We start from the raw sequence: 54668 nt of genomic DNA, 5'->3' as shown, positions 1-54668 counted from the left end.
GACCTGGTGCTGCACATCAACCGCGAACTGATCCACCACCTGTCGGAGGTCTGCCTGCTGCGCGACCTCTACCTGCACACGAAGACCGCCGGCTGAGGGTCACGCGGGCGGGTTGGCGAGGTTGGCGGCCACGGCGTCGAGGACCCACTCCAAACCGGTCGTGAAGGTCGTCTCGGCGTCCACGTCCGTGCCGTCGTGCACGACCCTGGCCAGCGCCGGAAAGCGGCCCGTGGCCAGCATCCTCATCACATGCGGGCCGGAGGCGCGCTGCCACTCGCGCTCGGACAGCCCCGTGGCCCGCTCGGCGCGCAGAAGCGTGATCTCGCGTCTGATCGTGCCGGTGAAGTAGGCGCTGACGGTCTCCACGGCGCGCATGACGGTGTCAAGGTCGGCGACGCCGTCGAAGGCGGCGAGCGTGGTCTCGGTCACGGCGAGGGCGTTCGGGCCCAGGACCGGACGGCCGCCGAGCAGGTCGGCCGGCCATTCGTGACGGCGGGCGGCCTGCCTGGTGCGGTGGGCGAGGACGGACAGCGCCTCCCGCCAGTCGCCGGACCGCTCCTCGGGGAGGATCTCGCCGTTGACCTCGTCCACCATGAGGTCGAACAGCTCCTCCTTGGTGGAGATGTATCCGTACAGCCGCATCGGACGGGCGTCCAGCTCGGCGGCGACCTCGCGCAGCGACAACGGCCTCCAGCCCGCCCTCGTCGGCCAGGGCGATGGCGGTGGCGACGATCCGCTCCCGGCCGAGCGGCGCGGCGAGGAACAGATGCGGGCAAGGGCCGGCCGGTGGGCGAAGATCACGATTGCCGGTCTGGAACGCCTCGTGAGCCCGGATCCCGCCGAAGTCCTCGCCCTCTTCGAGGAGGTTCAGCCATCCTGACCGCCGACCGGGCCGCCGTCTAGTAGCGGCCGAGGGTGCCACGGTGCCGGGCGAGGTTTTCGAGCCGGTTGAACAGCACCACCCCGGCCCCCGTGATGAGCAGCGGCTGGACCAGCAGCCAGCCGAGACCCCAGCCGGTGGGCAGTGCGGCCAGGGAATGCCCGCCGAGCAGGATGTCGCGCATCGCCTCGATGCCGGGGGCGATGGGGACCAGCAGGCGGCTGAGGAAGGAGATCGGGTCGGGCATGGCGGCGAGGGGCACCAGGGTGCCCCCGGCGATGGCGTAGAGGGCCACGGACAACTGGGTGATGATCTCGATGCGTTTGAACACCAGGGTCAGCCCGCACAGGACGAGGGCCAGGCCGCAGGTACCCAGGACGATGGCGGCCAGCGGCACGATCACCTGGGCGTCGAAAGGCATCTGCCCGCCCCCGAGGATGATGGCGACGGCACCGGTGGCCAGGACGGCCAGCGCGGTGGGCACGGCCGCGATCACGGCGGCGACCTGCCGGCCGAGGACGCTCGCGGCCGAGGGGAGCGGCGTCAGATAGGTCTGCTCCAGCACGCCGGACTGGATGTCGCCCAGATGGCTCCAGAACACCCGGTTGACCTGCTCATGGATGAAGGTCAGCGCCACCATGCCGAGCAACACCGGCAACAGCAGCTCCGGTCGCAGTTGCCCACGTCCCATGAACAGCACGATGAGCAGGTAGAACAGCGGAAAAGTGATCATCTCCAGCAGCGCCTCGCGCCATCCGGCGAGCACGTTGACCAGGCCCTTGTGGACTTCGGCGGCCAATCCGCGGGCGAAGGTCATGGCGACTCCAGAGCTCGGCGGTGGTTGCGGACGAAAAGCAGGCCGGCGACGGCGGTGAGCGCGAGGGTGTGGGCCAGTAGCCACGGCAGCGCGCCGCCGGCCCAGACCTCGGCCAGGGCCCGGTCCTCGAACAGCGTCTGGGCGAGTGCCTCGATGCCCAGCGTGGTGGGCAGCACCCTGGCCGCCGCGGCCAGCCAGTCCGGGTACAGCTCCAGCGGCAGGAACGAGCCGTTGAGCAGCAGCACCAGCGAGGTGAACAGCGATTGCAGGGCGCCGATCATCGGGGAGACCAGGGCGAGGGCGGCCAGGAGGAAGGTGAAGGCCAGCGCGTTGAGTCCCAGGAGTACGGCGGGCAGCAGTGCCGTCCAGCGCAAGGGGATCGCGATGCCGGCCACCACCATCGGAACGAGGGCGGCGACGACGGCCACGACCAGCCCGAAGATCGACGCGGTGATCAGCCGGCCGAGCATCGGCAGCCACGGCGGCGCCGTGCTCATCTGGGACTGGGCGAAGGTGCCGGCGCGCTTCTCCTCGATGAGGTCGGCCACCATCACCAGGCCCGCGTACTGCAGGAACCAGTAGCCGCCGATGGCGACCAGGGTTCGCGGCAGCAGGTCCTGGCGCAGTTCGCCCTGGCCCAGCACGAACTGCAGGCCGAGGTACATCATCGTGCTGATCAGCAGCGTGATCACGTGCCCGGCCGGGTGAGCGAGCTGAACGCGCAGGCCCTTGCCGATCTCCGCGCGCAGGACCTCACGCATGAGACGGCCCGCTCACCAACGCGAGGAACACGTCCTCCAGATCGGGCCGCACCTGCGTCAGCGACTCCAGGACGACCCCCTGCGCGCGCAGCCGCTCGACCACCTCGTACACCTCGTGCGGATCGCTCACCCGCACGTTGATCGTGGTGACGCCCTCCCGGGTGACGGCGTCGAAGCCGGACGGCGCCGCTCCCTCGACGCGGATCTCGTAGCGGTCGCGGTCGCGGAACCGCGCCAGCAGTTCCCGCGTGGGCAGGTCGGCCACCAGCCGCCCCTCGCGCATGACGGCCACCCGGTCGCACAGTTCCTCGGCGACGTCCAGTTGGTGGGTGGTGAGCAGGACGGTGGTGCCGAGCTCGCGGGCCTGCTCGGCGATCCAGTGCTTGACGGTGCGGGTGGCCTCGACGTCCAGGCCGAGGGTCGGTTCGTCCAGCAGCACGATCGGCGGGTCGGCGATCAGCGCGACGGCGATCGCGACCTTCTGCTGCATGCCCCGGGAGAAGCCGCCCACCTTGTCGTGGCGGCGCTCCCACAGGTCCAGATCGGTCAGCAGGTCCCGGGCGCGCTCGGCGACCCTGGCCTTTCGCATGCCCTTGAGGCGGCCGAAGTACATCAGGTTCTGCCAGGCGGACAGGGTCCAGTAGACGTTGCGCGAGCCTTCCAGCACGGCGCCGAACCGCGCCATCGCGGCCGAACGCTGCCGGGCCACGTCGAAGCCGCCCAGCCGGACCTGCCCGGAGGTGGGGGTCAGCAGGCCGGCCAGCATCTTGATGGTGGTGGTCTTGCCTGCGCCGTTTGGGCCCAGAAAGCCGAAGACCGAGCCTGCGGGGACGCGCAGGGACACCTCGTCCACCGCCGGGGCCTGCGCCGAGCCGTACACCTTGGTCAGCTCGTCGATTTCGATCACGTCGTCTCCTCGTTTCGGGGGTGCTCGCCGAGGGAGCCCCGGCCCCCGGGTCGGGGGCCGGGGCCGGGGGCGGGCGGTCAGAGCTCGGCCAGGACCTCGATGTCCTCCGCCATGACGTCGTGGGCGACCGCGAACGCCGCGACGGCCGCGGGGTCGCCGGCGGCGGCCTGGCGGGCCGCCCGCAGGTCGGCGGCCGAATCCCAGCGCCAGACGCCGACCCACGTCTCCTTGTTCAGCCGGCCGAGGCGCGCCTCGGTGAGACCGGACCGAGTCGCCCTGATCGCGGCGACCAGGTCGGCGTGCCGGGCCTGAACCAGCTCGGCGTCCGCGGGATCGGCCTGGAAGCGGGTGACGCTGATGACCGTCATGATTGGACCTTCTCTCTAGAGTTCACTTCTAGTAATGGAATCTAGAGATAGACTCTAGCCATGAGCGATGTCAAGCGGACGAACAAGCGGACCCAGAAGGCGATGGAGACGCGCCGGCGCATCCTCGCAGCGGCACTGGAGCTGTTCGTGCGGGACGGATACGGCGCGACGAACCTGCAGGACGTCGCCGGGAAGGCCGGGGTCGCGGTGCAGACGATCTACTTCGTCTTCGGCAACAAGCGCGCCCTGCTCAAGGAACTGGTCGACGTCACGATCGCGGGCGACGACGAGCCGGTGGCCACGATGGACCGGCCGTGGTACGCGGCGGCGCTGGCCGCCGGCACCGCCCCCGAAATGCTGCGCGCCTACGTCACCGGCACGACCTCGGTCCTGGAGCGCGTCGCCCCGATCGGCAAGGTCGTGGACGCGGCGGTCGCCGGCGACCCCGAGGTGGCCGCGCTGTGGCCGGACGAGGTCGATCCCCGATACGTCGTCCAGCAGGACGCGGCCAAGGCTCTTGTCGGCAAGCCCGGCTCACGACCCGAGGTGTCGGCGGAGGAGGCCGCCGACCTGCTGTACGGCCTGCTCAGCCCCGAGCTGTACCTGCTGTTCGTGCACACGCGCGGCTGGCCGCGCGACCGCTGGGAGCGATGGGTTCTTCGGACCCTGCACGCTCAACTCTGCTCGCCGCGCAGTCGCACGCGATAACCCGGTGACGTCGATGATCATCCCCGTGATACTGGTCGCCCATGGATGAGGTCGAATTGGTCGTCGCCCATTCCGAGCGCGCGACCCTGCGCGTCGGCGACGTGTTCCTGAAGGTGGACGCCGATCAGGCGCGCTTCGACGCCGAGGTCGAGGCGATGGCCCTGGCGCCGGTCCCGACCCGAAGATCCTGTGGCACCGGCCGCCGGTGCTCGCGATCGCCGCGGTCCCGGGGACGGCGCTCGGCCGCCTCGGCGAGCCGTCGCCCGCGTCCCCGGCGGCGTGGGCCGCTGCGGGCGCCGCCATCCGGAGGTTGCGCGACGCGCCGTTGCCGCCCGGGCCCGGCCAGGCGGGCCGCGGCCTCGACGAGTTGGCGGCGAATCTCGATGGCGAGTGCGAGTGGCTCGTGACGAACGGCGTCCTGCCCGCCGATCTGGTCACCCGCAACCGCCAGGTCGCCGAGGCCGCGCTCCGGCCGTGGACACCGGTCTTCACGCACGGCGACCTGCGGGTCGATCACGTGTTCGTCGACGGCGACGAGATCACGGGCGTCATCGACTGGTCCGAGGCAGGCCAAGGCGATGCCCTGTACGACCTCGCCACATTGACGCTCGGGCACGAGGAGCACCTCGGCGACGTCGTCGCCGGCCGGACGAAGCCGCCGCCCAGAAGGTGTTCGCGGACCTCGGCGTCGCCGCTCCGCCGTACGTCATTCGCCGCGGATCGCGCACCGATTAGGTTTCCGCGCAGCGGCCGTCTGTACGCGTGAGATCGACTCACGGAAGGCCGGCAAGATGCGGAAACTGATTTTCGGCATGAACATGACCCTGGACGGCTACATCGCCGCGCCCGGCGACGACATCGGCTGGAGTGGCGGGGAGGGACCGGACTCGTCGTCGAGCGCGGAGCTGTTCCAGTGGTGGTACGAGCAGATGGGGGCGAGCGAACTGTCGCTGTACGGGCGCAAGCTGTGGGAGGCGATGAGCTCCCACTGGCCGACCGGCGACCAGCGGCCCGGTGCTACCCCGGCGGAGATCGAGTTCGCGCGGCTGTGGCGGGACATGCCGAAGGTGGTGTTCTCATCGACGATCGACAAGGTCGACTGGAACACCCGCCTGGTCACCGGCGACGCGGTCGCCGAGATCGCCCGGCTCAGGGCCGAGGACGGCGGCCCGATGGACATCGGCGGCGCGACGCTCGCCGGGGCGGCCATGCAGGCCGGGCTGATCGACGAGTACGTGCTGGTCACCCTGCCGGTCCTGGTGGGCGGCGGCACGCCGTTCTTCGCCGCGCTGGACAACTGGGTGAACCTGAGCCTGGTCGAGACGCGGACATTTCCCGGCGGCGTGGTGATGACCCGATACAAGACGAGGCGATGAGGGAACCCTTTCCCGGTCCTTTCTCGCCTTCGGAGTGACGCCTGCCCGCGCGCTGGACTCCTCGATGATGGGGATTTGTCCGATCACAGCGTCGCGGGCAGGCTCAGCCATGGCTTGTCGGCGGCGTCGAATCCGGTGAGCTCGGCGATCTTCCCGTCGACGATGCGCAGGACCGCGATGGTGAACAATCGGTATTCCGGGTCGTCGGGGGTGCGGAGGTACAGCACGGCGGCAGGCATGAGGTTGACCGTCGTGGCGACGCAGCGCCAGTCGTCGTGGCCGCGCTGGAAGAGCCCGCCGGAGACCCAGCCGTCCACCGCGTCCTTGGCCGTGACGACCAAGGTGCCCGCTTCGGGCAGCATCGTAAAGCGCAGGTCGTCGCGCAGCAGGGCCGTCAGCCCGTCGAGGTCGTTGCGCTCATGGGCGTCCATGTACGACCTCACCACGCCGCGCTCGTCATCCGACAGCTCGTGCGTGGCAGGGCTCCGCCAGTCGAGGCGGCGGCCGGGCAGTTGCTCGCGCATCGTCACGCGCGCTCGCTGCAGTGCGCTGGTCACCGACGCGACGGTCAGCTCAAGGGCGTCGGCGGCCTTCGACGCCGGCCAGCCGAGGACGTCGCGCAGGATGAACACCGCCCGCTGCCGCGGCGGCAGGTGCTGGACGGCGACGATGAACGCCAGCTCGATCGTCTCCCGCGCCACCACCGATTCCTGCGGGTCCTCCGGGAGCATCCCATCCGGGTAGGGCTGCAGGTAGAGCACTTCCGAGCCCGCGCCCGGCAGCTCGGCGGGCACGGGTGTGCGGTCGTTTCGCTTCTCCAGGAAGTCGAGGCAGGCGTTCGTCGCGATCCGGTACAGCCAGGTCCGCGGCGCGGCGTGGCCCTTGAACGACGCCCGCTTGTTCCACGCTCGCAGGAACGTCTCCTGCGTCATGTCCTGGGCGTCGTCGTAGTTCGCGAGCATCCGGTAGCAGTGCACCTGCAGCTCACGCCGGTGGCGCTCCGTGATGAGCGCGAACCGTGCCGCGTCATTCGAGCGGGCCGCCGCGATGAACGCGGCCTCGTCGTCGCCTAGCGGTCTGGCGTCGGTCATGGTCGTCAATCCTTTCGCAGGTGGCGAGGGGTTACCAGAACTGACGACGCGGCGGAGGATTTCTGAGCGGTGAGGCCGCCGGGCGGTCGCCCTGCGGATCCTCGGCCCCCGCCTCGGCGACCTCGGTCCGCAATCAAGATCACTGGCGATCCGGGCGAGGGCGTCCATGTCCTGATCCGCCATATCGCCGACCTACTTGAAGGCCCCGGAGTCCTAGCTCAGACACCAGCCGCAAGGTAGCGGTCAGGGCTTTGTGACCGCGGTCTTCTTGGCCTGGCGGGGGACGGTCTTGGTCTTGTCGAGGTGCCCGTACACCGTTGACCGGGACACGCCGAACAGGTCGGCGATCTGCTGGACGGTCTTCTCGCGCGCGTCGTACAGCTCCTGGGCGAGTCCGGCCTGGTCGGGGGTGAGCTTGGGCCGGCGTCCGCCGACCCGGCCGCGGGCTCGAGCGGAGGCGAGTCCGTCGTTGGTGTTCGCCACGATCAGCTCGCGCTGGAGCTCGGCGAGCACCGACAGCATGCCGAACATGGCGCGGCCCTCCATGGTGGCGGTGTCGATGCCCTGCTCGATGACGTGCAGCCCGATCCCGCGCTCGCGCAGCTCGGCGCCGAGGGTCACCAGGTGCAGCACAGAGCGAGAAAGCCGGTCGAGCCGGGTGACCTTCAGCGTGTCGCCCTCGCGCAGCAGCTTTATGACGAGGTCGAGCTTCGGACGGGACGCCTTCGCGCCGCTAGCCTTGTCGACGTGGATGTTGTCGCGGTCGACGCCAACCCGCAACAGGGCGTCGATCTGATGAGCGGGGTTCTGGTCGGCGGTCGAGACCCGCGCATAGCCGATGAGCATGTGTCGGAATCTATCGGCCGGACCGTTCACCGACGTTGATTCCCGACGCAAGTTGCCGACACTGCCCACCTGCGGGTTCACGATCACGGACGCGAGTGTCGGCAAACGGTCGTTTGCCGACACTCGCGGAGCACGGAAACGCTTCCCCACCCATGCATCCTCTCAGTGAGGGCGGACAGGCACTGCGGGGTGGCCGCGTGTTCAGCGGTTAACCGGCTGGTTAGCAAGGGCTTCGGCGACGGTGAGGCTGTCTTCATAGACGGCGTAGCGGGTGATCAGCCCGTCCTCGACGGTGAGGTGAAGCGCACACAGGGCCGTGTATTGCCTTCCGGTGGCCTTCACCGTCTGCTGGATGTCGCCGAGCACCACCGCCTCCGTTTCGTCGATGAGGACGCGGGACACTCCTCCGGCCGACTTTTCGGGGACATGGAAAGCGGTTATTTCCCGGAAGTGGTCGGCGACGTCGGCGCGGGTGGAGCGAGGGCGGATCCACGGCACCGCTGGATGACCGTCCTCCGGCCAGTCCAACTGCCAGTCGACGCGCTCGGCGAACAGCTCGGCGATCCGGTCGGGCTCGCCCTCGCCCAGTCGGCGAAGGAACTCCTCTGTCGTGGCACGAGTGCTCGACTTCGTCTCGTTCGGCGTATTCATGGCGAACTGGTACTCGTGCCGGATGAGCCTGTTCTCACCGAGGGTGAGAAAGATGCGGCCGGTCCAGGCGATGTTCCCTCCGGCTGCGGGGATCATGTGGGTGGTGAAGGTGACCGTGTCATGGTGACCGGTCGCGTCGCCCGCGGACCGGAAGACGAATCCTGCGTCCCGCACCAAATTGTTATGAGCTTCGGCGATCCGGGCCTCAAGGGCGTCATGACCGTGGTATCGCGTGGATTCGATGACCTGTATGCCGTCCGCGTCCCACAGTCCGGCGATGGCACGTCGGCGCGCAACCGGGTCAGACTCGTTCCATACCGCGACGTATCGGTTGACGAACTGGTCGATATCAATGTCGATGTCCATGGGCGGGACGCTATTCCGACTCCACTGACATCTCATGTCAGTGGACTGGGACAGAATTGACCGCATGCGTGCGAGCCGGCTGGTGTCCATCCTGTTGCTCCTGCAGACCCGGGAACGGATGACGGCACAAGAACTGGCCGACGCGCTGGAGGTGTCTGCTCGCACCGTCTACCGCGACATGGAGTCCCTCAGCGCGGCGGGTGTACCGCTGTATGGCGAACCCGGCCACGACGGCGGGTACCGACTGCTCGGCGGTTTCCGCACCCGGCTGACGGGGCTGACCGCCGATGAGGCCGACTCGCTGTTCCTGACGGGGCTGCCCACAGCTGCCGCCGACCTTGGCATGGGTGCCCTCGTGACCGCTGTGCAGCTCAAACTCATGGCCTCCCTGCCCGCCGAACTGCGCGACCGCGCCAGCCGCATCGCTGAGCGGTTCCACCTCGACGCCCCGGCGTGGTACCGCGATGGCGACCGCACTCCCCACCTGGGCGTGGTCGCGGACGCGGTGTGGAATGACCGCGCCGTGCGGATGCGCTACCTGCGCTGGGCCGAACCTCACGAGATCACCCGGACCGTGAAACCGTACGGGCTGGTGCTCAAGGCCGGGCACTGGTACCTCGTGGCCGGCGCCGGCGAACAACTCCGCACTTACCGCATCGCGCGGATCATGGATCTCCGTGTCCTCGACGAACGCTTCGATCGGCCCAACGGCTTTGACCTTGCCGACTACTGGCACCACTACCTGAAATCCTTCGACGCGCGCCGCCACCAGGGCGAGGCGACTCTCCGCCTGTCCCCGAGGATCTTCGACCAGCTGCCTCAGCTGTGGGACTCTGCCATGTCCGACGCCGCCCATCGGACCGCCACGCCGCCAGATCCCGATGGCTGGACTCGGGTGACGATCCCGATCGAGTCCGTTGAACAAGCCCTTCCCGAATTCCTCAAACTTGGCGCCGACGCCGAGATCCTCACTCCGGCTGAACTCCGCGAACACATCGCCCAAACACTCGACGCCCTAACCCGCATCTACCGACGACCGGTCTGACAATCGCTGAGCCCCTGACAGACCGTGGCACGGTTCGCTACATAGGCCGGGCACGCGCCACCTTCGCCAGCGGCGTCAGGATCGTTCTCGGCGCCAATGGCTGTTCCGGGGTTCCTCGACCCCGAGCACGTACGCTTCAGGCGCCGGGTAGGGGCGCCTCGCCTCTGCCGGGGCACCCGGCATGTTCTGGTCTCATGAGCCAGTGCTCACTGCGAATTTCGCGTCTCATCCGCTGCGTCATGGAGCCGAGCCCGCCGGGCGGGCAGCGTCGTCCGCCGCACGGCGCGGGACAGGCACCGTGGCGGACGACAAATCGAGCCTCTTGTCCATGTCGAGGCGGAACGTGCCGTACGGGTTGATGTTCGACCAGAACAGCGCGGTCAGTCCGCGCCGGTCCTCATCCGTCAGCTTCTTCGCCCAGGCCGGTTCGGCGAGGACCTGCTGAAGCAGCAGGGTGTTGAGGTAGACGAGCGAGGACTGGAGCAGGTGCAGGGCGAGCATCGAGGTCTCGGCGTGTTCCTTGTCCGGGCCGGTCAGTGCGCCGTCCTTGCCGTAGTGGATGACGGTGTTCGCGCTGTTCCAGTTCTCCACGACCTGGAGCCCACCGTGGATCTCACGCCGCAGGTCGGGACTGGCCAGGTAATCGCACGCGAAGATCGTACGTACGGCTCGGCCGAGTTCTTCGAGCGCCTGGTAGGTGGGGTGCTTCGGTCCGCCGCGGGTGAAGCGCCGCAGCACCTGCTCGGCCTCCGTAGTGCCCAGGCGCAGGGCGGTGGCGTACTTGACCATCTGGTCGTACTGCTGCTCGATCAGGTCCCAGCGGATCGGCCGGGTCAGCGAGGTGCCGAGGGCCGGCCAACCGGGCGGGTCGTCGTTCGGCCGGTACAGGCGGATGCTGCCGATGTTCTTCAGCCGGGGCAGTAGCCGGAAGTTCAGCAGCTCGGTGAAGGCGAACCCGACCACCGAGGCACCGTGCGTGTCGACGTAGTTGGACTCGATCTCGGCATCGGTGCAGTGCCGCAGCAGTCCCTCGATCATCGCCGCGACCTCGGACCACGAACAGCTCTTGAGCTGGGAGTAAATGCAGACGTTCTTGCGCTCGACGTGCCAGTAGATCATCACGCCGTTGCCGCCGTAGCGGGCGTGGTACTCGGTCATGAAGTTGGACGACCAGGAGCCGAACTTCTTCGAGTCCGAGGCGCACGCCGTGCCCTGTCCCCACCATGCGGCGTCGCGGGCGGCGAAGGTGGCGTTCACCAGTCGGGTGACCGCGGCCCGGAGGTTGTCGACGGTGATGAAGTGGCGGCGCACGTGCCGCAGCGCGGCCTCAGTCTCGCTGTGCTCGCCGGACGCCACGATCGCGCGGATGCCCATGTTCGTGCCGAGCGCGAACAGGGCAAGCAGGAGCCGGCGCTGGAGGGTGGCGCGGTCGATGCGCTCGTACGCGGCGACCGAGGCGAATTCGTCGGTGAAGCCGGTGTCGAAGTCGGCGTTCTTCAGCACGTCCAGGAGGTCGAGCACGCCCCAGCGGCGTACGACCTCCTCCTTGAGCGCCTGGAGGCCGGTGGGCTCGTCCAGCTTCTCCAGCTTCGGCACAGTGATCCACGGCTCGCCGTGCCGCGTGGTCACCTTCACCCCGCCCGCCGAGCCGTCCGCCAGTGCGGCCGCGAGCCGGTCCAGGCCGGCGGTCATCCGCCGCTTCAGGTCGGCGATGAACGCCTCGGGGTCCATGGGCCGGCGGATCGCTGCGTAGTGCACGGTGCGGGTGGCCTCGAAGTCGCCGGGCAGGTCGTCCTCGGGGTTGCGCCAGCGAAGGCCGCCCTCGATGTAGATTTCCCGGCGCCGGATCGCGTCCCGCAGCGCCACCAGGACGCACAGCTCGTACGGGATGCGCTCGACCTTGCCCTTGTCGTCCACGACGGCCTCGCGCCAGTCCCTGCGCACGACCCCGTCCATCGGCACCTCGTTCGGCGGCGTCGTAGAAGCGAGTCTTGCCGTCGACCCCGGCGTACTTCTCCAGCAGCGCGAGCGCGTCCATCACCGGCCGGTAGGCGGTGTTGTCGCACTTGAACCCCAGCGTTCTCAACAGCGGCGGCAGCATCTGCCGGTAGTACGAGCTGTACGACGACCGCAGGGTGGTGCGGACCTTGGCCTTGAACACCCTCTCGTTCGCCTTCGCCTCGGCCACCAGGTCGCGCAGCGTCTTCTCCCCGACGACCGGGTACAGAGCTGTGCGCACCACCTCGTCGGGCTTGCCGATCGCCGCGTCGGCCAGCTTGAAGAGGATGCCTTCCTTCCCGCGGACCTTCTTCAGCTCCGCAGCGAGCTGCTTCTCCACCCGCCGCTCAGCACGGGCATTGATCTTCTGCACCAGGGCGATCAGCAGGTCCACCAGCGCGTCGGTGATCTCCGCCTGCCGGGAGGAGCACAACGCCGCAAGCAGCGTGATCCGCGCTTCCTCGGCGGTGTCACGGAAGTCCGACGGGTACATCTTGATCGCCCGCGACCGCCATGCGGCCAGCAGCTTCTCCGAGCAGTCCGCGAATAACCCGTCGGGCAAGCCGAGTTTGCGCACGTCGTTCAGTTTGGTGATCTCGGTCAGCAGCGAGTCCAGACCGACCGCGCCCGGGTCGCGCTTGAGCAAGGCCAGCAGGGCGGCACCGCCCTCGTTGTCCTCCGCCACCAGCGTCAGCAGCCGGGTCGTGCCCGCGTCGCCCAGGCGCTCGATGGTCCGCGTGCAGAACACCTTCTCCCACCGGTTGCGGGACGCAACCAGCACTTTCTCGATCCGGGTCCGGCCCGGCGGCCGAGCCGTGTGGCCCCAGTCTTGTTCGCCACCAGATCCCAGTCGCCGTCCACCAGCGTCCAGCACGCCACCACGTCTTCCGGCAACCACTCCTGACGCACACCCACCCCTTCCTCGCCGAACCGCCCGATTCACTCGACCAACCCAACGAAGCGCCCGGCGTCAGGAAACGGGCCGTCTGACGACGCGAAAGCTACCCGCTGGTCACCTTGCGGCTGGTGTCCGAGCTGGGACTACAGGGCCTTGAAGGACGCCCACTCCCCGTCGCGTTGGCCGCAGCGCGAGCCCTCACAGGCATCGACGCTCTGTCAGAAGGCCATCTCGCGATCATGCGGGACGCCCTGGCCGACGACCGCCGCCACAGCTACTGTGGCGGCGTCGCCGCGATCAGCGAGGACCTGGAACTGCGTGCCCTTCTCGCGGAGCGGCTTTCACACACCTGAACCGCCACCGATCAGACGACGGGCCTATCCCCCTGGAGCGGCCGGGGGTGGGGCGGCGCGGAGCTCGGCGGCGACAGCGCGCTCGCGCAGGGCGTCGGCCTCGGCGCGCAGCCGGTCCAGTTCGGCCCGCAGGTCCGTCACCCGTGCCTTGTCCAGGGCCGACTGCATGGTCAGCCGCTCGGTCTCCGCCACGGCCGCGTCGCGCGCGCGTGCCGCCTCCGCCACGGCCGCGTCGCGCGCGCGTGCCGCCTCCGCGACCGCCGTCTCACGGGTTCGTTCCGCCTCGGCGGCGCGCTCCTGGGCGTGCGCGGTGCGCTCGTCGGCCTGCGCGGCCCGCGCCCGCCACTCCGCCTCCTCCGCCATCGCCTCCGCCCGCGCCCGCTCCGCGGTCTCGGCGCGTGAGACGGACCTGTCCCGTTCCGCCTCGGCCGCCTGCGCGCGGGTACGGTCGGCGAGCGCGGCTCGTTCCGCCTCCGCAGTGGCCTTCCGGGCGTCGGCCTCCCCCGCGCGGGCGGTGTCGCGTTCTTCGACGGCCAGCCGTACCCTCTCGGTCGCGTCCTCCTCGGCCTGTACGGCACGCGCCTGGAACTCGGCGCTCTCGGCCCTCGCCGCCTCGACCCGCTCGGCCATCTCCCGCGCGATCTCGTCACGGGCGCGCTCCGCCGTCTCGGCCCGCTCGGTCATCTCCTTGCGGATCGCGTCCCGCTCGCCCTCGGCCTGCTCGGCGCGGCGGGCGGCGTCCTGCGCGGCCCGTTTGGCGCGGCGCTCGGTCACCGCAGCCTCGCTGAGCGCGGCGAGGGCCTGCTCACGGGCGGTCTCCGCGTCGGCGATGGCGGCATCGCGATCGGCCTGCGCCTGCAGCTCGCTCTCGTGCATGGCAGCCCGCTCCCGCCGGGCGTGCTCGGTGGCCTCGCGGGCCAGCCGTACCTGCTCGAACGCCTGCTCCCGCTCGGTGCGGGCGATGGCCACCCTGGTGTGGGCCTCAGCCTGGATGGCACTGATCCGCGCCTCCACACCGGCCGGGCTGAGCTCCTGCGCGAGCACATCGGCCAACGGGCTGATCGCCATGGCCAGCCCCTTCTCCATGCGCTCGTACAGCTCCTCCACCCTGGCCAGCGTGCCTTCCAGCCCGGGAGTCGCCCGCCGCATCTCCCGCTCCCGCTTGGCCGCGGCCTGACAATCGCCCTGCGGGCAGTACTCCCGCGGCCTCCCGCGCCCGCCTCTCTGCTCGATCGCGGTCCCACAGTGCTTACACGGCCTCGCCCCACCGATCTCCGTCGTCACGTCTGGCAGCCTAGCATTTCCATTTTCCAGAAATTCAAATTCGGAAAATCGTGTCTGTTGCGTGCCTCCTCATCCGAGATAACTCACGAGAATGTCAATTCCCACAAGTTGATCAAGAAACGCGCGCTCCCGCGCACACCGGTGTGCGTGCCCTCAGCGCCGCTGTTGCAGTACGCCGATCAGGCTGGTGAGGCTGTCCCCGCCGTGGCCTGCGGCGACGCCCCGGCGGAAGAGCTCCAGGACGGCGGCCGGGAGCGAGCCGTCCACACCGGAGGCCCGCGTGGTCTTCAGGACGTGTTCCACGCTCGCCACGCCCATGGAGATCCGGTCCACGTCCCCCTCATGGTTGCCCGCGGTGATGCGCGGCGCGTAGAACTCAAGGAAGTAGCGGAGGTCCAGGGTCTGCACCGCGCGCGGCAGGAAGTCGGCGGCCGAGATGCCGTTGGCCTCCGCGACCGCCTGGCCGTGCACGTAGCCCGCCATCGCGGTCCAGAACATGTCGATCCCGATCTGGTAGTAGAGCGCGGCCAGCCCCTGGTCCTCGCCGAGATGGTCGATCCCGGTCAGCACTTCGAGGGTGGTCCGATGCGCCCCGATCGCGTCCTTCGGCCCGCTGTAGTAGGTCATCGCGCCCGGCGTGCCGATGCCCGGCGGCGGCACCAGCACGCCGCCGGTGATCTGCACGGCCCCGCGCTCGGCGAGCCACGCGGCCGCCCGGCGGGCCCGGTCCGGGGTGTCGGAGGTGAGGTTGGCCAGGGTACGGCCGGCCAGTGCGGCCTCGGGTACCTGCGCCAGGATGGCGTCCATCGCGTCGTAGTCGGTCAGGCTCAGCACCGCCAGCTCGTTGGCGGCGAGCGCGGCACCTGCCGACTCCGCCAGTTTCGCGCCCCGCGCCACCAGGCCGTCGGCCCTGGCGGTGGTGCGGTTCCACACGGTCACCTCGTAGCCGTTGTCGAGGTAGGCGGCGGCCATGGCCTGTCCCATCGGACCCAGCCCGATCACGGTCACGGTCTTCATTCGGATACTCCCCATCACTAGGACGAACGTTCTATCTGGCCATGACCGTAGCACGCCGCTAGAACGAACGCTCTATCCAGTACGATGGGAACCATGCGACCCCAGCACGAGCTCGGCACCCGGGAACGGATCGTCCGGACCACCTCTCGCCTGATGCAGCAGCAGGGATACGAGGCGACCGGCCTCAAGCAGATCTCCCAGGAGGCCAAGGCCACCCTGGGGTCGGTCTACCACTTCTTCCCTGGCGGCAAGCGCGAACTGGCGATCGAGGCGATCCGGCACGGCGACCGGGAGTTCGCCGAGTTCCTGCGGGCCGCGTTCGACCGGGACGACGACCCCGCCGCCGCGATGGTCGCCTGCACCCGCGACCTGGCGAGCGGGCTGCGCGAGTCCGGGTGGCTGGACGGCTGCCCGGTCACCACCACGGCGCTGGAGAGCGCGGGCCGGGAGCCGGCGATCCAGCAGGCCGCGGAGGAGGCCTACGAGAACTGGCGCACGCTGGTCCGCGAGAAGCTCGAACGCTCCGGCTTCGCCGCCGACGTGGCGCACGACCTCGCGCACACCGTGATCAACCTGCTGGAAGGCGCGGAACTGTCGGCACAGGTGGCGCGGAGCGAGGCGCCGCTGGAGATCGCCGGGCGGCACCTCGCCCGGCTCATCGACTCCTACCGCTGAGCCGGGCCGTCCCCACCCGGCACCTTGAACACCTCGGTGAGAGCCGCGATGCTGTGCTCGCCGTGACCGGCCGCCGCCGCCCGCCGTACGAGATCGTGCACCGGGGTGAGCCAGGACGTGTCGACGTTCGCCTCCTCGGCCAGGTCCGCGTCGTGGCCTTCGGCGGCCATGAAGAGGTTCACGGACGAGGCGGCGTCGGTGTAGTCGCCGCTGTCGATCTCCTTGGCGTAGACCGGCAGCAGCGATTTGATCATGTCGAGCCACTTGCCGGCGAAGCGCACCATCGTGCTCGCCTTCAGCCCGCGCGCCTGGATCGCGGCGGCGCCCTGGAAGAAGCCGGCGAGCGCGGGCAGCAACATGGCGCCCACCGCCATCTCGTAGAGCGCGGCGAGGTCGCTCTCCTCGCCGAGATGGACGGTGTCGCCGCCGAGCACCCGCAGGGCCGCCTCGTGTTCTTCGAAGACGGCCCGGTCGCCGCTGTAGTAAAGCAGCGTTTCCGGCGCGCCCACGGCCGCGGGCACGTTCTTGACCGCCCCGGCCAGGAAACGGGCGCCCAGTTCCGCGGCCCAGGCCGCCGTTTCCCTGGCGCCGGCCGGGGACCCGCTGTTGAGGGTGACCAGCGCCCGGCCGCGCAGCGCCGCCGCGGCCGGGCGCAACGCCGATCTGGTGTCGTCGAAGGTGGTCAGGCAGGTGATGACGAGCGGACTCGCCGCCACCGCGACCGCGACGTCCTCGGTGTGCCGTGCGCCCAGGCCGACGAGAGGGGCGGCCTTGGCCGCGGTCCTGTTCCAGACGGTGGTCGGGTGCCCCGCCCTGACGTAGGCCTCGGCCAGGGCGGCGCCCATCGAGCCCAGGCCGACGACGGTCACCGGTGTCGCGTTCGTGCCGGTCATGTGAATACTCCCGAAGCCAGAGAAGAGTCGGTTCTTGGCGCGCCGAGATTCAGGCTGGCAGGAGCACACGCATTCCCTCAAGTACCTACTATTTTGCCGGGTACCCACAAAAGTGTAAGTATGGGCCGGTGAGGATGAAGAAGCGCACGTTCACCTGTGGGCTCGATGCCGCCGTAGCCGTCGTGGGCGGCAAGTGGAAGGGGCTGATCCTCTTCTCGCTACAGGACGGCCCGCTGCGGTTCGGCGAGCTGCGGCGTGCGGCCCCCGGCATCAGCGAGCGGGTGCTGATCCTGCAGCTCCGCGAGATGGAGACCACCGGGTTGCTGCACCGCGAGGTCTTTCACCAGGTCCCGCCCAAGGTGGAGTACTCCCTCACCGCGTTCGGCCGCTCGCTCAACACGGCGATGGCGGCGCTCGGCGAGTGGGGTGAGGACCACCTTGAGCGCATCGAGAGCATCCCGTGGGACAGGCTCAAGTGAGGGTGCGGCAGGCTCGGACGACCGTGGGTCCCCGCCTCGGCGACCCGGCCGTCCGTCCTCATAGGCTCCTGGCCGGGAGGTCTTCAGGGCTCTGACGGGAGGTTGCCGCGTGGTCGCTCCGGTGTTCACGGACGAGGCGCTGGAGGGGCTGCGGCGCTTCCCCGAGATCGGTCGCGCGTGGCCGCGGCCAGTGGTGGGGCTGGGCGACACGCACGCCGGGTGCGGCGGGCGGGCCGGAGAAACCCACTGGGAGCAATCATGGCAGGGCGCCCCGGTCCGACACGGCATGGCACGCCGCACTGTAGGAGGCCGTGATCGTGGCCGACGATGAGAGCCACACGCCCGGCCTCGGGGCGTCCGGTTCACAAGCTCAGGCCCGACTCCAGGTGTGCCAGCGCCTTGTCGATCTCAGCGGGGCCGTCTAGGCGGGAATTGCGTGCCCACTGCATCCAGACCATGGCCACCACGCCGAAGGCGGCGCCGACTGCGTTCCGGATCCTCGGGTCGTCCCCAGCGCATCCAGCCCGGTCCGCCACGATGGCGCAGACCTCGCTGATCAGGTCCGGGCTTCTGCGCAGGTTGGCCACCAGCAGCTCGGGCACGGTAGCCGCGAACACTTCCCGCGCGTGCCCCGCGGCGATCTCTTCGGCGGACAGGGCGGCGAATGCCGCGCGGAACGCGCCACGTAGCACGGTGATGGGAGCGCCTGGAGGCTGGGAGGCCAGTGCCTCGATGAGAGGTGGGAAGCGGTCGAGTGTGACCAGTTCTTCCTTCGTCGGGAAGTAGCGGAAGAAGGTGGCCGGGGAGATCTCGGCCGCTTCGGCTATCTGCTCGACGGTGGTGACGTTGTAGCCACGCTCGCGGAAGAGCCTGAACGCCTCACGCAGGATCGTTTCCCTGGTCTTGGCCTTCTTGCGTTCGCGCAGTCCGATCTCAGCCACGTGGGAATTCTACTGCACACACATATGAGGGTATGCTCTCATAAAATGGCAAGCTCTCACATTCGTTGGATCGGGGACTTCGGAGGTGCCCGTCATGGGCCATGACATCAACGGCCTGCACCACGTCGGCCACATCGTGCAAGACATGGACCAGGCGATGGAGCTGTACCGGCGGCTCGGCTTCGCCGTGGCCGCTCCCGCCTATCCCGTCATGCCGGCCACACCGGGAGCCCCTGCGGAGCCATTCGGAGTGGCCAACGCCCACGTGTACTTCCCCCGCGGCTTCGTCGAACTGGTGACCGTCATCGCTGACACCGGTCGCATCCCCGGCAACGCACGCCCGATCCCGTTGCAGGTACCCGACGACCGACTGCCGGGACTGAGGGCCGCGATCCGCGCCACCGCAGCCAACATCACCTCCTTTCTTCAGCGCTTCCAAGGCGTGCACATCTTGATCGCCGACACGCCCGACATCGACTGCGTGGCCGCGCGACTGACGGCCGAAGACGTTGGCCACGGCGGCGTCCTTGACATCCAGCGGCCCGTCGAGACGGCCACGGGGCCCAGCATGGAGCCTGCCCGCTACCTGGAGATCTCCGACCTCCATCTGCCACCAGGACGCGTGCCGGAAGGCAGGATCGGGTTCGCTGAGAACAGGCCGGCCAACGCACCACAGGGCCGGCGGCACACCGACCATCCCAACGGCGCGACCGGGCTGGTCGACTGCGTGCTGTGCGTGGCCGACACGGCGTTGCCCGAGTTTGGGCGCCGCTACGAAAGCTATTTCGGCCGGGCGCGACATGGCCGGGTAACGCGGTTCGACCGGGCGAACGTCACCGTCGTGGCCGCATCGGCGCTCGCCGACCTGCTGCCCGGTGAGCGCCCGGTGATCCTGCCCGCGTTCGTCGCCTACGCGATAGCCGTACGCGACCTTTCCGTCACTGAAAAGCTCCTGCGCGACAACGACGTTCCGGTCATCCGAACCGGCCCCGAGGAGATGTTCGTGCCCACCGGCTCCGCACTGGGTGTCGCGATCATCTTCCGCCAGGAGGGCTGAGGGGCGCCGACCTACCCTCTGGGCCCTCACGGGGTCGCCGTCATATCTCGACGAGATTTCTCGATAGGCGCTGAGTCACAGGTCGGCGGGGTGCCGGGGTTGTAGCGGGATGAGTCGGTCTCGATTTGTGCATACCGGCAAGTAGTAGCTGACTGCTCTCCTATCGTGACGATCCGTGCAGCATGAGTATCTGTCTGACGAGCAGGTGGGCCGGTATGGCCGATTCGTGGCGGACCCGACGCCTGAAGAGCTGGAGAGGTTCTTCTTCCTGGATGAGGCCGCGCTGGCGCAAGCGCAACGTCGGCGTGGTCTGCACAATCGGCTCGGCTGGTCGCTTCAGTGGGGGACTGTGCGCATGCTCGGCACGTTCCTGACCGACTCCGGCCCGGTCGACGTGCCGGAGGTGGCGATCCGGTATGTCGCCGAGCAGTTGGGGATCGGGGAGTGGAGCGCGGTCAAGCAGTACGGCGACCGGTGGCAGACCCCCTACGATCACGCCGCGCAGATCCGTAAGCTGCTGAAGTACCGGGGGTTCGGCGAGGCCGAGCTGGCGGGGTTCGTGGCCTCGCGAGTGGCCAAGACGCGTGACTCCAAGCGGGAGTTGTTCGACCGTGCGGTGTTGTACTGATCGAGAACCGGGTGTTGCTGCCGGGCATCACGACGGTGTCGCGGCTGGTGGCCGAGGTACGTCGTGCGGGGTTGAGTTTGATCAACCGGACGTTGGTGGAGGCGGCGCCGCAGCATATGCGCGGGGAACTGGTGGCCACGCTGGTCGTGCCCGAGGGCGAGAAGGTGTCAGTGCTGGAGTGGATGCGCACTGCGGTGACCAAACTGTCGGGCACGGGCATGTGCGAGGCCTTCGACCGGTCGGCGTATGTGCTGGGGCTGGGCACCGGGGCGGTGGACTGCAGCGCGGTGACGCCGGTGAAAAATGGCCGAGCTGGCCAGGTTCGGAACCACCGCGAAGGCTTTTCGGATCAGGCAGCTTGAGGATGACCGGCGCGAGGCCACACTGCTGGCCACGGTGCGGAAGTTGGAAGGCGTCGCGGTCGATGACGCGCTGCTGCTGTTCGACCTGCTGATGTCGACGAAGCTGCTGTCGCAGGCTGGACGGGCCGGGGACAAGGCGAAGCTGCGCAACCTGCCCCGGTTGCGGGTGGCAGCGGCTCGGCTGGCGGCCGCGTGGGCGATCGTGCGAGACACCCCGCCGGTCCATGTGGCCGAAGATGGCGCGCGCACCGACACCACGGCCAGCGAGGTGGTGGACGCGGTGGTGCAGGTGGTCAGCCGTGAGCAGTTGGAGGCGGCGCTGGCCACGGTCGCGGAGCTGTTGCCGTTGCCGACGGAAGAAGATGACGGTGATCTGGAGTGGCGGGCGGAGCTGGTGGCCCGCTACGGCACGGTCAAGCCGTTCATCGAGCAACTGGCCTCCGTCATCCCGTGGGGGGCGACGGCGGCCGGCTCTCAGGTTGTCGCCGCGGTGAAGGCGCTGGTGCGGGTGACGGCGGCGCGCAAACCGGGCCGCGAGCACATCAAGGGGTTCGAGGAGCTGGTGGCCGGGTCGGGGCGGCGCCTGGTGTTCGACAATCCCAAGTTGGAGGCACCGCTGATCGACCGTCCAGCGTATGTGTTCTACATCCTGGAGGCCCTGCATTTGGCGCTGCGCCGCCGCGATGTGTATGCGGTGGGGGCGGACAAGTGGGGCAATCCGCGAGCCCGGCTGATCGAGGAGCGGCTGTGGGTACGCGAGCGCGCCTCGGTGCTGACCGCGCTGGGCTTGGAGGGCGACCCGCGTGCTCATCTGCGCGAGCTGGCCGAGCTGGTCGATGACGCCTACACCCAGGTCGCCGCCGGGCTGGCGGCGAATGCGTCGGTCCGGATCAAGGGCGGCAAGCTGCAGCTGTCGCGGCTGGAGGCCGCCCCGCTGCCCGCGGGGTTCAAAGCCGTGCACGACGCGGTGGCCGCGATGCAGCCGCGCGTGGACTACCCCGAGTTGCTGCTGGAGACGCACGCCAAGACCGGGATGTTCGACTGCATGGGCCACATCACCGGAACACACCTGCGTCGCGACGACCTCGACATCTCCTTGGCCGCGCTGACGGTGGCACGCTCGTGCAACGTGGGCCTGGTGCCGGTGGTCAAGGCGGGCGAAACTGCGCTCACCGAGCACCGGCTGCTGGGCGTGGAAAAGGGCTACTTCCACGGTGAGGGCATCGCCGGCGCCTCGGCCCGCCTGGTCGAGCGGCAGGCTGGGATCGACATCGCCGCAGACTGGGGCGGCGGGCTGGTGGCCTCGGTGGACGGCATGCGGTTCGGGGTGCCGGTCCAGTCCCTGCATTCGCGGCCCTCGCCGCTGTACTGGGGCATCGGCAAGCGCTCACGCGGTTCGACCTGGTTGAACACCGTTTCGGACAAGGTGATGGGGCTCGGCGGTCTGCTGGTTCCCGGCACGCTACGCGACTCGCTGTTCATCCTGGACGCCGTCCATCGCCTGGACGCCGTCGAGCACCCCGAGGTGATCACCACCGATCAGGGCAGCTACAGCGACGTCGTCTACGGCCTGTTTGCGATCTGCGGCTACCAGTTCGCGCCGCGGCATGCCGACATCACCGACACTCAGCTGTGGTGGGTCGATGTTGCCATGCTGGAGGGCGACCTGACCCGCGGCCACAAGTCCGGCAACGCCTGGGGCGACTTCAACACCCTGGGCCTGCGCCGGGTGTCGTTGCCGACCATCGTGCAGCACTGGGACGACATGGTGCGGGTGGCCGGGTCGCTGGCCACCAATCAGGTCCGCGCCTACGACCTGATCCGCATGATGATGGCCGACGGCCGCCTGACTGGTCTGGGCAGCGCCTTCGCCCACTACGGCCGGATCTTCAAATCGCTGCACCTGCTCCAGATCATCCACGTCGAGGAGTACCGCAGGATGATCGGGGCCCAGCTCAACATCGGCGAATCCCGCCATCAGCTGGCCCGCCGCGTCTCCTTCGGCAACCTCGGCCGCCTGACCAGGGGATACGAACGGGGCATGGAGGATCAGTCGGGTGCGCTGGGCCTCGGTCTGAACGCCATCACCTGGTGGAATTCGCTCTATATCGACGCAGCGGTCAAGCAGTTGAAGGCCGGGGCGATGGGGATCGAGGGTGGCCAGGTCAGCCCCGAGATCCGGGCCCGGCTGAGTCCGCTGGTCTTCGAGCACATCAACTTCCACGGCTCCTACCCCTTTCACCGTCCTGACCTGGGCGCGCGGCTGCGAGAGCTGCTCGATCCCAGTGCTCCGGACGAAGAGGAGTAGTTGTCGAGGGCGGTGCCGGTCGGCCAGGAGACATGGCGGGAGAAGCAGACGGTGTGCGAGGGCCAGGGCGAGAGCGTCGGCCCCGACCGTCCAAGGCGCGCCGTTCCACGGTGGCCGGATCTCGGCCGCCTGACACGCGGCCGCGGAATCAACGGTCAGCGCTGGAAGCGGTAGCGGATCTGGCTGTATGCCTCGCCCTTGCCGAAAGCGAATCCGACCTCCGGATCGATGCGGTACAGCAGGACGTTGCCGGAGCGGATGGTGTCACCGAGGCCATGCCAGGTGCCGTCCGGGCTCGTCAGGAGATCGCCGTACTTGCACTCGTAGGCGTCGGCGGTGGTGCTGCGTTCAGCCGGGTCGCACACCAACTCGGCACGTCCCTCGATGGTGATGTCGATACCGTCGAGGACGTTCGTGCCGGTCGTCATGACGCAGTGGTCGTTGGCGTGGAGGTTACGCGTCTTGCGCTCTTGGTCGCCGGTGGCGAAGTACAGGGCGCCGCCGGTCCAGACGGCCAGCAACGGTGTCACGTGGGGTCGGCCGTCGGGGCGGACGGTGGACAGCCAGAACAGTCGCGCCTGCTCCAGTTCACGCAGTGCGATCGGCCAGGGGATCACGTCGGCGCCGGAGTCGCTGAAGGGGCCGATCTCGGCGACCGGGTCACAGTCGGACATGGAAGCTCCTCAATGGGTCAGGCGGGAATGCGGTCGGTCACGATCTGGTCACCGGGAGGCGCCGCGGTCTCTTTGGTGACCGGCGCCGATCGCTTGCCGAGCATGGCCAGAGCGATGACCAGGCCCAGTGCCGCGACGAGGCCGACCACGCCGAACGCGGCCTGATGTCCGGGAACCAGCGTCTGCGGCGCGGCGATCCCAGGCGTGGGTGCATGCGCGGCGACAACGCTGCCGGCGATGGCTACGCCGAGGGCGGTGCCAACCGCGAAGCAGGTATCGGCGAGTCCGGCGGCCAGACCGGAGTGCCGTTCGGCGACACCGGTGAACGCCGCGATCTGGGCACAGACGGTGGCGGTGCCCATGCCCACTCCGAAGACCAACAGGGCAAAAGTCAGCAGTTCCGGTGAGCTGTGCTCGGACACCACCCGGGTGAGCAGCAGGCAGGCTCCACCGAGCAGGGCAGTGCCGCAGGTCGCGACCGGACGCACGCCGATCCTGGTCACAACCCGCTGGCAGACCAGAGCGCCGACGACGGCCGCCACGGTCATCACCCCGGCCGTGATGCCGAACCGCACGGGCGACCAGCCGAGCACCGACTGCGCGTGGGTGGTGAGGATGATGAGCATGCCGTCGACCGCCGTGCCCGTGACGAGAAGCAGGAGGCCGCCGCCGACCAGGGAACGCGACCGCAGGACCCCGAACGGCACCAGCGGCGCCTTGGACCGCCGTTCGATCTTGACAAACAAGCCGGTCAGCGCCATCGCACCCGCCAGCGGCCCGAGGACCTGGTGGCTGGACCATCCGCCGTCAGGGACGCCGGTGATGGCGTAGACGAACAGCACGAGAGCCGAAGTGACCGTCAGCGCCCCGGCTAGGTCGAAGGAGCGGACACGCACCTCGTTCCGGCTCTCGATCAGCATCACCGGCGCGAGGATCAGCACTACCACCCCGACCGGGACGTTGATCCAGAAGACCCACTGCCAGCCGAGCGTATCGGTGATCAGGCCGCCCAGCAGCAGCCCGGCGGTGGCACCGAACCCTCCGATCCCACCCCAGATTCCCAGTGCCCTGTTCCGCTCGCTGCCTTCGGCGAAGGCGTTCATCACCATGGACAAGGCTGCGGGGGCGATGATGGCGGCCGACACACCCTGCAAAGCGCGGGCTGCGACCAGGGCTTCGACCGTCGGGGCGAACCCGCATCCCAACGAGGCCAACACGCGCAGCGACATTCCGGCCAGGAAGACCCTGCGGCGGCCGAGCAGATCGGCGGCGCGGCCGCACAACAGCAGCAGGCCCGCAAAGGCCAGCGCGTAGGCCGTGACCGCCCACTGGACGGTGGTGCCGTGCGCCCGAAACTCCCGCTCGATGGCCGGCAGGGCGGTGAGCAAGCTGGTCCCGTCCAGGATGGTCATGAAGAACGCCGTGCCCAGCAACACCAGCACCCGCCACCTCAGGGCGGCCGCCCGTGGGCTCACTCGTGCCCTCCCGCACCCAGCTCGACGCCCAACGCGTCGAGCCAGGCGCCGGTGCCGTGCTTCCGCCAGGAGGGCTCCTCCCGGCCATCGAGGAAGGCGCCCTGCTCGGTGAGGACCAGCTGCGTGCCCCCATCGGCCGGGCAGAACGCAACGGTCGTCAGCGACGCCGTCGCGAGGTCGTCTCCCACGTGCAACGTAGAGGTGTAGACGATGCGCTCGTCCTGGACGATGTCGTGGTACGACGACTCATACGTCATCGACAGGCCGCTGTCCGGGTGGCTGCGGTTGACCTCCCGGCCCCCGACCCGGAAGTCCAGTTCATGGTCCGCATCGGGGGTGGAGAACCAGCGGGCCTTCGCCTTCGGGTCGGCCCATGCCGCGAACACCCGGGCCGCTGTGGCCGGGTAGAGGCGTTCGAGGGTGAATGTGGCGTGCGTGACAGAACGGTCGATCATCACAAGCTCCTTTGCTCCGGTGCGCCGGGATCATCGAGCAGGTAGTCGCCGAGCCGGTCCAGGCGCCGTTCCCAGGACGTGCGCTGCTCGGCAAGCCAGTCCTCGGCCATCCGCAGTACGTCCGGCTCGATGCGGCACGTGCGGACGCGGCCGATCTTCTCGGATGTGACCAGCCCGCACGCTTCCAGCACCTGGATGTGCTGCATGACCGCCGGTAGCGACATGTCCAGTGGCCTGGCCAGTTCGCTCACCGGCACCGGTCCGCGGATCAGGCGCTGCACCATCGCCCGGCGTGTTCCGTCCGCCAGTGCTTGGAACACCCGGTCCAGCGATCCGCCATAGTTAGGCATGTCCTTAACTATGGGTCGGCACGCGTTGATAGTCAAGTACTTCCTTAACCAATGACCCCGATCGTGGTGGTCCGATCTACTGGCGGGCTCGCGCATTCGCCCCTGTTCTCGTACAGCCACGGCGAACGGACATGCAGCACTGTGTGATGCTCGGAGCCGGCGAACCGGCGCCGACCGGACCCGCCCCCGTCCCCGTCGCCGCGATCGACGACCCGGCACTGCCGCAGGTGCTCGCAGAACTGGCGGCGGCGCGGGCGGATGAGATGGTCGCCGATACCGTCAACCGGGAGCTGTCCATCGCGCGCAAGGCGATCGGCTGGTGGCAGCGCCAGGGCTGGATCGACGCCTGACACAGTTCGCCGACACTTCCGAGAATGACGCGTTCCCGGAAGTACACTCCACGCGTGCCTTCCGAGAATCCGGCTCCGGCCGGATCACGACCCCTGACAACGACTTCCGAGAACACGGAGTCTGTGTCGGCCGAGCCCCTGCCGAAACGGCGGGGTGCCCGCCCTACCCCGCTGCCGGACACATCCGCCGAGATCCTCGACGGCTACGCCACCGCCCTGCAGGATGTGCCGCTGGCGGCCGACACTCGCCGCACCTACATCTCCCGAGTGCGCATGTATCTGGCGTGGCTGGCCGAGCGGCCCGACGGCGGCGTCGGCGACCCGCTTGCCCACGCCCGCGCCCGCGACTGGGCTGTACGTGACTACCGCCTCTACCTGCTGCGCGAAGCCGACCCTAAACGCTCGGTACGCTACGTCAACAACGCCCTGGCCGCCCTGGATGACTTCCAGGGGTCTCGGTAGCAATGAAGAAATTTCCAACGAAGTAGCGCCTGACCTGCGGTAATGGAGCGCTGCGCGGCTGAGGTATCGGTTCAATTACGAAGGCGAGGCACGCGAAAAGCCGACTCCTCCGACTGGCAGGATGGCCTGCCAGGACCAGGCGACCGGCCGGGACCAGGCGGCCGAGCAGCGCGATGGCGCCGCCGCCGAACGGGACCGCGAGACGCGTCGGGGCCAGGAGGCTGCCGACGAGGCCGACCGGGCCTTTCACGATGTGCTGTGGGAAGCCGAACAACGTGATCACGCCGTCGACCAGCGCGAGGACGCCGGCGAGCTGGGCGACGGCCACGAGAGCGCCGCAATGCGGCAGCAATGGCGCGATGCCCGCGAGCACGGCCGCGAGGATCGCACGGTATTGCGTGAGTATTGGGAGGGGGCAGTGCGCCGGCAGCGGACGGCAGCCCAAGCCGATGAGCAGGCCGCTCGGCAGGATCGGCGGCAGGCGCGCGAGGATCGTCAGAACGCCGCGGCGGATCGGGCCGCGGCCGGTGATGATCGGGATGCGGCCATGGCTGATCGGGAACAGGCCGAGATCGAGCGTCAGATGGTGAGCCCGCCCCCGCCGGAGACGGCCTGGCCGGATCAGTTTCTGGAGGGTGTGCGGGACACCCGAAAGCGCGCGCGGGCCACCGCCGACCGGGCCAGCCAGACGCGCGAGCAGGCGGTGGAAACCCAGCGCCGGGCCAGGCGGCTGCGGGCCCGGCGCTCATCAGCCGAACCGATCCCGGGAGCTGGAGAGGAGCGGGCCGGTGAGTGATCGACCGGCTGGTGGAGGGGCTGGACGCAGGCCGCGCCCCCGGCCCCCGTCCGGGTCTGGCCGGTAGCCGATCGGCACGCGCGGCCGGGGCCGTAGCTGCGGCGGATGTTGCGGGTGGTCAAGCGCTGTCGCAGGCCGGACCGGCAGGGGCAGCGCACCCGTGAGGGGCCTTGTTGGTCAGCGCCTGGTCGGCCTCGGTGCTGAGCAACCGCGCAGCGGCGCCCATCTCAACGAGCTGAGCCGGCGGCATCGCCTCCAGGCACGCGGCGAGCCGCGGCCGGTCACCATGGCAGGCCACGCTCATCGCGTGGCGAAGGGTGCGGGTGCGCGAGGCCGTGCCGACTGCTTTCAAGACGCCGGCCAGGGCCGGGTCCATGCCACGGTCAGGACCTGGCTGCTGCGGAGGTCGGGCGTTCGGCATCATTCACCTTGCCGTCCTTTAGTGCGCGTAGGGACGTTCGGCTCCGCAATGGCCCGCCTACGGCCGGGAGCCGGGCCGGCGGCTATCAGTGGGGCGTGCGCCGCCGGGATGGTGCGTGGTGGAGCGCGGCGTGTGTTTGCCTGCCACCATGCGACGGTGTCGCAGGCCGTCGGCGGGCTGCCAGTGCACGTTGGTGGCCCAGTTCAGGCGTTCGAGCAGGCGGATGAGTGCTGCCGAGGGGTCGATCTGGCGGGGGCCGCGGCCGTGCCGGGCGCAGCCGGGCTGGCTGTGGTGGCCGTTGTGCCAGCTTTCCCCGAAGGAGAGCAGGGCCAGCGGCCACAGGTCGGTGGAGCGATCGTGCCGGCGGGTCTTGTGCGGCCGGTCACCGATCATGTGGCACAGGGAGTTGACGCTCCAGGTGACGTGCTGCAGCAGGGCGACGCGGACCAGGCCGGCCCAGATGAACGCGGTCAGAGCGCCGTACAGGCTGCCGCTGATCGCCCAGCCCGCCGCGAACGGCAGCAGCAGGGAGGCGGCGCACCAGGCGGGGAAGGCGCGCGAGATGCGCAGCATGGCCGGATCGTTGCGCAGCAGGTCGGGGGCATACCGTGTGGCCGAGGTGGGCTCGGCGGAGAACAGCCAGCCCAGGTGGGCGTGGGCCAGGCCGCGCAGTTGCCCGCCGAGGCCGGTGCCGTAGCGGTAGGGGGAATGCGGGTCGCCCGGTTGGTCGGTGAAGGCGTGGTGGCGGCGGTGGACGGCCACCCAGTCGATCAGGCTGCCCTGAAAGCTCATCGACCCGGCCACGGCCAGGATGACGCGCAGCCACGGGCGGGCGGTGAAGGAGCGGTGGGTCAGCAGCCGGTGGAAGCCGACCGTCACCCCCAGCCCGGTCACTACGTAGAAGACGGCGGCCAGCAGCAGGTCGGTGAGGGTGATTCCGCTTCCCCACGCCAGCCAGATGCCGGCGCCCAGCGCGAGGAACGGCGCGATGACGATCGCCGCGGTCAGCGTCACCGCGACGATGCCGGCCCGCGCGGGCGCGGCGGGGCGGGGGAACGGCGCATGGCCGTCATAGCCCGCCTCGGCGGCGGTGCGGGTGGCGGTCGGCATGCCGGTCATGCCATGACCGGGAGGCGCCGGTCCAGGCCGGTGATGCGCAGCAGCCGGGCCACGCGCGGGGGAACGCCGGTCAGGGCCAGCGTGATGCCCCGTGTCCGGGCCCGGCCCTGCACGCCGACGAGCACGCCCAGCCCGCCTGCCCCGCAGAAGGTGACCTGGGACAGATCCAGGACGAGCAGGTCGGTGCTGTGGTCGAGGGCGTTGATCAGCCGGCGGCGCAGCCGGGCTGTGGTGAAGATGTCGATGTCCCCCGACAGATGCACCAGGGTCGGCGCCGAGGCGCCGGCCCCGGCGAGCGGGGCGGTGTCGATGACGGTCATGGAATGTCTCCTCACGGGAGAAGCTGAAAGGTGATGAGATGCCTGCCGGCCGGAGATCGGCCCGCCGCCAGTTCGGGCGGTGCCAGGACCGCTCGATCCGGCCGGCAGGCGGCACGGGGTCATTCCGACGTTGCCGGCCGTCCCGTGGATGGCTGCGCTGCCTGCCCGATGACCGACCCGCCCTCGTCCTCCCAGCGGGCCGGGCCGTCGGCCGTGGCACGTGGGGCGGGGCGGGCGGGCAGATGCGCGAGGGTGAGGATGGCGTCGATGCTCATGCCGGCGATGTCCTGGGCGGTGAGCTTGAGCGTGGCCCCGGCGGCTCCGGCGGGGGTACCCGAAGGGATGATCAGCAGGACGACCGGCTCGCCGGTGGCGAAGCTGAGAGTGATCACGCGCGGGTCGGTGTGGCGGAACCAGCCGATGCGGACCTGACGCCCGCGCGCGGGGATGCGGCGCGGGATGTTCTGCCACACATCGCCGTGCAGGCCGATGCGGAGCGTGACCCGATCCAGCAGCCGGTCCACGGCGGCGATGAGGCCGGGCAGTTCGGCGGCCGCGTCACGGGAGGAGGGCCACCAGGCCCCGTCCACCACAGCCAGCCGGTTCGGCACCGGGTTGAGGCTGAGTCGTAGCGCGGAATCGGCCCGGGGGATCGCGGGCGAGGCGGGGCTGAGCGGTGCGGGTGGAAAAAGAAGTGTCGGCGTCATGGTCGCCTGACCTGTCCAGGCCCCCGAAGAGGCCGGTGGTGGTTCGCCGGGGGCGACGCGGACCTGAATGCCAACGCTCGAAAAGACCTCGGTACCCTCAGTGTACGGCATGACTTCCGGAATCTCACAATTCCGGAAGTAGACTGTGGGAGTGACTTCCGGAAACAGGCCCGCAGAGTTCGCGGAACCGGCCGGAGCAGCTTCCGGAAACACACGCCGGTCGCGGGCCCTTCCGCTTTCCGCTCCGCACGCCGCCGTCCTGGCCGGATACACCGCCGCGCTCGCGCACGCCCCGCTGGCCGACTCCACCAAGACCAAGTACGCCTCCCGGCTGCGCGGCTACCTGGCCTGGCTCGCCGACCAAGCCGGGGCCCTGGACGGCGACCCGCTCACCGACCCCATCGCCGCCACCGGCGCCGTACGCGACTTCCGCCGGCATCTGAAGAACGGCCGCCGCGCCCCCAATACCATCGACACCTACCTGTCGGCCATCGACGACTTCTACGCCCGCCGCGGCCTCGGCAAGCCCCAGGCCCGCCGTGAACGCGACACCCGCCGCACCGCACCCCGCGCCCTGGACGCCCGGCGCACCCGCCGCTACGTCCGCCACGTCCAGCTCACCGCACCTGCGCGCGACAAGGCCGTCGCCCTGCTGCCCTACTACGCCGGCCTGCGCATCTCCGAGGTCGTCGGCCTCGACCTGGCCGACGTCCGCCTCTCAGCCCGCAAGGGCGAACTGCGCATCCGCGGCAAGGGCCGCGACGGCGGCAAGATCCGCCTGCTGCCCGTCCACCCCGACCTGCGCCAGGCCCTGACCGACTGGCTGCAGGCCCGCGCCGACTGGAAAGGGGCCGACACCCACGCCGCGCTGTTCCTCAACCACCGCGGCGGCCGCCTGAGCGACCGCGCCGCCCGCGCCATCATCACCGGCCTCGGCGACGCCGTCGGCCTGGGTGACGACCCCACCGAACCCTTCAGCCCGCACGTCCTGCGCCACACCTTCGCCACCCAGCTCATCCGCGACGGCAAAGACCCCATCCTGGTCGCCGAACTCCTCGGCCACGGCTCGCTGGACACCACCCGCCGCTACGCCCTGCCCACCGAAGCCGACAAGGCAGCCGCCCTGGACGCCCTGATCACCGACCATTAGCCGGACCAGTGGCAAGATCATCCTGCTTGTCCTGCCCGCTGACGGCTGTCTACCCTGAAAGGGGCGTCCACGGTGTTGACTCCATCCGGCTGCGATCACGTGGCTACGGTCTGTGGGCTGGGGCTGCTGGGGCATCTCCTTCGGCGGCGGAAGGCGGGCACGCGATGAAGGCTCCGCTGAAGCCGCTGGTGCTGCCGGACGTGCCGCCGATGCCGGTGCAGGTGTACAACCCGGCCCGGCTGGCGGCACTGGCCGCCACCGCGCTGATGGACACCGAACCGGATCCGGACCTGGACAACCTGTGCGAGCTGGCGGCCTCAGCGGCCGGGACCCAGCAGGCACTGGTGGTGCTGTTCGACGCCCGTCACGCGTTCTGCAAGGCCGCGGCCGGCCGGGGTCCCCTGACGCTCAGTCAGCGCAGTATCCCCCTGCACACCGACGCCTGCCCGCTGCTGGCCGGCACCTCCGGTCCGCTGGTCGCCGCCGACACCACCCGCGACGCCCGCCTGGCCCACCTCCCGGACGTGCGCGATCAGCAGGTGGGCGCCTGGGCGGGCTTCCCCCTGCTGTCGGCCGACGGGCTGGTGCTGGGAGGCCTGTGCGTGCTCGATGAGCGGCCGCATCCATGGACCGACCGCCAGCTCGACACGCTGACCAGGCTGGCCGGCGCGGTCAGCGATCTGATCGAGTTGCGCCGGCAGGTGCACCAGGCCCAGGAACGCATCGACGCGCTGGAAAGCACCGGAGCGGCGGCCGACCGGCTGGCCCGGACGCTGCAAGACAGCCTGCTGCCACCGGTGATCGCCAGGCCGGCCTGGCTGGACGCGGCCGCGCTGTATCTGCCCGCCAGCAACGGCGAGGCGGTGGTCGGCGACTTCTACGACCTGTTCCCCACCCGGCAACCGTGGTGGTGCGCCGCACTGGGCGACGTGTCCGGGAAAGGGCTGGAGGCGGCCAAGGTGACCGCGCTGGCCCGCTACACCGTGCGCACCGAGGCCACGCAGCACGCCTCGCCGGCCACCGTGCTGACCCGGCTGAACGACGCGCTGATCCGCCAGCGCGTCAACGACCGCTTCCTGACCGCGGCGTGCGTGATCCTGCGGCCCGGCCCGGACGGCGGCGTACGCGGGCTGATCAGCCTGGGGGGCCACGCACCGGCCCTGATCCGGCGCGCCGACGCCACCGTGGAGGAAGCGGGCCGGCCCGGCCTGCTGCTCGGCATCTTCGCCGACGCCGGCCTGCACGCGGAGCCGGTGAAGCTGGCGCCGGGCGATGCTCTGCTGCTCTACACCGATGGGGTCACCGAAGCACACAGTCGCGGCGGGCACGCAATCTGGGGGCTGCCCGCGCTCAGCACGCTCCTGGCAGGGTGTGAGGGCCTGAACGCCGAGCAGACGCTGGAACGCATCACCACCGCCCTGAGCGGACACGCCGGGGACTACCACAGCGACGACACCGCCCTGCTGCTGCTGCGCGTACCTCACCACGGCGAACAGAGACCATGACGACCGGCCGCACCGAACCGCCGATGACCGGCCAGGCAACTCCCCGCCCGGGGTGCGCTGCCGAATCCAGTCGTCCTCCCGCCCGCGTGGCGAGACGTCGCGACGCATCAGACAGCAGGTGTGGAGCAGAGGGCCCCCGAAAGGAGGCACCGGTGCCTTCGCCGCCAGCGTCCAACGGCCCACAGCCGCCGTTGCGGCTCAGCGCGCAGGCGGCGCCTCCGGGCCAGGTGGTGGCCGTACACCGGCCGCGACGAGTCGGTGGTGCCGACCACGGCGCTGGCGGAGCACTCCAGGGTCTTGACCAAGCACTCGAGGCGCTCATCGATCACGCCGATGAGATGGACCGGCTGCGCTCAGCGATGCTGGGCCACTCCGACGCGCTCGGCCGCGCCCGTTCCCGGCGGTAGCGGCCAAGCGGTGGCCTAGGGGGTCAAGCCCAGCTCGCGCAGCTGCGCGGGCCGCAACGGGCGCCATCCGCTGGTGTCGAGCTTGGCCAGCTCCGCCTCCACGTCGACGTTGATGACGCCGAAGAAGTTGATGTTGTCGCTGTGGCCGGGCGAGATGTGCGACAGGATCTCGTCCGGCACGTCCCGGCCCTGGGAGCGCAGCTCCAGCACCGCTCTGGAATAATATTCCGTCGTCCAGGCGACCACCGAGTTGGTCAGCAGAGTCAGGCACCACGCCTGCTCGGTCTGCTGCTCCAGGTGCGGCCGGGTGATGGTGCCCTGCTGGGCGTAGTGCAGGTCACGGCGCAGCGCGTGCAGGCTCTCTCCCTTGTTCAGCTGCCGCGAGATCTTCCGCCTGAACGCCGGGTCCGACAGGTATTTCGCCAGGTGCACGGTCCTGCGCAGCATGCCCCACTCCTTCAGCGCGGCGGCCAGGGTGTTCTGGCGCGAGGCGGCCGACCACTTGCCGACGATCAGCGAGGCGGTGGCCTGGCCGTACTTCAGCGACCCGGCCATCCGCAGCAGGTCCGGCCAGCAGCCGGCCACCAAGTCTTCGTTCCAGCGCGTGCCGAGCAGCGGTCCGGCGTGCGGGTAGCGCTTGGCGATCTCGGTCGGGGTGTCGTCCCGCACCAGGGTGACCCGGGTCAGGTCCCGCATCCTCGGGGTGAGGGCCTTGCCGACCAGGTCGAACAGCGCAAAGTTGATCAACGTGGCGCCGTGCGTATCCGTTGCGTGCTCAGTGATCGGAAGATCGGTGGCGTTGCCGAGGAAATCGTCCAGGATATAGTGCGCCTCCCGCGCCGTCGGCACGATGATCTTCGTGCCGTACGTGGACCACTGATCGGAGACATGGGTGTAGGTGGACAGCACCTGCCCGCCGTGAATCACCATGGTGCGGGCGGTGGTGCTTTTGCCGCGGACGGGGAAACGCTGGCCATCCGAGCTGGACATGGTGCCGCCGCCGAACACCTTGGCCAGTTCCAGGCCGTAGTGGTGGTTGACGATGACGGTGTTGGCCTCGCGCAGCGTCTCCTCCCGCACGTACCACTCCATGGTCCAGGCCAGCACGTCGTAGGACACCCCGCACGCCTCCGACATCCGCGCCAGGCCCAGATTCGTGGACATCGCGATGAGCACCGCCAAGATGTTGCGCTTGGTCTCCACGGACGTGCTGAGCTTGCGGCCGCCGGCGTGGGTGAAGCAGTCCGGGAAATGCGTGCGCGCGTCCAGCTCGATCAGCAGCGAGGCGATGGGCGCGAACGGCAGCATCGCGGCCAGCTCGTCTTTCAGCGCCTTGGCCTCGGCCGGTACGTCCTCGGCCGACAGCGGCGGCACCACCAGGTGCTCATCCTCATCCAGCCGGACCATGCCGGTGTCGCCAGGCGCGGCGCCGGCCAGGGTCGTCTCCAACTCTTCCAGGGCGGCATGCAGCTCCTCCTTGCCCTGCTCCAGCGCGTCCGCCGCGTGCGGCGGCTTGCCGACCAGCCGGCAGTACTCGCCGCGCCGCGGTGCCCATTGCTCGGACGTGTACAGGTAGGTGGCCGGGTCGGCGTAGCGGCGCGAGCCCGGCACGAAGACGTCCCCCGAGCGCAGCCCGTCCCGCAGGCACAAGATCACGCACAGTTCCCAGAAGTGCCGGTAGGCGGTGTCCTCGCCGGACTTGCGGGCCTTGGTCAGATAGTCGGCGTACTTCGCGGGCACGAACGACGTCGGCGCCCCGGTCGGGACCTTCCGGCCGCCGAGCCGGTTCATCTCCTTCAAGATGGCCACCGCCTCCATCAGCTCGCCGGTGCCCAGCCCGCCCTGGAAATCGATCGCGGCCAGCACGTTCGGGGTGAACTGGCGCAGATAGGTGTAGGAGGACTCCAGCTCCGACAACCGACCGTGATCCCGGGGCAGCGGCTTCCACGCATCAGAGGTGATCTCCCGCAGCCGCTGCATGCCGATCCGCTCACGCAGCATCCCGCCCACCTCATCGTCCGGGATCGCCGGATCGGCCAGCACCGGCAGGATCACGTCCATCACCAACTGCCGCGCCTCGCCCTTCTTAGCCCGCTCGACCAGCGCCTCATCCGTCTTGGACTTGGCCCGCGACTCCCGTGCGCTGACGGCCTGGTCGAACAGGGCCACCACCTCATCGAGCTGGTCGACCGCGGCCTGGGCGACGAACGCCAGCAGGATCGGGAACTTGCGCTCCTTGCGCCGCTCCAGCCCTTGGTTGGTCGAACGGCGGGCGACCTGCGCCAGGAACCGGCGCCGCTCGTTCGGCAGCACCGACACATCCATCTGGTGCGCGTCGATCGCGCGCAGCCAGGTCAGCTTGTCGATCGCGGTCTTCACCGACGTCGCCGAGGCGTCCCGGGCCGGGCTGACCAGCCACTCCAGCCGGGTCGTCCCCAGGCCCGCATCCACGGCCAGCATCCGCTCCAGGTCGGCGCGGACCTCAGCGGTCAGCAGGTGCCCCACCAGCTGAGAGGTCAGATCGGCGGCCGCCTTGCGCGCGGTGCCGACCATCTTCGCCAAGACGAGCACGCCGTGCCGGATCACCTTGGCCGCCATCAAATACTCGCGCGCCAGGTTGAACAGCAACGTCGGCGAGTCGTGCTCCATCGCCCGGTCCAGCAAGAACTGCTCCAGTTCCTTCATCTCCTGGCTGCCCGCCGGGGCGGTCTGCCACTCCAGATACCTGGCGACCTGGCCCAGATGGTCCGAGCGGGTCTGCTCGCGCTTGCCGTACAACCGCAGCGCCGCCGGAGTCACCCCGAGCCGCTCGGCCACCCGCGCCACCGCCGCGGCCGGCGCCGCGCTCACATCGTCGGGCACGAACCCGAGCCAGGGCAGGCTGCACAGCTGGACCAGCATGCCCAGCCGATCAACTGGGCCCCGCCCGCCGGGACTCACGAACGCCACGTCAGCCGACGTCGGCGTGAAATACCGGATCAACTCATCCGCGCTGATCTCCGGGAACGAGCGCAGCTGCTCCAACTGCTCCTCGGAGAACATCTTCTCTGACAATGCACCACTCCACGTGCCGTACCGGACAAAACCGGAACGACCGTAGCGGCAATGATCACCAACCCGTCAAACGCAGACGTTTGTGCAGGTCAGACGTTACTTTGTTGGAAATTTCTTCATTGCTACCGAGACCCCTTCCACGTCCGGCGCGGGCTGGGCAAGGCCGACATCGCCCGCGAGGACATCCCCAAGACCGCGCCCAAGGCGATGAACGCTCCCGCGCAGCTCCGCTGGCTGCGCGCCGTCGAGAGCTGGCCGCACCCCCGCGACCGCGCCCTGGCCCTGCTGCCCTTCTACGCCGGGCTGCGCGTCGGCGACGCCGTCGCCCTGGACGTGCCCGACGTGCGCATCTCCGCCCGCAAGGGCCTGCTGATCGTCTACGGCAAGGGCGGCAAGATCCGCGAGGTACCCATCCACCCCCAGCTACGCCAACCCCTGCTCTACTGGCTGGACGAGCGCCGCACCTGGCCGGGCGCCGCCGCTCTGCTGGTGCACCACTGGTGGACGGCGACCTGGGGACGACCGGTACGCGGATCCGCGGGAGCCTCCGCGAGCCGGGCACGCATCCAGGCGGCACACGGTAAAGGTCACCGACGGGCAGCCAACGTCCGCTTCGCGACCCGGCGCGGGACACCACGGTGAGTCACGTCCACATATCGGAACGGCCGGACAAGGCCCGTTCAGTAGTCACCTGGCGGCGGGCGGCGCCCGGACGGCTCCGCCCGCTCCTCGACGACTGAGCAGAAAGCGGCCCCGGAACGGGCTTCCGCATGGTCATCCGCATGGCGGAGGGTGCTTCCGTCCAGAAGCAGAAGATCTCTACCGGGAGCCACCGCCCATGAAGACGCCCTCCAACCGGCGGCGAGCGGCCATCCTCACCCGGATGTTCGCCGGCCTGCTCACCGTATCCGCCTTACTCATCCCCCAGGGCGCGGCCCTCGCCGAACCCGGGAACGCCAAGATCTCCGCCGAGGTGCGCGCGGACCTGGAGGACGGCCAGGCCGCCTTCCTGGTCCGGCTGAAGGACGAGGCAGACCTGTCCGCCGCCCGCGCCGCCACCACGAAGGCCGCCAAGGGCAAGGCGGTCTTCGACGCCAGACCGCGTACGCGAAGAAGTCCCAGGCCGGGCTGCGCGGGCTGCTGGCCGAGCGGCAGGCGAAGCACACCGCGTTCTGGATCGTCAACGCCGTGCACGTGACCGGTGACGCGAAGCTCGCCGCCGAGATCGCGGCACTGCCCGAGGTCACCTCCATCGAGCCGGACACCGCCGCCGAGCCGCCAAAGCCCCTGCCCGGCAGAACCCACCCCAGGGTCAAGACGAAGGCCGCCGCCGCCGAGTGGAACATAGACCGCATCAACGCCCCTCGCGTGTGGAACGAACTCGGCAGTCGCGGCGAGGGCATCGTCATCGGCGTCATCGACACCGGAGCCGACTTCGAGCACCCCGACCTGGCCGGGCAGTACCGCGGCAGGCGAGCCGACGGGCGCGTCGAGCACGACTACAACTGGTTCGGCCGGTTGGCGGAATGCCCGAGCGCCCCTTGCGACTCCGGCGTCCACGGCACCCACGTGACGGGGACCATCGTCGGAGGGAACGGCATCGGGTCGCTCCCGGGGCCAGGTGGATCGCCGCCACGAGTACCGGTGGTGAGGCAGGACGGATCGCGGCCGGCCAGTGGATGGCCGCTCCCACCGATCTGAACGGCGAGAACCCCCGGCCGGACCTCGCTCCGGACATCATCAACAACTCCTGGGGCTACAACAGGACCGACGACTGGTACAAAGCGGTCCTCGACACGTGGCTGGCCGCGGGCATCTTTCCTGTGTACTCGAACATGAACCAAGGGCCAGGGTGCAATACCACCCAGACTCCTGCGTGGTACAGCGACAGCTACAGCGTGGGCTCGTTCGACGTGAACAACACGATCGCCCCGAACTCCAGCCGCGGACCGGGCCAGAACGGCGAGATCAAGCCGAACATCGCCGCGCCAGGCGTGAACGTGCGCTCCGCGATGCCCGGCGGGGGGTACCGCAGCGACAGCGGCACATCGATGGCCGCGCCGCACGTGGCCGGCACCGTGGCGCTGATCTGGTCGGCCGCGCCCGCCCTGCGCCGAGACATCGCCGCCACCCGCGCGCTGCTGGACGGCAGCGCCATCGACACCCCTGACGACCAGTGCGGCGGAACGCCACAAGACAACAACGTCTACGGCGAAGGCCGCCTGGACGCCTACGCCGCCGTCAAGGCCGCACCCGCCCAGCCGCTCGGCACCCTGAACGGCACGGTGACCGCGAACGGCGAACCCGTGCCTGAGGCCGATGTGACGATCACCGGAGCGCACGTCCGTATGGTCGCCACCGGCTCCGACGGCGTCTACTCCGTGCCGCGCCTGGCCCCGGGCGCCTACCGGATCAGCGTGGCCAGGTACGGCCACGAGACCTCCACGCCCGTGAGCATGAACGTCGTCGCCGGCCGAACGACCACCGCCGACATCGCGCTGACCCGGCTTCCGCACGGCGTGGTCTCCGGAACGGTCACCAAGGACGGCGCGCCCGCGGACGGCGTCACGGTCACGGCGTCGGGCACGCCGCTCAGGACCGTCACCGACGCCGCCGGGCGCTACCGCCTGGCGCTCCCGCACGGCTCCCATCGCCTGGAAACCACCGCACCCTCGCGCTGCGTCGGGACCACCGAGGAACAGATCACCGTGGCCGGGGACATGACCACGAACCTCACCCTGCGCCCGAAGACCGATGAATTTGGCTATGTCTGCGCAGAGGGCACGGGATCGTACGTGGCGGGCACCGAACGGCTGGCGCTGACCGGCGCCAACAACGCGGAGCAGATCACGCTCCCGTTCCCGGTGCCGCTGTACGGCACGCCCCTGACCGAGATGTGGGTCAGCACCTCCGGCTACGCCGGCCGCTCTGTCGACACCCTTCCCGGGTCGGATCGAGCTGGGCGAGCTGGACCGGCGACTGACCGAGATCTATGAGGCCAAGACCCATGGTGCGCTCGCGTACGCGGGGCGCGGCCTTCCCGAGCCCACTCGCGCGGACCTGCTGGTGGTGCGGGACGAGCCCAGCTCCCGTTTCGCGATGAGCGTGTTCGGCTGGTTCAATCGCAAGGGCCGCTGGGTCGCCCCGCGCGTGTTCACCTCGTTGTCCATGTTCGGCGGTGGTGAGATCGACCTGCGCGATGCCCGATTCGCGAGTCAGGAGATCCGGATACGCGCCTTCGCCCTATGGGGTTACACGGAAGTCATCGTGCCCGACGACGTGGAGGTTGAGGTCAAGGGCTTCGGCGTCTTCGGCGCATTCGGCAGGGACGCGGTCCGCAGCGAACGGGGAGCGCCACGGATTGTCATCAGCGGTCTCGCCTTGTTCGGCGGTGTCGGCACGAGGGCCAAGGCGGCTCCGAAGGAGCCCTTCGGCCGTAACTGAGAGCGTCTCCCGAGTCCCCAAGCCCATCCTGCGAAGGAGCGCCAGCAAGGGGACTGTCATCCCAGCGGCAGTCGTTGAGCTCTCGCCCAACCCGGCGGGGAGGTCTGGCGGGTAGATCCTGATCATCCGTTGGATGGCAAAGCTGGAGCAGGCGCGACTGTTCTGGCTGTCCACCGTCCGCCCCGACGGCCGACCCCACGTGACACCGTTGCTGGCCGTCTGGACCTGCGGCGCCCTGCACTTCGCCACCGCCGACGCCTACGAGAGCAAGTACGGCGACCTTCTGACGAGCCCCGAGGGCACCTGGCATGGCCTTGGTGACACCATCCGCTCCGGCAAGATTCTGCTGTACCGCATCGATCCGGAGGTCGGATTCGTCTTCGGCAAGGCTGGCCGGTTCGCCGGGAACGTGCCCTCCTGCGGCTGCGGTCCTTCTACCGTGTTGGGCGATGATCCGGCTCAGTCCCCGGGCGTTGACCCGGCCCCGATGTCGTCCAGCTCGGTCAGGTCCTCGCGAGAGAGGGAGAGTCCTGCGCCGGCGATGTTCTCGCGCAGGTGTGCCGTCGATGACGTGCCGGGGATGAGCAGGATGTTCGGTGATCGCCGCAGCAGCCAGGCCAGTGCGACGGACATCCGCGTCGCCCCCGATCGGCGGCGCGATGGCCTGCGCCTCGGTGACCTGCTCCTCGGTGGCGTTGCTGACCCCGAGGTGGCGGATCAGGCCCTGCCACTGGAGCTCGACCAGCGTCTCGAACGCCTCGGCGAGCGGGCCGGGCTGGGGACCTTCGGCGTTGCCGAGCCGGAGGTCGACCAGGTCGAGTACGTCGAGCCGGAGGGACTTGAGGTTGTCGTGGACCTGGCGGCGCAGATCTTCCGGCCGGCGCGCGGGAGGCCAGCCACCCTGTTCGTCGCGGGTCGCGCCCACCTTGGTCACGATGTGCAGCGACTCGGGATAGGGGTGCAGTGCCTGGCGGATCAACTCGTCGGTGACGCGCGGCCCGTAGGCGTCGCTGGTGTCGATGTGGGTGATGCCGAGGTCGACGGCTTCACGCAGAACGGCCAGGGCACCCTCGCGATCGACGGGCGGTCCCATGACCCACGGGCACACGGTGAGAGGTGCGATAAGCGGTCGCTGGAACGCGATGGTCCGCTCACCCGTACCGTGACGAGGACTCACGGCCAACCGTCCGACGCCCATTCGATCCGCATAGCGGCGGCGGAGGGCGTGGTCTGCCAGTGGTCGATCGCGGGCTTGAGGTACTCCCCCAGTTCGGGGAGCTGCGCACCGTGGGCTCGGTGACGGTCAGGGCGAGCCCGCGCCCGGCCGCGACGGCCGCCTCAACGGCGGCGGCGGCGGCGCGGGCGGCGCGCTGTCGTGGTTTCAGGGAGGTGGTCATGGATCCCTTGTCTCAGTGGATTGATGGATGCCGGGCGATTCAGCGCCGGACCGGGTCAGCGCCTGCGGCCGGCGTGCAGTTCCAGCCGCTCGGCTTCGAAGCGCGCGCGAAAGTCGCGATCGTGCGAGACCGCGACCACCGCCCCCGGATAGGCCGCGAGCGCCGTCTGAAGGTCCTCGACCAGGTCGAGTGCGATGTGGTTGGTCGGCTCGTCGAGGACGAGGAGGTCCGCGGGCCGGGTCACCAGGGTCGCGATCTGCAACCGTCGCTGCTGTCCCACGGACAGGGCGGCGACCGGGACGTGCAGGTCCTGTTCACGGAACAGGCCCAGGGACAGGAGCTGTTCGGCGTACTCGTCGGGCGGCCCCGGCCGTCCGGCGGCGAACGCGGCGAGCAGCGGCAGCCGCGTGGCTTGCGCGGGAAGTTCCTGGGCGAGGTAACCGATCCGGGCAGGACGGCGCGCCGTGCCAGCGTCCGGCCGCAGGTCGCCCGCCAGAACGCGAAGCAACGTCGACTTGCCCGCGCCGTTCTCGCCCGTGACCAGCAGCCGCCCTCCGGGTTGGATCGCCAGGAGCCCGTCCAGGCGCAGCCGTTCCCCGACCCGTACGTCGTCGAGTTCGGCGAGTGTGCCCTGGGCCGGGCCGCCGGCCGCCGGCTGCAGCGCCGTCGTGAACCGGAGCGGTTCCGGCGGCTTTGCCACCGGCTCGCGCCGCAGCCGGTCCAGGCGCTCCCGCACCGAGCGCACCTGCCCGCCGAGCTTGGCCTCGCTGGAGCGGCGGTGCTTGCCGAAGCCCTGCTTCGGGTCGCGCCCGGTGGTGGCCAGCCGCCTGCTCGCGGCCTCCAGCAGTTCCTCCGTGTTGGCCACCTCCTCGACCCAGTCCGCGTACCGCTGCTCCGCCGCGCGCCGGGCGGCGGCCTTCGCGGCACGGTAGCCGGCCCACCCGTCGCCGTACCGGCGCACGGTGCATTCGTCCCGGTCGACTTCGAGGATCGTGGTGGCGATGCGCTCCAGGAAACCGCGGTCGTGGGTGACGGCGATGAGGGTGCCGCGGTGTGCGCGAAGGTGTTCCTCCAGCCAGCGCACGGCGGACGCGTCGAGGTGGTTCGTCGGCTCGTCCAGGAGCAGCAGTTCGGGGGCGGCGGCGAGGACACAGGCGAGCGCGAGGCGCGACTGCTCGCCGCCGGACAGTGAGCCGAGCAGGCGCTCCCGGGTGATCCGGGCCAGCCCGAGCCCGTGCATGGCGGCGTCCACACGGGCGTCCGCCTCGTATCCGCCGCGTTCCTCGTAGGCGATCAACAGTTCGCCGTACGCGGCGAGCTCCTCGTCCGACGCGTCGGCGAGGGACTCCTCCGCCGCACGGAGCTCTCGCTCCATTTCGCGCAGATCTGTCAGAGCGAGGTCGACGGCGTCCTGCACGGTGCGGTCCGCGTCGAGGTCGAGGGTCTGGGCGAGGTGGCCGGTTCCGCCGGGAAACCGGACGGTGACCTCCCCGGCGTCCGGCGTCTCGGCCGTGGCGAGCAGCCGCAGCAAGGTGGACTTGCCGGAGCCGTTCTCACCGATGACGGCGGCCTTCTCTCCCGGCCGGACGGTGAAGGAGACCTGGTCGAGGATGGTCCGGGTGCCGTACGACTTGGTGACGGACCTGACGGACAACTGCGCCACAGCGGGGACGGCGGTGGGCAGGGTGGTATGAGCGCGGTCGCGCATAGGGCTTTCCCCGGGCATACGAAGGGTCTACGGGCAGCAGAAACGGCGGCAGGGCCATGCCCGGACTCAGACGAAGAGGAAAGCCATGGCCCCACCATAACAAGACGAAGCGTCTGGCGGCACCTCGATAGAAAATTGAACGATTGTCCTAGTTGTACTATCGTTCAAACAATCTATCGAGGGGGCGTCATGCCAGAAACCGCGACCCGGCTTGCGGGAACGCGTGAGTGGGCGGGCCTGGGCCTGCTGGGACTGCCGACGGTGCTGCTCGGTCTGGATGTCACCGTGCTGTACCTGGTCCTGCCGACGATGGCCGAGGCGCTGGATCCGTCGGCGACGCAGACGCTTTGGATCATGGACGCCTACGGGTTCCTCGTCGCCGGGTTCCTCATCACCATGGGGACCCTGGGCGACCGGATCGGACGGCGTCGCCTGCTGGTAGTGGGAATGGCCGCCTTCGCCGCGGTCTCCGTGTTCGCGGCCTTCGCCCCGAGCGCCGAACTGCTGATCCTCGCCCGAGCGCTGCTGGGGGTCGCCGGGGCCACGCTGATGCCCTCGACGCTGTCGCTGATCTCGAACATGTTCGCCGACGTGCGTCAGCGCGCGGTCGCGATCGGGGTCTGGGCGACGATGTTCGCCCTGGGCATGGCCCTCGGCCCCGTGGTCGGCGGCGCCGTGGTCGACACGTTCTGGTGGGGAGCGGCGTTCCTGCTCGCCGTCCCCATAGCGGTCGTCGTGCTGGCCGGGGCGCGGACGCTGCTGCCCGAGTACGCCGACCCGCAGGCAGGCCGCCTCGACCTGGCCAGTGTCGCCCTGTCGCTGGCCGCGATCCTGCCGGTGATCTATGCGATCAAGCACGCGGCGGCGTACGGCCTCGACCTCGGCACGCTGATCCTCGCCGCACTCGGCACGGTGGCCGGCGTGATCTTCGTGCGTCGCCAGCGCGGCCTCGCCTCGCCGCTCCTGGACGTCAGGCTGTTCACGAGCCGGACGTTCTCCGTGGCACTGGCCGTGCTGCTGATCGGACTGGTCGGGGTCGGCGGAACCATGTACCTGGTCACCCAGTACCTCCAGCTCGTCGAAGGCATGACGCCGTTCGAGGCGGGCCTGTGGATGGGGCCGTCCGCGCTGGCGATGCTCGCCGCGGCGATCGGCGCACCGCTCATCGCCAGGCGGGTGCGTCCCGGGGTGGTCATGGCGGTCACGCTCGGCCTCTCGGTGATCGGATACGCGCTGCTGGCCACCGCGGGCACGCGGGACGCGGTGATGGTGGTGGCCGGGTTCACGCTCGTCTACCTCGGGCTCGGCGCGCTGGCCGCGCTCGGCACCGACATGGTCGTCGGCGCCGTACCGGCCGCGAAGTCCGGGTCGGCCGCCGCGATGTCCGAGACCGTCCAGGAACTGGGCATCGCCGTCGGCGTGGCCGTCCTCGGCAGCCTCACCACCGCCCTGTACGCCGCCCGCATGTCCGCTCCCGATGACGTCTCGCCCGAGGTCGAAGGGCGTCTCACGGGCAGCCTTTCCGGGGCGTTGTCACTCGCCGATCAGGTGCCCGCCCAGGTTGTGAGGGAAGCGCGGCTGATGTTCACCAGCGGGGTGAACACCGCCTCCGCCGTGGCCGGTGCCGCGATCGTCGTGGCGGCCGTGCTCTGCCTGACGGCGCTGCGGCACGTGCGTCCGCTCGGGGACACCCGGCACGACGAAGCCGAACCGGGGTGACGCGCTCGACTACCCTGGAACACACAGGAGGGGAGCATGAACGACGGGGACGAGCACATCGATGGGCGCAAGGCCCGGGGTAACCGGCGCCGCGCCGAGATCATCGACGCCACCCTCGCCATCGTCATGCGTGACGGCGCCGCGGGCGTCACCCACCGCACCGTCGCCAACCAGGCCGGCATCACCACCAGCCTGAGCACCTACTACTTCGCCACCCTCGACGACCTGCTCGTCGCGGCCCTGTCCAGCGTCGCCGACACCTACACCGCGCGAATCCGCCAGATCGCCGAAGGCCCCGGCGACAGGCTTCGCGGTCTGGCCGAGCTGATCGCCGAATCCGCGGGTCCCGGCCGTGCACGTGCGCTGGCCGAGCGGGAGCTGTCCACGCTGGCGGCTCGCCGTCCGGCCCTGGCGCCCGTCGCCCGTCGCTGGCGGGAGAACATCGCCGAGCTCGCGGCCACCCTCACCGACGACCCCGAGGCCGTGGCCGCACTCGTCGTCGCCTCCGACGGCCTGTGCACCGCCATCCTCATCGACAACGCCCCCGCCGATCCCGACTACGTCCATCGGATCCTGGGCCGCGCCATCCACGAGTCCCGCGGCGCGGCCGTCTCTTGACCGCATAGGAACCGCACTCAGGGCATGTGTGCCCAGAAGTCGAGGCGGTGCTCCGCCACGTAGTCCGTGCCACCGATCCGATCGGGCGCCAGGGACTGGACGTGACCGGAGTCGACGCCGGGCCAGACCGGCAGGCCGGTGGCACACACCGCCTGAGTCTGCAGTCCCTGCCGGACGCGATACTCGACGGCCCGCTCCTCATCGAGCGGCAACAGTTCGGCCAGGCTGTCGAGCAGCACCTCCGCCATCGGTAGGCCGGCGTCCTCGCCGTCGCGGACGCGTGCCCGCACCCGCTCGCTCATCCGGCTCACGCCGTCTTCGTAGGCGAAGCGGAGCAGCGCGTCCTTGCCGGTGAAGTAGTACTGGATGAGCCCGACCGAGACGCCGGCCTCGGCCGCCACCCGCGAGAACGAGACGCCTGCGAAGCCCTCCGCGGCCAGCAGGCGTTGGAAGGCTCGCGCGATCTGGGCGCGACGCTGATCATGATCGGCGATCCGTGGCACCCCGTTATCGTACGGTCGTATTGCCATCGCACTCGTGCCCCTCCCGGCAGCCGGGCATCTCGGTTATGGGAATGGCCCTTGCGGCGAGGCCGAGGCTGCCAGCATGAGAGCCATGACCAGGCGTGGGCTCTTGGGAATGATCGCCACGGCGGCTCTCGTGGCGGCGTCCGTCGTCCTGGGGGTGCTGGGCACCGCGTGGGACGAACCGCTGGACGCCGTGGTCTTCGTCATCACGTTCGTGGCGGCTGTGGTCTCGGCGCTGTATACCGTCCTCTCCTATCGCGTGGCCAAGGCCGGCTCACCGTTGACGCTGGCCCAGGTGGCCGATGCTCTGGCCGAGACCGTGCGCACCCAGTGGCGGTTGGAGGCCGAGCACTGGTCGGTGGGCGTGCCGCTGTATCCCCCTTACACCCCGGTGCCCGAGCTGAGCGGCTCGTGGAGCGGCCTGGTGAAAGCGGCAGCGCCGAATGTCCCCTCCCACCGCTGGGGTAAGGGTTTCGCGGATCTGGCCGGTGACGCCGGCCAGATAGAGCGCACGTTCAACCGCGTCCCCACGGGCAAGCTGGTGATCCTGGGCAGAGGCGGGTCGGGCAAGACCGTGTTGGCCACCCAGCTTGTGCAGAGCCTGCTGGCCGGCAGAAAGCCGGGCGGCTCGTTGCCGGTGCTGTTATCGATGGCCTCGTGGGATCCCGAGGCCCTTGGCTGCGTCGACTGGGTCGTCAGCCGTCTCGAACTCACTTATACGGGCCTGCGCGTCCCCGTCGCGGACGGCGGGCCGACCAGGGCCAGGGCGCTGGTCGAAGCAGGCCTTCTGATGTTCGTGCTGGACGGCCTCGACGAGATCCCGGCAGCGGCCAGAGGCGTGGCGGCCGACCGGGTGAACCGGCTCGGGCCCGGCCAGCCGTACGTGCTGACCTGCAGGAGCGCCGACTATCGGGCGATGACCTCGACCGAGGAGGGCTCCATGCGCCTGCACGGCTGCGCGGTCGTGGAGATGGCCGACCTGGACCCGGCCGTGGCGGCCGACTACCTCATTCAGACCACAGGTGATCCGGCACGCTGGGACGACGTAACCGACACACTGCTGTCCGAGCGGCACGCCCCGGTCACCGAGGCACTGCGTACACCGATCATGGTGTCCCTGGCCCGCGAGCACTACAACCCGCCCAGGACCACCAGCCGCGACGCCCCTCCGCCCGACCCGGCCGGTCTGCTCGGCTTCGCCAGTCCCGTCGAGATCGAACATCACCTGCTGGACAGCTACCTCACCGCCGCCTACCGCAGCCACGGACGCGCTTCGGGAGTACGGCGCGGCCACCGCTGGGATCCGGACAGCGCCGAGCGCACACTGCGCTGGCTGGCCGGCCACCTGGCCGGTCAGCAGAGCAACGACCTGGCCTGGTGGCGGCTTTGGCGCATCGTGCCCGGCCGCGCCGTCGCCGACGAACTCATCACCGCCGCCGCGATCACCGCAGCGGTCACACCGATCACCGGCAGCCTCGGGTACGGCCTGGCCTGCGCCGCGGTCGGAGTCGCGACGGGCGTGCTGCTGCCCGGCCTCCGGGCACCGCTGGCCGGAGGTGAACCGCGTCGCCTCGGACTTCAACGTCCCACGCTCGCACAGTGCATGAGCACGATCGTCTTCGCGGTGCCCGTGGCCCTGTTGTTCTGGGTGTTCGCCGACCCGCCGACCGCGCTGATCCTGGGCGTGTGCGTGGCCTTGGGCGGGCCGGTCACCAACACGCTCAGCCTCAACGGCGGCGCGGCGATCGACGTGGTCACGCCGGGCAGGGCATTGCGCGACGACCGGAGGGCCGCCCTCGTCCACGCCGTGGAGGCAGGCGGGTTGAGCGCGGTGGTGGGCTGGGCCATCATGCGCTCGTATCCCCAACTCGGCCCTGCGGCGGGAGCGGTCACCATGGCTCTGGCCGTCGGGCTCACCGGTTGGTTCGCCAGCGCGGCGGGCCGCTTCACGCAGACCAGGCTGTGGCTGCGCGCTCACGGGCTGCCGCTGCGGCTGATGAGATTCCTCGACGACGCCCACGACCGTGGGGTATTGCGTCGATTCGGCCCCTTCTACCAGTTCAGGCACACGCTGCTGCGTGATCGGTTGGCGGATCTGCCCGGCGAGAACGCTGTTCCACTGCCGTGATGGCTGTGCCGGATCAGGGGGTGATGGCGTACTCGGTGAAGTGGCCGCAGGTGGCGAAGCCGAGGCGGCGGTAGACGGGTTCGCCGTCGGCGGACGCCTGCAGTACTGCGGTCTCGTAGCCCGCTTCGCGGGCGGTGCGCAGGGCGGCCAGGGTGACGGCGCCGCCATCGCCGCGGCCGCGGGCCGCGGCGAGAGTGGCGATGTTGTAGATCCCAGCGACGCCCGCGAACAGGAAGACCTCGGCCGAGCAGACGGGACGGCCGTCGGCGTGACCGACCAGGTAGCGGGCGGGGCAGCCGGCGGCCAGCGCCCACGGGGCGGTGTCGGCGAAGAACCGGCGCACGGTGGCGGCGGGCGGATCCCAGTTCGTGGCGAGGACCGCGGCGTAGTCGGCTAGCTGGGTGGCGGTGGTCGCCTGCCGGATGTCCAGGCCGTCGGCGTGCGCCTCGGGGCGGGACGCGCGCAGGTCCTTCCACATGCCCGTCTCGGTCCCGGAGGCTTCGAGCCCGGCCGCCTTGAGGTGCGCGGCAAGATCGGCCGGCGTGGAGGCCGGGCCCCCCACCAGGAGAAGGGACGACCGGTGGCGGCGGCACACGTCGCCGACCGCCGGCCGCGCGGCAGCGCTTCCCCGGCCGAGACCCGGGCCGCGCTCCAGGCCTTCGGGCGAGCGGTCGAAACCGGTGAGCTGCAGAGCCTGCTCGACATCCTCGCGCCGGACGTCGTCGCCCTGAGCGACGGCGGCGGAGTCAGGCATGCCCTGCTGCGGCCGGTTGTGCGGGGCGACAACGTGGCTCGGCTGCTGGCCGTCGGCTGGTGGAAGCGCGACGCGGAAAGGTCGGTCGAGCTGGTCCAGATCAATGGCACGCCTGGGCTGCTCGTGCGAATCGACGGGCGGATCGACGGAGCGGTGGCGGTGCGCGTGGAGAACGGCTATGTCACCGGCGCCTACCACCTGCGTAATCCCGAGAACTGTCGCGTGTGGACCGAGACCGCCGTGACCCACTGAGCTCAGCGAGGTCACCGTTCGCGGTGGACTTCTTCGCGTACCCGCCCAGATCGGTCAACGGCGTACCCGATAGCGCAGGTGAAGCACCCGGTTGCCCTGAATCACCACGTCAGGATCCTCCAACAGGTGCTGCGCGTGGACCGACCCGAAGTAGCGCTTGCCGGACCCGAACACGACGGGTACGACGTCCATGCGCACCTCGTCGACCAGGCCCGCGGCGAGCACCTGGCCACCGACGTCGCCGGCGGCGACCTCGACGATGCGCTCACCCGCGAGCTCCTGCGCCTTGGCCACGGCCGTCTCGACGCCGTCGACGAAGTGGAACGGCGCCTCGGGGTCCCAGCCCTCGGGCATCGGCCGGTGCGACACGACGACCACGTGGTCGATGCCGCTCGGCGGCTTGCCGTCCCAGCCGTCGGTCAGGTCGAAGACGTGGCGGCCGGCGATCGTGACTCCGATCTGCTCCCAGTACGCCCGAGTGTAATCGTAGGACGTCTGCGACACCTTCAGCACGCCGCTCTCGTCCAACGGGACGTCACCGCTGGACAACCAGTCGAACAGCGGTCCGGGCTGGTCATTCTCGTCCGCGACGAAGCCGTCCACCGACACCGAGCCGTACATGACCACCTTGCCCACGGGGCTCTCCTCTGCTTTGGGGCACCAAAATTATCGGCCGGCAGCACCGGCCGGCCGCGTGTACGGCGATCGTGCACACTCTCTTGGTGGCACGCGTGAGGGCGACATACAGGTCACGCTCGCCGCTGGGGCGGGCCGCGACGATCTCTTCCGGGCTGACGATGACGATCGCGTCGAACTCCAGGCCGCGGGCCTCGGAAGCCGGCACGAGGCGCGCCCACTGTGCGACACCTGCGGATGCCATCTCCTTGACCCGGTCATCCGCGCAGATCACGGCCAGCAGTTCGCCCGGGTGCGCTGCGGACTGCGCCCGGAGTTCCTTGGCCACCATGGTGGCGAGTGTGTGCGGACACGCGGTGAGGCTGCGGGGAGGCTCGCCATGGCGGATCGACCGGCTCGGTGTCTGACCGGGGGCAATCCGCGTGAGCAGGTCGTGGGTGGTCGCCAGGATCTCCTGGGTCGTGCGGTAACTGACGGTCAAGGTGTGCAGGGCGAACCTGCCTCCAAGATGCGGGCCCAGCGCCTGAGACCAGTCGCCTGCGGTCGTCGCGGGTCCCGCCTGGGCGAAGTCGCCCACCAGCGTCATCGACCTGGCCGGACACCGGCGCATCACCATCCGCCACTGCATTGCGGTCAGCTCCTGGGCCTCGTCGACCACGACGTGCCCGAACGTCCGCTCCGGCGGTCCGTCCACCAGGGCCGCCGCCTCGTCCAACAGCGGTACATCGGCATCGGTCCACGGGGCATCAGAGGAACGCACCAGCCGGGAATGTTCGTCACCGGCGAGCGACGGCAGGTGCCTGGCCATCGTGCGAGTGTCCGCCAGCAGCGCCCCTACGACCACTTCGGGTACCAGCCGCGGCCAGAGGGACTCCACCGCACTGTCGACATGGGCGTCGCCCACAAGGTACGCGCGGACGGCATCGGCGTCGAACACCTCGGCCGGGTCCGCGGCCGGCGCGTCGTCGAAGCCGAGAGACCGCAGATCGGCCTCGACTGCGGCATCGAGATCCATGCCCGTGCTCTCGGAAATCTCGGCGTCGATGTGTTCGAGGGCCTCGACGGTGCCGCGCTCCAGGGCGCCCGCGACCATGCCGATCAGGTGCTCCTTGAACACCTCCCGCGCACGGTTGTGCGCCAGACCGCTCGCCACCGCGGCCTCCCGCGCCGCCGCGACGTCCGCTCTCTTCAGACGGACCCACTCCTGCCCCACACGCACCGCGAACCCACCGCCCGGTGCCTGCAGAGAGCGCACCAGGTCCGCAAGCGCCTCGGCCAGCGCCGAACCCCCCTTGAGGCGCGCGACATCGAACGGCTCCACCGCTGTGGGTACCACGCCGGCCAGCTCCGCGCATGTCGCCAGGAGCACGTCGTTCTCGCCGAGCGAGGGCAGCACCTGGGAGACGTAGTCGAGGAACCGCGTGTTCGGCCCGAGTAGCAGCACACCGCGCGCGGCGGCACCCGGGAACGCGTACAGTACGTACGCCGCCCGGTGCAGCGCGACGACGGTCTTGCCCGTGCCGGGGCCGCCCTGCACCACCATCACGCCCCGATGCGGGGACCGGACGATCCCGTCCTGCTCGGCCTGCAGCGTCGCCACCGCCGCACGCATCCGCCCTGTCCGGTGCGCCTCCAGCGCCTCTGTCAACGGGCCGTCGCCGACGATGTCGCCGGCCGCGGGTGCGGATCCGTCCAGTAGCTCGTCGCTCATCGTACGGACCACACGGTCCTTGACCTGTAGATGACGGCGCCGCCGCAGCCCCATCGGGTGGACGGCCGTCGCTGCGTAGAAGGACCGCGCCGCTTCCGCTCGCCAGTCGACGAGTAGCGGCAGGTCTCGGTCGCCCGTGCGCAGGCCGAGCCGTCCGATGTGCAGGACGGTGCCGTCCGCGCCATCGATCCGGCCGAACGCCAGCCCATCCTCGGCCCCCTCCAGCCGGCGAATCCGACGAGCCAGACGTTCTGCTTCGACATCGCGCGTGTACGCCTCACCCGCGCTGTCGGCCGACGACCTCAACACGTCCGCCAGTTGGGCGCGCGCATCCGCCAATCGCTCATCGAGCAGCCCGTACATGGCGGCCACGTGGGCCTGCTCCACCTCAACCTGTCCTGCGGCACCCTCATCGAACTGCGGCAACAGCAGCCCTCCTCTCGACTCGGCTCTCCACTATGCAGCCAAGTTTCTGCGAAGGTAAGGCTTGACTTACTTGCTTGAGTCAACCGGCCCGGAACGGGTGGATGGCGGAACCGTTTTCGGCCGGAGAAGCAGGTGCGGACGGGGTGGTCGGGGTTAGCGGCCGGCGACCGACCGCAGCGAGGCAACCGCGCCGCGACCCGCCCTGGGCACCGGCTGGACGATCCCCGGCGACGCCGTCGTCACGATGGGCGGCTGCCGTACCGACGGCGCCGGCTCGACCCCGGACACCGGCCACGGGCGGCCGCAGCTCCTGGCCGAACGCCTCGCCGGGCTCGGCACGGCCACCCGCTACGTCTCCAACCAGGGCAACTGGACCCGCACCGGCGACGCCTTCGAGGCCGTACTGGACTTCGACGCCACCTGGCGCGACCCGGCCCGCCCCACCCGGATCAGGGGCGGCCACCACCGGCACGGCAACGACGCGGGCTACCAGGCCCTCGCCGACTCCATAGACCTGTCACTGTTCACCTCGCCGCGTCAGGTGAGCGTCCGCGTGTCGCCGCAGCACCTCCCGCCACCGATCACCGCGCCGCTCCTCGGCCTCCAGGGCGAGCTTGGGCGGACCGCTCCCGGCACACACCCCGTAGATCTGATGCGCCACGTCCTCAGTCAGCAGATGGTCGAAGTGGAACGACCCCTCGAACCCCAGCCAGGCCACCACGCTCGTCTCCGCCGAACAGGCCCGCAGCAGGCAGACCCGCAGGTAGCCGGCCAGCCCGGGCGGCACCTCGTCGAAGGTCAGGTCGTACTCGGCCACCCGCCGCTCCGGCCGCCGGCCCTCCTCGGCCACCAGCTCGAAGACCCTCACCCGCGTCGGCGCGGTGGCGTCGGCGCGGAAGTCGACCGAGGGCGTCTCGTCGCCGGTGTGGGCGGCGAAGACGCTGATCATGCAGCGCACGCCGTCCCACATCAGCGCCTCGACGATGTCACTCACGGTTACTCACGTTCTGCCGTCTCCACTTCCGCGGAACCCACTCCTATAGGCCCCACTTCTGCATGTTCGCGGCCGTCGGCACCAGGGCCGAGATGACCTTGCCCTGTACGGCCCCTCCATTGCGACGAAGACCACGACCATCTTGCCCCGGACCATGCCAGCGAACGCCCGCGTCTTGGTGTCGCCCAGTTTCCAGGAGAACGTCTTGGTGGGGTTGGTCAGGACCGGTGTCAGCAGCTCCTCGGACACCTGCCGCTTGGCGGCGACGCTGCCCTTGTTCGGGATGAGGTCGTCGTCGATCAGGTGGCGCATGGCGTGGCCGCTCCCGCCGCGCATCTGGTCGAAAGCGGTGGCGACGGTGTCGGGGTGAAGCCGATGGGACAGTTGTGGACACGATCCCCGGCTCCGCGCCCTCCACATCGACTGTGAGTTTGACCAGGGTCTCGGCCCCGGCGCTGGTGTGCAGCCCGATGACCTTCCTGGGCTTGGCCGTGCCATCGCCCGGATCGGTGAAACCATCAACGTGGCCAAGACGCTCCGTCCCGCCGCGACCGCCGACGTCACCAAAGTCTCAACTCGATCCGCAGCCGCCGGTCGCGCACGGACGTGCCGCTCGACCGGCTCCGCGACCGGGTCCTATTCGAGACGATCTACGTGTGCGGAGCCCGCGCCGCCGAAGCCTGCGCACCGGACCTCGACGACGTCGACCTCCGTCAGGACGATGAGCACGTCCGCAGGTCCGGCGGGCCCCTGTCCTACGACGCCGCCCACCACCGCTGGGAGGGCTACTGCGAAGCCGCCGGGGGCGAGATCGACATTCACCGGCTGCGGCACGCCCACGCCACCGAACTCATGAACGTCGGCGTCCCCATCGAGGTCGTCCGCCGGTGGCTCGGCCACGCCTCCACACCACCCAGCTGTACATCCTGCTCGCCGACGAGGTCGCCGACTCCGAGATCCGCGCAGCCCGACGACGACGCGACGGGTCTCCCGGCGCGAGCAAGGCGGTCACCTCCGCGATCACCTCTGGTGAGGGGTGGAAGTAGCGGATTCTCGGGCTCCCTGTGGCGGGACTTGGCCGTGAGCGCCGGCAAACTTGCTCATCGGATCGTGTTCGCACGAGGCCTGCGCTGTGTGTGGCGTCAACTGCCGCTGTTGTGATGGGTCACCTATCTGATCCTCACGGAGTCGCAGTCGGCGCCGTTGGGCCCTCCCGGCTCCGGCAGGACGGCAGTGCCATGGTCAGTTGAGGCGTTGAAGCTCGAAGGCTCTGTCTTCGCGCCAGCGGCTGCCGTCACTGACCAACAGGTGGATTTCGCGGATCTGGGCGGCCAGGGGCAGCTTGGTCGTCAGCTCGGTTTCGACGTGGTCGAGGAGCTGCGGTTCTTGCTGGTCGGCGACGGTGAGATGAGGGATGATCTCGGCGAACCGGCCGCCGTAAGGTTGGGTCTCGGGCCATTGTCCGGCGACCGCTTCGGTCAGCTCTTGGAACGGCCGGCTGGGGGATGGCGCGAGATAGAGCACGCCGGGAAACCGGCCGCATCCTGAAAACCGGACGTTGAACGCCGGGTAGGTGGCGATGAGTGTGCTGAGCCGGCTCAGCACGACCTCATCGAGGCGGTCGTGATCGAGGAACGGATAGAGGATCGTCACATGTGCCGGAACGCCGTCAGCCGCGCCAGGATCCAACCGAGAGCGCCACTGGCCGACCAGTGGTTCTGCTTCGGGGATTTTGGCCACCAGTGCGGTTTCGCCGACTCGATACCTGCTTGGCTCTGTGGGTGGCATGGCTCAGGTTCCCAGGTCGTCGATGGTCCCGGCCACTGAATCAGAGGATCGTGATCACGCCCTGCGGGCGGTGGGATGACGGGATTACGAGGTTGACGGGGCCTGCGTCGCGGTAGCCGAGGGGCGGGGAGTCCGACCAAGTGTGCTGCTGGTTGATCGTCACGTTGAAACACAAGTCGCCGAAGACGACGATCTCTGAGATCAGCGAGTGGTCTTCGGCGACTCGCGTCGCCGGGTGCAGTGCATGCTGAGCCGCGGCTGACAGCAACAAGGGCCGGCAGCCTGGGGTCGTCCAGTCCTGCCCCGAAGTACATTCCCGGCCACTTGAGGACGACGGCGTCGGACTCGAGCACGGTGATATCGGCCGCGCTGTATCGATGTCCTTCCGGAGGGGAGGTCGGGTGTTCAGAGGTCACGGTTGTCCCTTCGGGCGCGGTGCCAGGCCGCCTCGAATCGCTCCCTGCTGATCTCCACGTCCTTCAGTTCTGGGTCGAAGAGGTCCACGATGGGCGGATTGAACGGCCAGTAGACGAGGGTTCGATCAGCCAGCAGCCCAAAGCCGGGCAAGTGCCGGTGCGCCAGCCGCTTCGAATGCAGGTCGTCCAGGCCTGC

61 protein-coding genes and 2 pseudogenes (2 of these 63 only partly in view) are annotated in these 54668 nt (G+C 69.8%); 28 read left to right on the top strand and 35 right to left on the bottom strand.

What is annotated here, in order from left to right:
* Positions 1–96, top strand: partial view of a DinB family protein gene (locus P3X83_RS32910; RefSeq protein ID WP_277309202.1) — the 3' portion only. The gene continues 474 nt to the left of window position 1, outside the view; 96 of the gene's 570 nt are visible here — the last part of the coding sequence; its start codon lies off the left edge, out of view; its stop codon occupies positions 94–96.
* Between the two features lie 3 nt (positions 97–99).
* Here P3X83_RS32910 and P3X83_RS32905 read toward each other — a convergent pair whose 3' ends face one another.
* From P3X83_RS32905 to P3X83_RS32885, 5 genes are all read right to left on the bottom strand, one after another.
* Positions 100–684, bottom strand: coding sequence for a TetR/AcrR family transcriptional regulator C-terminal domain-containing protein (locus tag P3X83_RS32905; protein ID WP_277309200.1), 585 nt, complete (start codon positions 682–684; stop codon positions 100–102).
* A gap of 215 nt (positions 685–899) precedes the next feature.
* Positions 900–1697 carry an ABC transporter permease gene (locus P3X83_RS32900; protein WP_277309199.1) on the bottom strand — a complete coding sequence of 266 codons (798 nt, stop codon included), beginning with the start codon at positions 1695–1697 and terminating at the stop codon, positions 900–902.
* Positions 1694–2458: an ABC transporter permease gene (locus P3X83_RS32895; protein ID WP_277309198.1), complete on the bottom strand. Its 765-nt coding sequence runs from the start codon at positions 2456–2458 to the stop codon at positions 1694–1696. The genes P3X83_RS32900 and P3X83_RS32895 overlap by 4 nt, the downstream gene beginning before the upstream one ends.
* A complete protein-coding gene (locus P3X83_RS32890) occupies positions 2451–3365 on the bottom strand; it encodes an ABC transporter ATP-binding protein (protein ID WP_277309197.1) in 915 nt (304 codons plus the stop codon). Before P3X83_RS32890 ends, P3X83_RS32895 begins: the two co-directional genes overlap by 8 nt.
* A gap of 77 nt (positions 3366–3442) precedes the next feature.
* The gene (locus P3X83_RS32885) at positions 3443–3733 is read right to left on the bottom strand and encodes an antibiotic biosynthesis monooxygenase (RefSeq protein WP_277309196.1); all 291 of its coding nucleotides are present in this window, start codon (positions 3731–3733) and stop codon (positions 3443–3445) included.
* Between the two features lie 60 nt (positions 3734–3793).
* Here P3X83_RS32885 and P3X83_RS32880 point away from each other — a divergent pair, with 60 nt between their 5' ends.
* From P3X83_RS32880 to P3X83_RS32870, 3 genes are read left to right on the top strand one after another with little or no spacing between them, the layout of a single operon-like run.
* A complete protein-coding gene (locus P3X83_RS32880) occupies positions 3794–4441 on the top strand; it encodes a TetR/AcrR family transcriptional regulator (protein WP_277309195.1) in 648 nt (215 codons plus the stop codon).
* 55 nt (positions 4442–4496) lie between these two features.
* Complete coding sequence (locus P3X83_RS32875; RefSeq protein ID WP_277309264.1) at positions 4497–5207, top strand: phosphotransferase; 711 nt, start codon at positions 4497–4499, stop codon at positions 5205–5207.
* Positions 5208–5232: 25 nt separating this feature from the next.
* Positions 5233–5817, top strand: a complete 585-nt coding sequence (locus P3X83_RS32870) for a dihydrofolate reductase family protein (protein WP_277309194.1) — start codon at positions 5233–5235, stop codon at positions 5815–5817.
* Positions 5818–5900: 83 nt separating this feature from the next.
* Here P3X83_RS32870 and P3X83_RS32865 read toward each other — a convergent pair whose 3' ends face one another.
* The 3 genes from P3X83_RS32865 to P3X83_RS32855 all read right to left on the bottom strand — a co-directional run bounded on the left by P3X83_RS32865 (position 5901) and on the right by P3X83_RS32855 (position 8771).
* Positions 5901–6908 (bottom strand): RNA polymerase subunit sigma-70, encoded by a 1008-nt coding sequence (locus P3X83_RS32865; RefSeq protein WP_277309193.1) that lies wholly within the window; start codon positions 6906–6908, stop codon positions 5901–5903.
* A gap of 243 nt (positions 6909–7151) precedes the next feature.
* Entirely contained in the window at positions 7152–7754 is a 603-nt protein-coding gene (locus P3X83_RS32860) for a recombinase family protein (RefSeq protein WP_131736101.1), read from the bottom strand.
* Between the two features lie 201 nt (positions 7755–7955).
* Complete coding sequence (locus tag P3X83_RS32855) at positions 7956–8771, bottom strand: nuclear transport factor 2 family protein (protein WP_242613928.1); 816 nt, start codon at positions 8769–8771, stop codon at positions 7956–7958.
* A gap of 64 nt (positions 8772–8835) precedes the next feature.
* Between P3X83_RS32855 and P3X83_RS32850 the strand changes: the two genes are divergently transcribed.
* Positions 8836–9816, top strand: a complete 981-nt coding sequence (locus P3X83_RS32850) for a YafY family protein (protein WP_131736100.1) — start codon at positions 8836–8838, stop codon at positions 9814–9816.
* 237 nt (positions 9817–10053) lie between these two features.
* On the opposite strand, the gene P3X83_RS32845 is transcribed toward P3X83_RS32850, so the two are convergent.
* Positions 10054–11772, bottom strand: a complete 1719-nt coding sequence (locus tag P3X83_RS32845; protein ID WP_277309192.1) for a Tn3 family transposase — start codon at positions 11770–11772, stop codon at positions 10054–10056.
* A 1068-nt stretch (positions 11773–12840) separates the two neighbouring features.
* On the opposite strand from P3X83_RS32845, the gene P3X83_RS32840 reads away from it, so the two are divergent.
* Positions 12841–13065, top strand: a complete 225-nt coding sequence (locus tag P3X83_RS32840; RefSeq protein WP_277309191.1) for a hypothetical protein — start codon at positions 12841–12843, stop codon at positions 13063–13065.
* 24 nt (positions 13066–13089) lie between these two features.
* Here the strand turns inward: P3X83_RS32840 and P3X83_RS32835 are convergent, their stop codons facing one another.
* Together P3X83_RS32835 and P3X83_RS32830 are read right to left on the bottom strand one after the other, a co-directional pair.
* Positions 13090–14214, bottom strand: a complete 1125-nt coding sequence (locus P3X83_RS32835; protein WP_277309190.1) for a hypothetical protein — start codon at positions 14212–14214, stop codon at positions 13090–13092.
* A gap of 288 nt (positions 14215–14502) precedes the next feature.
* Positions 14503–15366 carry an NAD(P)-binding domain-containing protein gene (locus tag P3X83_RS32830; protein WP_277309189.1) on the bottom strand — a complete coding sequence of 288 codons (864 nt, stop codon included), beginning with the start codon at positions 15364–15366 and terminating at the stop codon, positions 14503–14505.
* A 93-nt stretch (positions 15367–15459) separates the two neighbouring features.
* On the opposite strand from P3X83_RS32830, the gene P3X83_RS32825 reads away from it, so the two are divergent.
* The gene (locus P3X83_RS32825) at positions 15460–16041 is read left to right on the top strand and encodes a TetR/AcrR family transcriptional regulator (RefSeq protein WP_277309188.1); all 582 of its coding nucleotides are present in this window, start codon (positions 15460–15462) and stop codon (positions 16039–16041) included.
* Here P3X83_RS32825 and P3X83_RS32820 read toward each other — a convergent pair.
* Positions 16032–16934 (bottom strand): NAD(P)-binding domain-containing protein, encoded by a 903-nt coding sequence (locus P3X83_RS32820; RefSeq protein WP_277309187.1) that lies wholly within the window; start codon positions 16932–16934, stop codon positions 16032–16034. The genes P3X83_RS32825 and P3X83_RS32820 overlap by 10 nt on opposite strands.
* A gap of 134 nt (positions 16935–17068) precedes the next feature.
* Between P3X83_RS32820 and P3X83_RS32815 the strand changes: the two genes are divergently transcribed.
* Positions 17069–17413: a helix-turn-helix domain-containing protein gene (locus P3X83_RS32815; protein WP_277309263.1), complete on the top strand. Its 345-nt coding sequence runs from the start codon at positions 17069–17071 to the stop codon at positions 17411–17413.
* Between the two features lie 362 nt (positions 17414–17775).
* Here the strand turns inward: P3X83_RS32815 and P3X83_RS32810 are convergent, their stop codons facing one another.
* Positions 17776–18354 carry a TetR family transcriptional regulator gene (locus tag P3X83_RS32810; RefSeq protein WP_277309186.1) on the bottom strand — a complete coding sequence of 193 codons (579 nt, stop codon included), beginning with the start codon at positions 18352–18354 and terminating at the stop codon, positions 17776–17778.
* Positions 18355–18448: 94 nt separating this feature from the next.
* Here P3X83_RS32810 and P3X83_RS32805 point away from each other — a divergent pair, with 94 nt between their 5' ends.
* From P3X83_RS32805 to P3X83_RS32790, 4 genes are all read left to right on the top strand, one after another.
* The gene (locus P3X83_RS32805; protein ID WP_277309185.1) at positions 18449–19411 is read left to right on the top strand and encodes a VOC family protein; all 963 of its coding nucleotides are present in this window, start codon (positions 18449–18451) and stop codon (positions 19409–19411) included.
* 175 nt (positions 19412–19586) lie between these two features.
* A complete protein-coding gene (locus P3X83_RS32800; RefSeq protein WP_277309184.1) occupies positions 19587–20039 on the top strand; it encodes a DUF4158 domain-containing protein in 453 nt (150 codons plus the stop codon).
* A gap of 11 nt (positions 20040–20050) precedes the next feature.
* Positions 20051–20401, top strand: coding sequence for a hypothetical protein (locus tag P3X83_RS32795; protein WP_277309183.1), 351 nt, complete (start codon positions 20051–20053; stop codon positions 20399–20401).
* The gene (locus tag P3X83_RS32790; RefSeq protein ID WP_277309182.1) at positions 20343–22709 is read left to right on the top strand and encodes a Tn3 family transposase; all 2367 of its coding nucleotides are present in this window, start codon (positions 20343–20345) and stop codon (positions 22707–22709) included. The genes P3X83_RS32795 and P3X83_RS32790 overlap by 59 nt, the downstream gene beginning before the upstream one ends.
* A 155-nt stretch (positions 22710–22864) precedes the next feature.
* Here the strand turns inward: P3X83_RS32790 and P3X83_RS32785 are convergent, their stop codons facing one another.
* From P3X83_RS32785 to P3X83_RS32770, 4 genes are read right to left on the bottom strand one after another with little or no spacing between them, the layout of a single operon-like run.
* Positions 22865–23383, bottom strand: coding sequence for a pyridoxamine 5'-phosphate oxidase family protein (locus tag P3X83_RS32785; protein ID WP_277309181.1), 519 nt, complete (start codon positions 23381–23383; stop codon positions 22865–22867).
* A gap of 17 nt (positions 23384–23400) precedes the next feature.
* Entirely contained in the window at positions 23401–24825 is a 1425-nt protein-coding gene (locus P3X83_RS32780; protein WP_277309180.1) for an MFS transporter, read from the bottom strand.
* Between the two features lie 29 nt (positions 24826–24854).
* Positions 24855–25313, bottom strand: a complete 459-nt coding sequence (locus P3X83_RS32775) for an SRPBCC family protein (RefSeq protein WP_277309179.1) — start codon at positions 25311–25313, stop codon at positions 24855–24857.
* On the bottom strand, positions 25313–25663 hold the full coding sequence (locus P3X83_RS32770; RefSeq protein ID WP_277309178.1) for a metalloregulator ArsR/SmtB family transcription factor: 351 nt from the start codon (positions 25661–25663) through the stop codon (positions 25313–25315). Before P3X83_RS32770 ends, P3X83_RS32775 begins: the two co-directional genes overlap by 1 nt.
* 131 nt (positions 25664–25794) lie before the next feature.
* Between P3X83_RS32770 and P3X83_RS32765 the strand changes: the two genes are divergently transcribed.
* The 3 genes from P3X83_RS32765 (at position 25795) to P3X83_RS32755 (ending at position 27271) form a co-directional block, all read left to right on the top strand.
* Positions 25795–26013, top strand: a complete 219-nt coding sequence (locus P3X83_RS32765) for a hypothetical protein (protein WP_277309177.1) — start codon at positions 25795–25797, stop codon at positions 26011–26013.
* A 123-nt stretch (positions 26014–26136) separates the two neighbouring features.
* Positions 26137–26475: a hypothetical protein gene (locus P3X83_RS32760; protein WP_277309176.1), complete on the top strand. Its 339-nt coding sequence runs from the start codon at positions 26137–26139 to the stop codon at positions 26473–26475.
* 121 nt (positions 26476–26596) lie between these two features.
* A complete protein-coding gene (locus P3X83_RS32755) occupies positions 26597–27271 on the top strand; it encodes a hypothetical protein (protein WP_277309175.1) in 675 nt (224 codons plus the stop codon).
* 118 nt (positions 27272–27389) lie between these two features.
* Here P3X83_RS32755 and P3X83_RS32750 read toward each other — a convergent pair whose 3' ends face one another.
* The 4 genes from P3X83_RS32750 to P3X83_RS32735 form a co-directional block, all read right to left on the bottom strand.
* Positions 27390–27647 (bottom strand): hypothetical protein, encoded by a 258-nt coding sequence (locus P3X83_RS32750; protein ID WP_277309174.1) that lies wholly within the window; start codon positions 27645–27647, stop codon positions 27390–27392.
* Between the two features lie 102 nt (positions 27648–27749).
* On the bottom strand, positions 27750–28811 hold the full coding sequence (locus P3X83_RS32745; RefSeq protein ID WP_277309173.1) for an acyl-CoA desaturase: 1062 nt from the start codon (positions 28809–28811) through the stop codon (positions 27750–27752).
* Positions 28808–29131: an STAS domain-containing protein gene (locus tag P3X83_RS32740; protein WP_277309172.1), complete on the bottom strand. Its 324-nt coding sequence runs from the start codon at positions 29129–29131 to the stop codon at positions 28808–28810. Before P3X83_RS32740 ends, P3X83_RS32745 begins: the two co-directional genes overlap by 4 nt.
* A gap of 119 nt (positions 29132–29250) precedes the next feature.
* The gene (locus tag P3X83_RS32735) at positions 29251–29838 is read right to left on the bottom strand and encodes a DUF5994 family protein (RefSeq protein ID WP_277309171.1); all 588 of its coding nucleotides are present in this window, start codon (positions 29836–29838) and stop codon (positions 29251–29253) included.
* A gap of 151 nt (positions 29839–29989) precedes the next feature.
* Here P3X83_RS32735 and P3X83_RS32730 point away from each other — a divergent pair, with 151 nt between their 5' ends.
* The gene (locus P3X83_RS32730) at positions 29990–30988 is read left to right on the top strand and encodes a tyrosine-type recombinase/integrase (protein ID WP_277309170.1); all 999 of its coding nucleotides are present in this window, start codon (positions 29990–29992) and stop codon (positions 30986–30988) included.
* 164 nt (positions 30989–31152) lie between these two features.
* The gene (locus P3X83_RS32725; protein WP_277309169.1) at positions 31153–32493 is read left to right on the top strand and encodes a GAF domain-containing SpoIIE family protein phosphatase; all 1341 of its coding nucleotides are present in this window, start codon (positions 31153–31155) and stop codon (positions 32491–32493) included.
* Between the two features lie 422 nt (positions 32494–32915).
* On the opposite strand, the gene P3X83_RS32720 is transcribed toward P3X83_RS32725, so the two are convergent.
* Positions 32916–35954 (bottom strand): Tn3 family transposase, encoded by a 3039-nt coding sequence (locus P3X83_RS32720; protein ID WP_277309168.1) that lies wholly within the window; start codon positions 35952–35954, stop codon positions 32916–32918.
* 207 nt (positions 35955–36161) lie between these two features.
* Here P3X83_RS32720 and P3X83_RS32715 point away from each other — a divergent pair, with 207 nt between their 5' ends.
* The 6 genes and pseudogenes from P3X83_RS32715 to P3X83_RS32690 all read left to right on the top strand — a co-directional run.
* Positions 36162–36596 (top strand): site-specific integrase, encoded by a 435-nt coding sequence (locus tag P3X83_RS32715; protein ID WP_277309167.1) that lies wholly within the window; start codon positions 36162–36164, stop codon positions 36594–36596.
* A gap of 196 nt (positions 36597–36792) precedes the next feature.
* Positions 36793–37152: a hypothetical protein gene (locus P3X83_RS32710; protein ID WP_277309166.1), complete on the top strand. Its 360-nt coding sequence runs from the start codon at positions 36793–36795 to the stop codon at positions 37150–37152.
* Positions 37149–37655, top strand: a complete 507-nt coding sequence (locus P3X83_RS43385) for a S8 family serine peptidase (protein WP_346742770.1) — start codon at positions 37149–37151, stop codon at positions 37653–37655. The genes P3X83_RS32710 and P3X83_RS43385 overlap by 4 nt, the downstream gene beginning before the upstream one ends.
* Complete coding sequence (locus tag P3X83_RS32700) at positions 37580–38950, top strand: S8 family serine peptidase (protein WP_346742771.1); 1371 nt, start codon at positions 37580–37582, stop codon at positions 38948–38950. The genes P3X83_RS43385 and P3X83_RS32700 overlap by 76 nt, the downstream gene beginning before the upstream one ends.
* Positions 38951–39053: 103 nt before the next feature.
* On the top strand, positions 39054–39398 hold the full coding sequence (locus P3X83_RS32695) for a LiaF domain-containing protein (RefSeq protein WP_277309165.1): 345 nt from the start codon (positions 39054–39056) through the stop codon (positions 39396–39398).
* Positions 39399–39531: 133 nt separating this feature from the next.
* Positions 39532–39675 (top strand): annotated as a pseudogene (locus P3X83_RS32690) (pyridoxamine 5'-phosphate oxidase family protein); the annotation flags it as partial.
* A gap of 182 nt (positions 39676–39857) precedes the next feature.
* On the opposite strand, the gene P3X83_RS32685 reads toward P3X83_RS32690, so the two are convergent.
* From P3X83_RS32685 to abc-f, 3 genes and pseudogenes are all read right to left on the bottom strand, one after another.
* Positions 39858–40031 carry an aldo/keto reductase gene (locus P3X83_RS32685; RefSeq protein ID WP_277309261.1) on the bottom strand — a complete coding sequence of 58 codons (174 nt, stop codon included), beginning with the start codon at positions 40029–40031 and terminating at the stop codon, positions 39858–39860.
* A gap of 91 nt (positions 40032–40122) precedes the next feature.
* Positions 40123–40491 (bottom strand): annotated as a pseudogene (locus tag P3X83_RS32680) (aldo/keto reductase); the annotation flags it as partial.
* Between the two features lie 359 nt (positions 40492–40850).
* Entirely contained in the window at positions 40851–42503 is a 1653-nt protein-coding gene (abc-f, locus tag P3X83_RS32675; RefSeq protein ID WP_277309164.1) for a ribosomal protection-like ABC-F family protein, read from the bottom strand.
* A 189-nt stretch (positions 42504–42692) separates the two neighbouring features.
* Between abc-f and P3X83_RS32670 the strand changes: the two genes are divergently transcribed.
* Together P3X83_RS32670 and P3X83_RS32665 are read left to right on the top strand one after the other, a co-directional pair.
* Entirely contained in the window at positions 42693–44222 is a 1530-nt protein-coding gene (locus P3X83_RS32670; protein WP_277309163.1) for an MFS transporter, read from the top strand.
* 36 nt (positions 44223–44258) lie between these two features.
* Complete coding sequence (locus P3X83_RS32665; protein WP_277309162.1) at positions 44259–44840, top strand: TetR family transcriptional regulator; 582 nt, start codon at positions 44259–44261, stop codon at positions 44838–44840.
* 17 nt (positions 44841–44857) lie between these two features.
* Here the strand turns inward: P3X83_RS32665 and P3X83_RS32660 are convergent, their stop codons facing one another.
* Positions 44858–45343, bottom strand: coding sequence for a TetR family transcriptional regulator (locus tag P3X83_RS32660; protein WP_277309161.1), 486 nt, complete (start codon positions 45341–45343; stop codon positions 44858–44860).
* A 112-nt stretch (positions 45344–45455) separates the two neighbouring features.
* Here P3X83_RS32660 and P3X83_RS32655 point away from each other — a divergent pair, with 112 nt between their 5' ends.
* Positions 45456–47495: an NACHT domain-containing protein gene (locus P3X83_RS32655; protein WP_277309160.1), complete on the top strand. Its 2040-nt coding sequence runs from the start codon at positions 45456–45458 to the stop codon at positions 47493–47495.
* A gap of 13 nt (positions 47496–47508) precedes the next feature.
* Here P3X83_RS32655 and P3X83_RS32650 read toward each other — a convergent pair whose 3' ends face one another.
* Positions 47509–48057 carry a GNAT family N-acetyltransferase gene (locus tag P3X83_RS32650; RefSeq protein ID WP_277309159.1) on the bottom strand — a complete coding sequence of 183 codons (549 nt, stop codon included), beginning with the start codon at positions 48055–48057 and terminating at the stop codon, positions 47509–47511.
* Between the two features lie 18 nt (positions 48058–48075).
* Here P3X83_RS32650 and P3X83_RS32645 point away from each other — a divergent pair, with 18 nt between their 5' ends.
* On the top strand, positions 48076–48501 hold the full coding sequence (locus P3X83_RS32645; RefSeq protein ID WP_277309158.1) for a hypothetical protein: 426 nt from the start codon (positions 48076–48078) through the stop codon (positions 48499–48501).
* 54 nt (positions 48502–48555) lie between these two features.
* Here P3X83_RS32645 and P3X83_RS32640 read toward each other — a convergent pair whose 3' ends face one another.
* The 5 genes from P3X83_RS32640 to P3X83_RS32620 all read right to left on the bottom strand — a co-directional run bounded on the left by P3X83_RS32640 (position 48556) and on the right by P3X83_RS32620 (position 53168).
* Complete coding sequence (locus P3X83_RS32640; protein ID WP_277309157.1) at positions 48556–49137, bottom strand: dihydrofolate reductase family protein; 582 nt, start codon at positions 49135–49137, stop codon at positions 48556–48558.
* The gene (locus P3X83_RS32635) at positions 49076–51274 is read right to left on the bottom strand and encodes an AAA family ATPase (RefSeq protein ID WP_277309156.1); all 2199 of its coding nucleotides are present in this window, start codon (positions 51272–51274) and stop codon (positions 49076–49078) included. The genes P3X83_RS32640 and P3X83_RS32635 overlap by 62 nt, the downstream gene beginning before the upstream one ends.
* 517 nt (positions 51275–51791) lie before the next feature.
* Positions 51792–52268 (bottom strand): hypothetical protein, encoded by a 477-nt coding sequence (locus P3X83_RS32630; protein ID WP_277309155.1) that lies wholly within the window; start codon positions 52266–52268, stop codon positions 51792–51794.
* A 6-nt stretch (positions 52269–52274) separates the two neighbouring features.
* Positions 52275–52580: a hypothetical protein gene (locus P3X83_RS32625; protein WP_277309154.1), complete on the bottom strand. Its 306-nt coding sequence runs from the start codon at positions 52578–52580 to the stop codon at positions 52275–52277.
* A 324-nt stretch (positions 52581–52904) separates the two neighbouring features.
* Entirely contained in the window at positions 52905–53168 is a 264-nt protein-coding gene (locus P3X83_RS32620; protein ID WP_277309153.1) for a hypothetical protein, read from the bottom strand.
* On the opposite strand from P3X83_RS32620, the gene P3X83_RS32615 reads away from it, so the two are divergent.
* Positions 53156–53314 (top strand): hypothetical protein, encoded by a 159-nt coding sequence (locus P3X83_RS32615; protein WP_277309152.1) that lies wholly within the window; start codon positions 53156–53158, stop codon positions 53312–53314. The genes P3X83_RS32620 and P3X83_RS32615 overlap by 13 nt on opposite strands.
* Before the next feature lie 196 nt (positions 53315–53510).
* Here P3X83_RS32615 and P3X83_RS32610 read toward each other — a convergent pair whose 3' ends face one another.
* The 3 genes from P3X83_RS32610 to P3X83_RS32600 form a co-directional block, all read right to left on the bottom strand.
* The gene (locus P3X83_RS32610; RefSeq protein WP_277309151.1) at positions 53511–54008 is read right to left on the bottom strand and encodes a 2'-5' RNA ligase family protein; all 498 of its coding nucleotides are present in this window, start codon (positions 54006–54008) and stop codon (positions 53511–53513) included.
* 88 nt (positions 54009–54096) lie between these two features.
* Positions 54097–54327 carry a hypothetical protein gene (locus tag P3X83_RS32605; protein WP_277309150.1) on the bottom strand — a complete coding sequence of 77 codons (231 nt, stop codon included), beginning with the start codon at positions 54325–54327 and terminating at the stop codon, positions 54097–54099.
* A gap of 134 nt (positions 54328–54461) precedes the next feature.
* On the bottom strand, positions 54462–54668 hold the final stretch of the coding sequence (locus tag P3X83_RS32600; RefSeq protein ID WP_277309149.1) for a hypothetical protein. 213 nt of this gene lie beyond the right edge of the window; 207 of the gene's 420 nt are visible here — the last part of the coding sequence; its start codon lies beyond the right edge, outside the window; the stop codon is at positions 54462–54464.

The sequence above is a fragment of the Spongiactinospora sp. TRM90649 genome, from assembly GCF_029382225.1.
Classification (GTDB): Bacteria; Actinomycetota; Actinomycetes; order Streptosporangiales; family Streptosporangiaceae; genus Spongiactinospora.
This window is presented reverse-complemented; position numbering and strand designations above follow the sequence as displayed.

Excerpts from the sequence above, each read along its gene's own strand:
- P3X83_RS32900 (WP_277309199.1), bottom strand. The coding sequence starts at position 1,697 with ATGACCTTCGCCCGCGGATTGGCCGCCGAAGTCCACAAGGGCCTGGTC.
- P3X83_RS32895 (WP_277309198.1), bottom strand. The coding sequence starts at position 2,458 with ATGCGTGAGGTCCTGCGCGCGGAGATCGGCAAGGGCCTGCGCGTTCAG.
- P3X83_RS32885 (WP_277309196.1), bottom strand. The coding sequence starts at position 3,733 with ATGACGGTCATCAGCGTCACCCGCTTCCAGGCCGATCCCGCGGACGCC.
- P3X83_RS32880 (WP_277309195.1), top strand. The coding sequence starts at position 3,794 with ATGAGCGATGTCAAGCGGACGAACAAGCGGACCCAGAAGGCGATGGAG.
- P3X83_RS32870 (WP_277309194.1), top strand. The coding sequence starts at position 5,233 with ATGCGGAAACTGATTTTCGGCATGAACATGACCCTGGACGGCTACATC.
- P3X83_RS32865 (WP_277309193.1), bottom strand. The coding sequence starts at position 6,908 with ATGACCGACGCCAGACCGCTAGGCGACGACGAGGCCGCGTTCATCGCG.
- P3X83_RS32860 (WP_131736101.1), bottom strand. The coding sequence starts at position 7,754 with ATGCTCATCGGCTATGCGCGGGTCTCGACCGCCGACCAGAACCCCGCT.
- P3X83_RS32855 (WP_242613928.1), bottom strand. The coding sequence starts at position 8,771 with ATGGACATCGACATTGATATCGACCAGTTCGTCAACCGATACGTCGCG.
- P3X83_RS32850 (WP_131736100.1), top strand. The coding sequence starts at position 8,836 with ATGCGTGCGAGCCGGCTGGTGTCCATCCTGTTGCTCCTGCAGACCCGG.
- P3X83_RS32845 (WP_277309192.1), bottom strand. The coding sequence starts at position 11,772 with ATGGACGGGGTCGTGCGCAGGGACTGGCGCGAGGCCGTCGTGGACGAC.
- P3X83_RS32835 (WP_277309190.1), bottom strand. The coding sequence starts at position 14,214 with ATGCGGCGGGCGACTCCCGGGCTGGAAGGCACGCTGGCCAGGGTGGAG.
- P3X83_RS32830 (WP_277309189.1), bottom strand. The coding sequence starts at position 15,366 with ATGAAGACCGTGACCGTGATCGGGCTGGGTCCGATGGGACAGGCCATG.
- P3X83_RS32825 (WP_277309188.1), top strand. The coding sequence starts at position 15,460 with ATGCGACCCCAGCACGAGCTCGGCACCCGGGAACGGATCGTCCGGACC.
- P3X83_RS32820 (WP_277309187.1), bottom strand. The coding sequence starts at position 16,934 with ATGACCGGCACGAACGCGACACCGGTGACCGTCGTCGGCCTGGGCTCG.
- P3X83_RS32815 (WP_277309263.1), top strand. The coding sequence starts at position 17,069 with ATGAAGAAGCGCACGTTCACCTGTGGGCTCGATGCCGCCGTAGCCGTC.
- P3X83_RS32805 (WP_277309185.1), top strand. The coding sequence starts at position 18,449 with ATGGGCCATGACATCAACGGCCTGCACCACGTCGGCCACATCGTGCAA.
- P3X83_RS32790 (WP_277309182.1), top strand. The coding sequence starts at position 20,343 with ATGGCCGAGCTGGCCAGGTTCGGAACCACCGCGAAGGCTTTTCGGATC.
- P3X83_RS32785 (WP_277309181.1), bottom strand. The coding sequence starts at position 23,383 with ATGTCCGACTGTGACCCGGTCGCCGAGATCGGCCCCTTCAGCGACTCC.
- P3X83_RS32775 (WP_277309179.1), bottom strand. The coding sequence starts at position 25,313 with ATGATCGACCGTTCTGTCACGCACGCCACATTCACCCTCGAACGCCTC.
- P3X83_RS32770 (WP_277309178.1), bottom strand. The coding sequence starts at position 25,663 with ATGCCTAACTATGGCGGATCGCTGGACCGGGTGTTCCAAGCACTGGCG.
- P3X83_RS32765 (WP_277309177.1), top strand. The coding sequence starts at position 25,795 with ATGCAGCACTGTGTGATGCTCGGAGCCGGCGAACCGGCGCCGACCGGA.
- P3X83_RS32755 (WP_277309175.1), top strand. The coding sequence starts at position 26,597 with ATGGCCTGCCAGGACCAGGCGACCGGCCGGGACCAGGCGGCCGAGCAG.
- P3X83_RS32750 (WP_277309174.1), bottom strand. The coding sequence starts at position 27,647 with ATGGACCCGGCCCTGGCCGGCGTCTTGAAAGCAGTCGGCACGGCCTCG.
- P3X83_RS32745 (WP_277309173.1), bottom strand. The coding sequence starts at position 28,811 with ATGACCGGCATGCCGACCGCCACCCGCACCGCCGCCGAGGCGGGCTAT.
- P3X83_RS32740 (WP_277309172.1), bottom strand. The coding sequence starts at position 29,131 with ATGACCGTCATCGACACCGCCCCGCTCGCCGGGGCCGGCGCCTCGGCG.
- P3X83_RS32735 (WP_277309171.1), bottom strand. The coding sequence starts at position 29,838 with ATGACGCCGACACTTCTTTTTCCACCCGCACCGCTCAGCCCCGCCTCG.
- P3X83_RS32725 (WP_277309169.1), top strand. The coding sequence starts at position 31,153 with ATGAAGGCTCCGCTGAAGCCGCTGGTGCTGCCGGACGTGCCGCCGATG.
- P3X83_RS32715 (WP_277309167.1), top strand. The coding sequence starts at position 36,162 with ATGAACGCTCCCGCGCAGCTCCGCTGGCTGCGCGCCGTCGAGAGCTGG.
- P3X83_RS32710 (WP_277309166.1), top strand. The coding sequence starts at position 36,793 with ATGAAGACGCCCTCCAACCGGCGGCGAGCGGCCATCCTCACCCGGATG.
- P3X83_RS32695 (WP_277309165.1), top strand. The coding sequence starts at position 39,054 with ATGAGCGTGTTCGGCTGGTTCAATCGCAAGGGCCGCTGGGTCGCCCCG.
- P3X83_RS32685 (WP_277309261.1), bottom strand. The coding sequence starts at position 40,031 with ATGTCCGTCGCACTGGCCTGGCTGCTGCGGCGATCACCGAACATCCTG.
- abc-f (WP_277309164.1), bottom strand. The coding sequence starts at position 42,503 with ATGCGCGACCGCGCTCATACCACCCTGCCCACCGCCGTCCCCGCTGTG.
- P3X83_RS32670 (WP_277309163.1), top strand. The coding sequence starts at position 42,693 with ATGCCAGAAACCGCGACCCGGCTTGCGGGAACGCGTGAGTGGGCGGGC.
- P3X83_RS32665 (WP_277309162.1), top strand. The coding sequence starts at position 44,259 with ATGAACGACGGGGACGAGCACATCGATGGGCGCAAGGCCCGGGGTAAC.
- P3X83_RS32655 (WP_277309160.1), top strand. The coding sequence starts at position 45,456 with ATGACCAGGCGTGGGCTCTTGGGAATGATCGCCACGGCGGCTCTCGTG.
- P3X83_RS32625 (WP_277309154.1), bottom strand. The coding sequence starts at position 52,580 with ATGCGCCACCTGATCGACGACGACCTCATCCCGAACAAGGGCAGCGTC.